52 protein-coding genes (2 of these 52 running past the window's edge) are annotated in these 57,671 nt (G+C 38.6%); 41 read left to right on the forward strand and 11 right to left on the reverse strand.

Going from position 1 to position 57,671, the window contains the following annotated elements; translation table 11 throughout:
• Positions 1–382, forward strand: partial view of a YgjP family zinc-dependent metalloprotease gene (locus EXE30_RS04710; protein WP_130161412.1) — the 3' portion only. Its footprint begins 314 nt before the window's first position; 382 of the gene's 696 nt are visible here — the last part of the coding sequence; its start codon lies beyond the left edge, outside the window; its stop codon occupies positions 380–382.
• 153 nt (positions 383–535) lie between these two features.
• Here EXE30_RS04710 and EXE30_RS04715 read toward each other — a convergent pair whose 3' ends face one another.
• Positions 536–2,068 carry a hypothetical protein gene (locus EXE30_RS04715; protein ID WP_130161413.1) on the reverse strand — a complete coding sequence of 511 codons (1,533 nt, stop codon included), beginning with the start codon at positions 2,066–2,068 and terminating at the stop codon, positions 536–538.
• A 296-nt stretch (positions 2,069–2,364) separates the two neighbouring features.
• On the opposite strand from EXE30_RS04715, the gene argC reads away from it, so the two are divergent.
• The 5 genes from argC (at position 2,365) to EXE30_RS04745 (ending at position 7,949) form a co-directional block, all read left to right on the forward strand.
• Positions 2,365–3,408 (forward strand): N-acetyl-gamma-glutamyl-phosphate reductase, encoded by a 1,044-nt coding sequence (gene argC / locus EXE30_RS04720; RefSeq protein ID WP_130161414.1) that lies wholly within the window; start codon positions 2,365–2,367, stop codon positions 3,406–3,408.
• Between the two features lie 81 nt (positions 3,409–3,489).
• Positions 3,490–4,239 carry a DUF6776 family protein gene (locus EXE30_RS04725; protein WP_130161415.1) on the forward strand — a complete coding sequence of 250 codons (750 nt, stop codon included), beginning with the start codon at positions 3,490–3,492 and terminating at the stop codon, positions 4,237–4,239.
• A 22-nt stretch (positions 4,240–4,261) separates the two neighbouring features.
• Complete coding sequence (gene clpS / locus EXE30_RS04730) at positions 4,262–4,675, forward strand: ATP-dependent Clp protease adapter ClpS (RefSeq protein ID WP_165382367.1); 414 nt, start codon at positions 4,262–4,264, stop codon at positions 4,673–4,675.
• Positions 4,676–5,301: 626 nt separating this feature from the next.
• Positions 5,302–7,587 (forward strand): ATP-dependent Clp protease ATP-binding subunit ClpA, encoded by a 2,286-nt coding sequence (gene clpA / locus EXE30_RS04740; protein WP_130161416.1) that lies wholly within the window; start codon positions 5,302–5,304, stop codon positions 7,585–7,587.
• Complete coding sequence (locus EXE30_RS04745) at positions 7,587–7,949, forward strand: YnfA family protein (protein WP_121930217.1); 363 nt, start codon at positions 7,587–7,589, stop codon at positions 7,947–7,949. Before clpA ends, EXE30_RS04745 begins: the two co-directional genes overlap by 1 nt.
• A 59-nt stretch (positions 7,950–8,008) precedes the next feature.
• On the opposite strand, the gene EXE30_RS04750 is transcribed toward EXE30_RS04745, so the two are convergent.
• Positions 8,009–9,586, reverse strand: a complete 1,578-nt coding sequence (locus EXE30_RS04750; RefSeq protein ID WP_130161417.1) for an ATP-binding cassette domain-containing protein — start codon at positions 9,584–9,586, stop codon at positions 8,009–8,011.
• A 608-nt stretch (positions 9,587–10,194) separates the two neighbouring features.
• On the opposite strand from EXE30_RS04750, the gene EXE30_RS04755 reads away from it, so the two are divergent.
• Positions 10,195–11,238 carry a 3-deoxy-7-phosphoheptulonate synthase gene (locus EXE30_RS04755; protein ID WP_130161418.1) on the forward strand — a complete coding sequence of 348 codons (1,044 nt, stop codon included), beginning with the start codon at positions 10,195–10,197 and terminating at the stop codon, positions 11,236–11,238.
• Positions 11,239–11,290: 52 nt separating this feature from the next.
• Here EXE30_RS04755 and EXE30_RS04760 read toward each other — a convergent pair whose 3' ends face one another.
• Both EXE30_RS04760 and EXE30_RS04765 read right to left on the reverse strand, forming a co-directional pair.
• Entirely contained in the window at positions 11,291–12,214 is a 924-nt protein-coding gene (locus EXE30_RS04760) for an alpha/beta fold hydrolase (protein WP_130161419.1), read from the reverse strand.
• Positions 12,214–12,771, reverse strand: a complete 558-nt coding sequence (locus EXE30_RS04765; protein ID WP_130161420.1) for a PadR family transcriptional regulator — start codon at positions 12,769–12,771, stop codon at positions 12,214–12,216. The genes EXE30_RS04760 and EXE30_RS04765 overlap by 1 nt, the downstream gene beginning before the upstream one ends.
• A 125-nt stretch (positions 12,772–12,896) precedes the next feature.
• On the opposite strand from EXE30_RS04765, the gene EXE30_RS04770 reads away from it, so the two are divergent.
• From EXE30_RS04770 to EXE30_RS04785, 4 genes are all read left to right on the forward strand, one after another.
• Complete coding sequence (locus EXE30_RS04770; RefSeq protein WP_130161421.1) at positions 12,897–14,921, forward strand: NADPH-dependent 2,4-dienoyl-CoA reductase; 2,025 nt, start codon at positions 12,897–12,899, stop codon at positions 14,919–14,921.
• A gap of 75 nt (positions 14,922–14,996) precedes the next feature.
• On the forward strand, positions 14,997–15,410 hold the full coding sequence (locus tag EXE30_RS04775; protein ID WP_130161422.1) for a nuclear transport factor 2 family protein: 414 nt from the start codon (positions 14,997–14,999) through the stop codon (positions 15,408–15,410).
• A gap of 29 nt (positions 15,411–15,439) precedes the next feature.
• Positions 15,440–16,156, forward strand: coding sequence for an SGNH/GDSL hydrolase family protein (locus EXE30_RS04780; protein ID WP_130161423.1), 717 nt, complete (start codon positions 15,440–15,442; stop codon positions 16,154–16,156).
• Positions 16,157–16,174: 18 nt separating this feature from the next.
• Positions 16,175–17,260, forward strand: coding sequence for a YheT family hydrolase (locus tag EXE30_RS04785; RefSeq protein ID WP_130161424.1), 1,086 nt, complete (start codon positions 16,175–16,177; stop codon positions 17,258–17,260).
• A gap of 71 nt (positions 17,261–17,331) precedes the next feature.
• Here the strand turns inward: EXE30_RS04785 and EXE30_RS04790 are convergent, their stop codons facing one another.
• Positions 17,332–17,778: an internalin gene (locus EXE30_RS04790; RefSeq protein ID WP_130161425.1), complete on the reverse strand. Its 447-nt coding sequence runs from the start codon at positions 17,776–17,778 to the stop codon at positions 17,332–17,334.
• Between the two features lie 369 nt (positions 17,779–18,147).
• Here EXE30_RS04790 and EXE30_RS04795 point away from each other — a divergent pair, with 369 nt between their 5' ends.
• From EXE30_RS04795 to EXE30_RS04820, 6 genes are all read left to right on the forward strand, one after another.
• A complete protein-coding gene (locus EXE30_RS04795; RefSeq protein ID WP_130161426.1) occupies positions 18,148–19,779 on the forward strand; it encodes a CTP synthase in 1,632 nt (543 codons plus the stop codon).
• 35 nt (positions 19,780–19,814) lie between these two features.
• On the forward strand, positions 19,815–20,672 hold the full coding sequence (gene kdsA, locus EXE30_RS04800; protein WP_130161427.1) for a 3-deoxy-8-phosphooctulonate synthase: 858 nt from the start codon (positions 19,815–19,817) through the stop codon (positions 20,670–20,672).
• A 91-nt stretch (positions 20,673–20,763) separates the two neighbouring features.
• Entirely contained in the window at positions 20,764–22,053 is a 1,290-nt protein-coding gene (eno, locus tag EXE30_RS04805) for a phosphopyruvate hydratase (RefSeq protein ID WP_004671269.1), read from the forward strand.
• A 127-nt stretch (positions 22,054–22,180) separates the two neighbouring features.
• Positions 22,181–22,546, forward strand: coding sequence for a cell division protein FtsB (gene ftsB, locus EXE30_RS04810; protein WP_004671267.1), 366 nt, complete (start codon positions 22,181–22,183; stop codon positions 22,544–22,546).
• Positions 22,536–23,231 (forward strand): 2-C-methyl-D-erythritol 4-phosphate cytidylyltransferase, encoded by a 696-nt coding sequence (gene ispD, locus EXE30_RS04815; RefSeq protein WP_130161428.1) that lies wholly within the window; start codon positions 22,536–22,538, stop codon positions 23,229–23,231. Before ftsB ends, ispD begins: the two co-directional genes overlap by 11 nt.
• Before the next feature lie 144 nt (positions 23,232–23,375).
• Positions 23,376–23,852 carry a DUF6438 domain-containing protein gene (locus tag EXE30_RS04820; RefSeq protein WP_130161429.1) on the forward strand — a complete coding sequence of 159 codons (477 nt, stop codon included), beginning with the start codon at positions 23,376–23,378 and terminating at the stop codon, positions 23,850–23,852.
• 58 nt (positions 23,853–23,910) lie between these two features.
• On the opposite strand, the gene EXE30_RS04825 is transcribed toward EXE30_RS04820, so the two are convergent.
• On the reverse strand, positions 23,911–24,675 hold the full coding sequence (locus tag EXE30_RS04825; protein ID WP_130161430.1) for an RES family NAD+ phosphorylase: 765 nt from the start codon (positions 24,673–24,675) through the stop codon (positions 23,911–23,913).
• Positions 24,672–25,043, reverse strand: a complete 372-nt coding sequence (locus EXE30_RS04830; protein ID WP_004671256.1) for an MbcA/ParS/Xre antitoxin family protein — start codon at positions 25,041–25,043, stop codon at positions 24,672–24,674. Before EXE30_RS04830 ends, EXE30_RS04825 begins: the two co-directional genes overlap by 4 nt.
• 230 nt (positions 25,044–25,273) lie before the next feature.
• Here EXE30_RS04830 and EXE30_RS04835 point away from each other — a divergent pair, with 230 nt between their 5' ends.
• The 5 genes from EXE30_RS04835 to EXE30_RS04855 all read left to right on the forward strand — a co-directional run bounded on the left by EXE30_RS04835 (position 25,274) and on the right by EXE30_RS04855 (position 28,301).
• On the forward strand, positions 25,274–25,690 hold the full coding sequence (locus tag EXE30_RS04835) for a YeeE/YedE family protein (protein ID WP_130161431.1): 417 nt from the start codon (positions 25,274–25,276) through the stop codon (positions 25,688–25,690).
• Complete coding sequence (locus tag EXE30_RS04840) at positions 25,690–26,109, forward strand: YeeE/YedE family protein (protein WP_130161432.1); 420 nt, start codon at positions 25,690–25,692, stop codon at positions 26,107–26,109. The genes EXE30_RS04835 and EXE30_RS04840 overlap by 1 nt, the downstream gene beginning before the upstream one ends.
• Before the next feature lies 1 nt (position 26,110).
• The gene (locus tag EXE30_RS04845; protein WP_130161433.1) at positions 26,111–26,983 is read left to right on the forward strand and encodes an MBL fold metallo-hydrolase; all 873 of its coding nucleotides are present in this window, start codon (positions 26,111–26,113) and stop codon (positions 26,981–26,983) included.
• Between the two features lie 184 nt (positions 26,984–27,167).
• The gene (locus EXE30_RS04850; protein WP_130161434.1) at positions 27,168–27,866 is read left to right on the forward strand and encodes a histidine phosphatase family protein; all 699 of its coding nucleotides are present in this window, start codon (positions 27,168–27,170) and stop codon (positions 27,864–27,866) included.
• Positions 27,867–28,040: 174 nt separating this feature from the next.
• Positions 28,041–28,301 carry a hypothetical protein gene (locus EXE30_RS04855; RefSeq protein WP_130161435.1) on the forward strand — a complete coding sequence of 87 codons (261 nt, stop codon included), beginning with the start codon at positions 28,041–28,043 and terminating at the stop codon, positions 28,299–28,301.
• 286 nt (positions 28,302–28,587) lie between these two features.
• On the opposite strand, the gene EXE30_RS04860 is transcribed toward EXE30_RS04855, so the two are convergent.
• Positions 28,588–29,220 carry a glutathione S-transferase family protein gene (locus tag EXE30_RS04860; RefSeq protein ID WP_130161436.1) on the reverse strand — a complete coding sequence of 211 codons (633 nt, stop codon included), beginning with the start codon at positions 29,218–29,220 and terminating at the stop codon, positions 28,588–28,590.
• A 171-nt stretch (positions 29,221–29,391) separates the two neighbouring features.
• Between EXE30_RS04860 and EXE30_RS04865 the strand changes: the two genes are divergently transcribed.
• A complete protein-coding gene (locus EXE30_RS04865) occupies positions 29,392–29,982 on the forward strand; it encodes a uracil-DNA glycosylase family protein (RefSeq protein ID WP_130161437.1) in 591 nt (196 codons plus the stop codon).
• 5 nt (positions 29,983–29,987) lie between these two features.
• Here EXE30_RS04865 and EXE30_RS04870 read toward each other — a convergent pair whose 3' ends face one another.
• Positions 29,988–31,514 carry a phospholipase D family protein gene (locus EXE30_RS04870; RefSeq protein WP_130161438.1) on the reverse strand — a complete coding sequence of 509 codons (1,527 nt, stop codon included), beginning with the start codon at positions 31,512–31,514 and terminating at the stop codon, positions 29,988–29,990.
• 276 nt (positions 31,515–31,790) lie between these two features.
• On the opposite strand from EXE30_RS04870, the gene EXE30_RS04875 reads away from it, so the two are divergent.
• From EXE30_RS04875 to hchA, 9 genes are all read left to right on the forward strand, one after another.
• Complete coding sequence (locus EXE30_RS04875) at positions 31,791–32,900, forward strand: S-(hydroxymethyl)glutathione dehydrogenase/class III alcohol dehydrogenase (protein WP_130161439.1); 1,110 nt, start codon at positions 31,791–31,793, stop codon at positions 32,898–32,900.
• A gap of 61 nt (positions 32,901–32,961) precedes the next feature.
• Positions 32,962–33,318 (forward strand): winged helix-turn-helix domain-containing protein, encoded by a 357-nt coding sequence (locus EXE30_RS04880; RefSeq protein WP_130161440.1) that lies wholly within the window; start codon positions 32,962–32,964, stop codon positions 33,316–33,318.
• 249 nt (positions 33,319–33,567) lie between these two features.
• Positions 33,568–35,394, forward strand: coding sequence for an allophanate hydrolase (gene atzF / locus EXE30_RS04885; protein WP_130161441.1), 1,827 nt, complete (start codon positions 33,568–33,570; stop codon positions 35,392–35,394).
• Between the two features lie 15 nt (positions 35,395–35,409).
• Complete coding sequence (gene uca / locus EXE30_RS04890; protein ID WP_130161442.1) at positions 35,410–39,015, forward strand: urea carboxylase; 3,606 nt, start codon at positions 35,410–35,412, stop codon at positions 39,013–39,015.
• Positions 39,016–39,026: 11 nt separating this feature from the next.
• Entirely contained in the window at positions 39,027–39,722 is a 696-nt protein-coding gene (locus EXE30_RS04895; protein WP_121929416.1) for a GntR family transcriptional regulator, read from the forward strand.
• Between the two features lie 57 nt (positions 39,723–39,779).
• The gene (locus tag EXE30_RS04900) at positions 39,780–40,274 is read left to right on the forward strand and encodes a hypothetical protein (RefSeq protein ID WP_130161443.1); all 495 of its coding nucleotides are present in this window, start codon (positions 39,780–39,782) and stop codon (positions 40,272–40,274) included.
• 187 nt (positions 40,275–40,461) lie between these two features.
• A complete protein-coding gene (locus EXE30_RS04905; protein WP_130161444.1) occupies positions 40,462–41,337 on the forward strand; it encodes an AraC family transcriptional regulator in 876 nt (291 codons plus the stop codon).
• Between the two features lie 7 nt (positions 41,338–41,344).
• Entirely contained in the window at positions 41,345–42,349 is a 1,005-nt protein-coding gene (locus tag EXE30_RS04910; protein WP_130161445.1) for an NAD(P)H-quinone oxidoreductase, read from the forward strand.
• A gap of 109 nt (positions 42,350–42,458) precedes the next feature.
• Complete coding sequence (gene hchA / locus EXE30_RS04915) at positions 42,459–43,334, forward strand: glyoxalase III HchA (protein WP_130161446.1); 876 nt, start codon at positions 42,459–42,461, stop codon at positions 43,332–43,334.
• Between the two features lie 118 nt (positions 43,335–43,452).
• Here the strand turns inward: hchA and EXE30_RS04920 are convergent, their stop codons facing one another.
• Positions 43,453–44,331, reverse strand: coding sequence for a bile acid:sodium symporter family protein (locus EXE30_RS04920; protein WP_130161447.1), 879 nt, complete (start codon positions 44,329–44,331; stop codon positions 43,453–43,455).
• A 677-nt stretch (positions 44,332–45,008) separates the two neighbouring features.
• Between EXE30_RS04920 and EXE30_RS04925 the strand changes: the two genes are divergently transcribed.
• From EXE30_RS04925 to EXE30_RS04965, 9 genes are all read left to right on the forward strand, one after another.
• On the forward strand, positions 45,009–46,076 hold the full coding sequence (locus EXE30_RS04925; protein WP_130161448.1) for an HlyD family secretion protein: 1,068 nt from the start codon (positions 45,009–45,011) through the stop codon (positions 46,074–46,076).
• A gap of 24 nt (positions 46,077–46,100) precedes the next feature.
• Positions 46,101–47,648 (forward strand): DHA2 family efflux MFS transporter permease subunit, encoded by a 1,548-nt coding sequence (locus EXE30_RS04930; protein WP_130161449.1) that lies wholly within the window; start codon positions 46,101–46,103, stop codon positions 47,646–47,648.
• Positions 47,649–47,798: 150 nt separating this feature from the next.
• Positions 47,799–48,620 (forward strand): hypothetical protein, encoded by an 822-nt coding sequence (locus tag EXE30_RS04935; protein WP_130161450.1) that lies wholly within the window; start codon positions 47,799–47,801, stop codon positions 48,618–48,620.
• The gene (locus EXE30_RS04940; RefSeq protein ID WP_130161451.1) at positions 48,617–50,203 is read left to right on the forward strand and encodes a GH3 family domain-containing protein; all 1,587 of its coding nucleotides are present in this window, start codon (positions 48,617–48,619) and stop codon (positions 50,201–50,203) included. Before EXE30_RS04935 ends, EXE30_RS04940 begins: the two co-directional genes overlap by 4 nt.
• Positions 50,204–50,241: 38 nt before the next feature.
• The gene (locus EXE30_RS04945) at positions 50,242–51,543 is read left to right on the forward strand and encodes a TolC family protein (protein ID WP_407641636.1); all 1,302 of its coding nucleotides are present in this window, start codon (positions 50,242–50,244) and stop codon (positions 51,541–51,543) included.
• On the forward strand, positions 51,540–52,712 hold the full coding sequence (locus EXE30_RS04950) for a hypothetical protein (protein ID WP_130161453.1): 1,173 nt from the start codon (positions 51,540–51,542) through the stop codon (positions 52,710–52,712). Before EXE30_RS04945 ends, EXE30_RS04950 begins: the two co-directional genes overlap by 4 nt.
• A 304-nt stretch (positions 52,713–53,016) precedes the next feature.
• Entirely contained in the window at positions 53,017–55,218 is a 2,202-nt protein-coding gene (locus EXE30_RS04955; RefSeq protein WP_130161454.1) for an OsmC domain/YcaO domain-containing protein, read from the forward strand.
• Between the two features lie 412 nt (positions 55,219–55,630).
• Positions 55,631–56,704, forward strand: coding sequence for an amidohydrolase family protein (locus tag EXE30_RS04960; protein ID WP_130161455.1), 1,074 nt, complete (start codon positions 55,631–55,633; stop codon positions 56,702–56,704).
• 15 nt (positions 56,705–56,719) lie between these two features.
• The gene (locus tag EXE30_RS04965; protein WP_130161456.1) at positions 56,720–57,550 is read left to right on the forward strand and encodes an SDR family NAD(P)-dependent oxidoreductase; all 831 of its coding nucleotides are present in this window, start codon (positions 56,720–56,722) and stop codon (positions 57,548–57,550) included.
• A 75-nt stretch (positions 57,551–57,625) separates the two neighbouring features.
• Here EXE30_RS04965 and EXE30_RS04970 read toward each other — a convergent pair whose 3' ends face one another.
• Positions 57,626–57,671, reverse strand: the 3' end of a protein-coding gene (locus EXE30_RS04970; RefSeq protein ID WP_130161457.1) for a LysE family translocator. Its footprint extends 593 nt past the window's final position; 46 of the gene's 639 nt are visible here — the last part of the coding sequence; the start codon falls outside the window, past its right edge; its stop codon occupies positions 57,626–57,628.

Raw genomic sequence — 57,671 nt, forward strand, 5'->3', positions numbered from 1 at the left:
AATTTTATTTATTCGTAATCAACAAGCTGAACAAGCCTTGCAATCAGCAGTTTTTTCATATGCAAAACAATTCTTACCTGAATATTTGAATCAAGTTAGCCAAGAAATTGGCTTGCCTTACCAAGCGTGTGCAATCCGAAAACCAAAAACACGCTGGGGAAGTTGTAGTTCAAAGCATGACATCATGTTGAATGCAGCATTGGTACTGATGCCTGAATCTAATGTGCGGGCGGTGTGTGTACACGAATTAGCACATACCAAGCATTTTGATCATAGTGCCGCATTTTGGAATGAGGTGGCTAAACACGATCACAATTATCTAGAGCATCGCAGGCAGTTAAAACAGATACAGCTACCGCATTGGTATTATAAAAAAATATAAGTTAGGGCTCTGATTAGACATTATAGAAACGGCCGCATTGAGCAGCTAACACAATGCAAATATGCCAAGCTTGCAACAAGCTTGGCATATTGTTTTTAAAACACTCACATACGCAATTGAAAATATACTCAGTTGCTTGTGTGCAGAGGTGATCTACGAACTAAAACTACATTGTAACTGCGTGCTTTGTAATTGATCAGGTGCTTTGCGAGAATCTAAACCAGCACTTGCACCCAATACTTGATTGGCTTTGATATTCACTTGCACAAATTGGTATTGTAAGTTGTTATTACTTGGCTCTGGTGAGCTACTATTTAACAGGTATTCGTGATTTTCTTTATCTGCCTGTAGTATATTGTCTGTACTGTCTCCATCTAATTTCGATCGAAATTTCTGATTATTCTTGGTGAGTTCTAGCCAGCCATCAGCACGAATATTAAGGTGGCAATCTTGACTATTATCTTTATAGTGACCAATCAAATATTCGATAGAAGGCAAACTATGATTTATGTTGTTTATTCCTGTAATCCCTTGTTTACATGGATAAATTGAACCATTGCATGTTGCAGTTGTGTCTGAAAAACCAACAGCACGACGGTAATCACCTGCACCAGCGATACGAACATTATGTGGGATCGATGGATTCGCTGATGGCACAACACCCGAATAGCTTCTTTGTTGTAATTGGGTATAGTGAGATGGATTAGAAGTCTTTTGATTATAAACATCTGCAAGTTGCAACACCGCTTGTCTTAATGAGGCGGCATATTGTTCTCTGGTATTTTTTTGATTATTCGCAATATCGATGATGGTGTTTTCAGCAGGGTTAATGTTATCTGGTGTTGTGGGTACAATAGCAGTCAAAGCTTCTTGATCACCACGAATTTTTTTTGCATCAAGATAACCATCCCTTAGATCAATAGCTAAGTTTTTAGAGAACTCTCCGAAGTCGCTATTGGGATATATATTAGCCCATTGCTGTAAGTAACCAAAACTCAGATAGGTATTTAAATATAATCCAGTATTTACATCGGTACTTTGTGGTGAGAATACATTTAGTATATTTGATGGGCTCACGTTGGTGATGTTGAGATATTTAAAGGCACTCAATAACGCAGTTTCAACATCTGATGTAGCAAGTTCAAGCTGTCCTGCTGTGACGGTCATTGCATAGTTGCTTTCATCACTTGGTAACTGTCCCGAACGAACTAAAGCACGTTGATAAATTGCCTCGCTGCTGGGATTGATAAATATCGTTTGCGTTAAATCGCTGACATCAACTTTGACTAAAGTTCGCAATGTCAGATCAATTTTTTTATATTGGCGGCTAATAAAATCGTATATCAAAGAATTAGGCGTGGTTGTTAATTCAACTCGATATAAGCGGTTTTTATTCAGAATCTCAGGCAGGGTAATCGCCAAATCGGTGGTTGTGCTAAAATTTTGTTCTAAGACTAATCGGTCATCAACGTTATCAAAGACTTTAACAACAACTTCACGTATTTCGACTGGTACTTTAATATTAAAGTTTTTCGGTTTTTGGGCGATGACCTCTTCAGGTGGAGTACTCTTACGTGCTTCACTCTCACCACTACCACAACCAATCAAAGCTGAACTAAGTAGAAGTGTACTCAACCCTAAGCAAATATGATGATGTAATCTTTGTTCTGACATCAAAGAAGGCATTCCAGCTCTCCAGAAATTTTGCATCCATGAAATTTTTTATTACCGCATCGTTTTATTCTATGCGAATCCTATACTGATTCAATAGTCTTTCTTGACCAATGGTAAAATCAGCTCAAAATAAAAGAATACCTTTTCTCTTTCTATATATCTGATTTTTGCAATATAAGCCAATTGATTCATGTTAATTTGACGATTACTACTCGTTTTATTTTCTTATAAGTTAGAGACTTGAAGATTGTGTAAAACAAGCCAAACTGCCATACTATTTGCCTAAATGAAAGTTAGAGGTGTGACACGTGATTTCTGTTGGTATTGTTGGTGGAACTGGATACACTGGGGTTGAACTTTTACGTCTATTGTTAAGACATTCACAAGTTCAAGTCAGTATTCTCACTTCTCGTACTGAAGCTGGAAAGCGTGTTGCAGATATGTTCCCAAGTCTACGAGGACATACTGATCTTAAGTTTTCTGATCTTGATTTGGATCAGCTTAAACAGTGTGATGTGGTCTTTTTTGCAACGCCGCATGGTGTTGCCATGCAGCATGCTGAGGATTTGGTTGCTGCTGGTACGAAAGTAATTGATCTTGCAGCAGATTTTAGGTTACAGGATTTAGCTCAATTTGAGAAATGGTATGGCATGCAACATCATTGTCCAACTGTACTCAAAGAATCAGTTTATGGTTTAACCGAATTGAATCGCGAGAAAATCAAACAAGCGAATGTGATCGGTAATCCTGGTTGTTACCCAACCACGGTTCAGCTCGGCTTGGCACCCTTATTAAAAAATCGTTTAATCAATACGCAAAGTATTATTGTTGATGCGAAATCTGGTGTGTCGGGTGCAGGACGTAAAGCTAGCCTCGGTATGATTTATAGTGAAAATGCGGATAATTTCAAAGCCTATAGTGTTGCAGGACACCGTCATCATCCAGAAATTGTTGAAGCCCTTGAGAATATTTCAGGACAAAAAGGTCAGTTTGATCAACTAATTTTTGTTCCACATTTGGTTCCAATGATTCGTGGTATGTTAAGTACGATTTATGTTGATTTAACTGAGTTGGGTCAACAAACAGATCTACAAGCATTGTATGAGAGCTTCTATCAAAATGAACGTTTTGTAGATGTGATGCCTGCCAATAGTTCCCCTGAAACACGTAGTGTCCGCGGTGCAAATGAATTGCGTATCGCAATACATCAACCTCAACCGAATAAGTTAATTGTGCTCGTTGCACAAGATAATTTGGTGAAAGGTGCAGCAGGTCAGGCAGTTCAAAATATGAACTTGATGTTTGGCTTTGATGAAGCAACAGGTTTAGAAGGTATTGGTTTATTACCATAAAAAACGCTTTTCTACTTCACACACATTTAAAATTGGATTTAAATGTGTGCTTTGATGTAGATCGTAACGATAGAGATAATGATGGATAACGTTGAACCAACGACTTCACCAGAAAGTTCGGTTGAGAAAAACAAATTCTTAAAGACGAATTTACCTTTACTTATTGCTGCAACTATTCTTATTGGTAGTAGTTTTATGATTGGTTATACAGTTGGGCACCGTCAAGGATTAACCGTTGTTGGTTATGATGCTGATGCTGAACAGTTGGTAGATGTTGTTCAAAAGCAAAAGACAGCATTAGACTCTATCAACAAAAGCCTGAATGCCGCTGTTCAAGAGCGGGATATGGCTGTGGGTAATGCTGATGATCTATTCAAAGCGGTCAATCAAGCCAACGCTGATAAAATGCAGTTTGAGGGCATGAATGCTATTTATCGGGATATTTTAAGACAGCGTGGTGGTGTGAGTTTGACGATTCAGAGTTTGGCGATTAAGTCTTTACCTGAAAACGCTTTCGAATACCAAATTGACCTTGTTCAAGTGAGCCCGAATAAACGCCGTGCAGCAGGATCTGTTGAATTGCGTCTAATTCGAAATACTGAAATTTTGGATGTACCATTAGAAGATAAAAGCTTTAATTTTGATGACTTTGAGCGTTTAACTGGACGTTGGACCATGCCAAAAGGATTTACGCCACAGTTTGTCGAAGTGCGTTTATCGGGTAGTGGCACACCAGTTATTAAACGTTTTAGCTGGCAACGTGGTCAACCTGTTGATTTAAACTCTGCTTTTGTGTCAGAAATTCCTCAAGCTGAAGCAAATGCTCAGTAAATTTATAGATTAAGAACCGAATATGCGAAGATATCGACGTCAAATGAATTTAAGTGAAGTGAAAAACTCTTTTCATCAATCGGGTTATGTTGACTGGCACTTAAATCCTCGTTTAAGTGATTCGCAAGAGGATCATGATGGTGAGCTGGTCGTGCAAACAGCTCCACCGGCCGTACAGCGACCACCATTGTATGCAGTTGTTTTGTTGAACGATGATTACACCCCAATGGATTTTGTGATTGATGTACTGCAAAGTTATTTCTCTATGGACTTGGATCAAGCAAGTCAAGTGATGCTAACAGTCCATTATGAAGGCAAGGGCACTGCGGGTATTTATCCTCGAGATATTGCTGAAACTAAAGCAAATCAAGTTAACAATTATGCGCGTGCACAAGGGCATCCATTGCTTTGTCAGATCGAACCTGAGCAGCGTTAAGAAAAGCAACGCTTTTTAGCTGCGCAAGACGAGGGCTATGCCCGATTGGCGAGTAAAGAAAAGCAACGCCCTTGCGGAATATATTCCTCATGCACAAGACGAGCACCTATGTTGCGAATGGCGGGATAAAACTTAAAGCATCGCTTAGAGGCTTTATCCTAAGAAGTTTTTAAAGCAACTTAAAAACCATAGCTTGCGGGATAAATGGCTCATACGTTCGTGTGGCGAGTAAAAAGCGAAGCCTTTGAGGGTATACCCATACGCCAAACCTTGCGCCATATATGTCTCATATGCTCAAGTCGCGGACGTAGCAAAATATAATCATACGTTCACTTAAAATTTGAATGGATGATGAAGGAAAGTAACGGTTAAACAACAAGTATGTTTGTTTTTTAAACAATTGAATGGTTCATATTCTCTTTGTAATTAAATTTTTACAACAATACTTTGTTTTGAATCTTGACCAATACACTCAACTAATGCTAACAGTAGACTATGAAGCAAAGAGGCTTGTAAACGTACGTTAGATAACGATTGCAGATACTCAAGCGGATTAAGTCCATAATTGGCTTTTTCATTTAAAGATACGTCTTTTCTTGATGAGGCCCAAAATATAAGGGGGTTACATGCTCAGTCGTCAATTAGAAGTATCGTTACGTTTGGCTGTAAGCATGGCTCGTCAAAAGAGGCATGAGTTTCTGACAGTTGAACATCTATTGCTCGCTTTGCTTGATAATGATTCAGCTGTAAACGCACTAAAAGCATGTGGTGCTGATATCGTTACTTTGCGTAAAGAGTTAGAGGAATATGTAGAGCAACACACCCCAAAGCTTGGTGATAATAGTGAACAAGCACCACATCCAACAGAGAGTTTTGACCGAATTTTGCAGCGTGCAATTTTTCATGTTCAATCAAGCGGTGGAGATCGTACCGTTGAAGGGGCAGACGTATTAGTTGCCATGTATTCTGAAAGAGATTCTTTCGCTGTTTATTTATTGAAACGCCATCAAATTAATCGTTTAACTTTAACTCAGTACTTATCTCATGGAACACGTAAAGAAGAGATTCAAGTTGAAGAGGAAGTTGAAGATATTGATGGAGAAAGTGCAGCTTCTGCAAATGCAGGACCTTTAGAGCAATATACGCTAAATCTCAATACTGAAGCGCAAAAGGGTAAAACTGATCCTTTAATTGGTCGTGAGAAAGAAATTGAACGTGCGGCACAAATCTTATGCCGTCGTCGTAAAAATAACCCACTTTTAGTGGGAGATCCTGGTGTTGGGAAAACTTCGATTGCCGAAGGTTTGGCATGGTTGATTGTAAATGGAAAAGCACCTAAACCATTAGCGAATGCTGAGGTGTATAGCCTTGATATTGGCGCATTGGTTGCGGGAACAAAATATCGCGGTGACTTTGAGAAGCGTTTAAAACAATTGTTAAACGCGTTAAAAAAGAATCCAAATGCGATCCTATTTATTGATGAAATCCATATGATTATTGGTGCTGGTTCAAGTATGGGCAGCACAATGGATGCATCGAATCTAATTAAACCTGCTTTGGCAAATGGAAGTTTACGTTGTATTGGTTCGACAACTTTCCAAGAATATCGTCAAGTATTTGAAAAGGACCATGCATTATCACGCCGTTTCCAAAAGGTTGACGTAAGTGAGCCTAGCATTGGTGAAACGATCGAGATATTACGCGGTTTAAAAAGCAAATTTGAAGATTTTCATCACGTTGAATACGACGACAAAGCGCTTGTAGCTGCTGTAGAGCTTTCTGCAAAATTCATCAATGACCGTTTTTTACCTGATAAGGCCATTGATGTTATCGATGAAGCAGGTGCGGGACGTCGCCTAAAAGCGGAAGTAGATGGCTCACTAATTTCTGTCGAAAACATTGAGGATATCGTGTCTAAGATTGCGCGTATTCCACCTAAAACAGTCTCGAAAGATGACAAGACTGTGTTGGAAAATCTTGAGCGCGATTTAAAACGTGTGGTCTTTGGTCAGGATGAAGCAATTACTGCATTATCTTCAGCAATTAAACTTTCTCGTGCAGGCTTAAAAGCACCAGACAAGCCTGTTGGTAGCTTTGTATTTGCTGGGCCTACAGGTGTTGGTAAAACAGAAGTTACCAAACAATTGGCAAAACTGTTAGGTGTGGAGTTTGTCCGTTTCGATATGTCTGAATATATGGAACGTCATGCAGTTTCACGCTTGATTGGTGCACCTCCAGGTTATGTTGGTTATGATCAAGGCGGTTTGTTGACCGATGCGATTCATAAAAATCCACATTGTGTCTTGTTACTTGATGAAATTGAAAAAGCACATCCAGATGTATTCAATTTATTATTACAAGTTATGGATCATGGGGCTTTAACCGATAATAATGGTCGAAAATCTGATTTCAGAAATGTGATTATCGTATTAACAACCAACGTGGGTGCGGAAAGTATTTCTCGTGCAAGTATTGGTTTTACTGAACAAGATCACAGTGCTGATAACCAAGATGCGATGAAACGTGCATTCTCACCTGAATTCCGTAACCGTTTGGATGGTGTGATTCAATTTAAATCATTACCAACAACAGTCATTGAATCTGTGGTTGATAAGTTCTTAACAGAACTCCAAGCGCAGCTAGATGAAAAACAAGTGGTGCTTGAAGTTGATCAAAGTGCACGTGACTGGTTATCGACCAATGGCTATGATCGCCTCATGGGTGCTCGTCCAATGCAACGTTTGATTCAAGAGCATTTGAAAAAACCACTTGCTGAGATGATTTTATTTGGTGAGTTAGCTGAACATGGCGGTAATGTCGCTGTTTCTGTCAAACATGAAGATGGCAAAGACGTTGGTTTGAAATTGGAAGTATTTGAAGACCATATCAATCCGAGTGCTGAACCCGCCTAATGTTTGAACTCTCTTTTTCTATAACCCGAATACTGAGCGTATTCGGGTTATTTTTATTAACTGCAATTGCTGAAATACTCGGTTGTTATTTTCCTTATTTGATTTTGAATCAAGGAAAATCGCATTGGTTATGGATACCCACAGCATTGAGTTTAGCGGTATTTGTGTGGCTACTCACATTGCATCCAGCTGCATCAGGTCGTATTTATGCAGCTTATGGTGGTGTTTATATTTTCACTGCGTTGATGTGGCTACGTTACGTTGATCAAGTGATGTTAACGCGTTGGGATGTTTTGGGCGGGATCATTGTGCTCTGCGGTGCAAGTTTGATTATCTTACAACCGCAAGGATTGGTACGTTAAGTGCTTAAGCATAACAACAATAGTGTTGTTATGCTTATTTCTAAATATAAGAAAGAATACTATCGCAATAAGTAAGCTTCTGAAATTCCGCATTCTTCTACGAAAGATTCATCATGGGATACCAGTATCATAGCACCATTAAAAGAGCGAATTGCCAGAGCAAGTAATTCGCGTGATTCGATGTCGAGATGATTTTCTGGTTCATCCAAAAGTAATAGTTCTACAGTTTGTTGTTTCAACGCAAGCAACGCTACTTTTAAGCGTTCGCCACCACTTAAAGTTGCTAAAGGAGCACGTGCTTTATCTCTACGGATTTGTAAATTTCCCAGCAAGGTTCGCGCTTGTTGCTCGGTTAAATTTGAATCAAAACTACATAAATAATCAACGCCCGATATACTTTCGTCAAGCAATGAAAGATTCTGATCTAGATAAATAGAACTTACTTTGCAATAAATTTCTCCTGACGCTGGAGGAATTAGACCGTGGATGGTCTTTAGTAAAGTTGATTTACCAATGCCATTTATACCTTTTAAATGCAATTTCTCTCTAGCAGAGATTGCAAGATTAAGGGGAGTGGTATTCGCAAAAGCCAATTTAAGCTGATGACAGCGTAAGATTTCCCCTGATGATTTTCCCGAGATTGGAGTAAATTCAAAAGATTGTGGTTTCAAATGTTCCAGTTGAGTTTGCTTATGCAGCAACTCGTCTTTTGCATCGGCTAATCGTTTGCTCTGTTGCTTACGTAGATGAGAGAGTGATTGCTCGGCTTGCTCTTTTTTTGCGTCCAACAAGATTGGAGCTTGCGAACCAGACGACCTTAACTTTTCACCAGTTTTTTTGCGTTTTTGTGCTTTGATTTGGCTGAGGTGTTGCTGTTCCTTAAGATGCTTCAATTCTCTTTTTTCTTGCTGAACAGCTTGTGACAAGGCTTTGACTTGGAGGTTATGCTGTTGCTGATAAAGTGCATAATTCCCACCATAATAATTTAAACCAAATTGATTTAATGCAAAAATACTTTGTACATGAGCCAATAGCTGCCGATCATGGCTGATGATGAGTCCACCTGGAGTATGTTGAGCCATTTGGTCGATTAGCCATTGACGACCTTGACTATCTAAATGATTACTGGGTTCATCAAGTAGTAGATAATGATCTTTAAGTAGAAATAAGCGACAAAGTGCAAGTTTGGTTTTTTGACCTTCACTTAAATGTTGAATAGGTGTGCTGAGATCTGTGGGTAAGCCAGCGCTTTCTAAGAGCTGCTGCCATTGCATAGGCAAATGCCACCGATTTTCAACTTGTTCATAGTCTGCAAATGAAGCGCTACCTTGTTGAATACGCTGAAAACTTGAATATAAATTTTCAATCTCTAAGGCGTGTGCAATGGTCTGTGCTTGCACACGCTGAAGTTGCGCCAAATATTGATGTGGGCATTGCCACGTAATTTGACCTGAATAGGATAAGTTGCTGGCTGCTTGTCTATGCAGAATAGACATTAATACCGATTTACCTTGGCCATTACGACCAATCATTCCAGAAAATTGTTTTAAGGGGAGTTGAAAGGATAGGCTTTCAAAGAGCTTAAGCTGAGATAGTTCTAGCGTTAGATTGGTAATGATACATGCCTGTTGAGTCATAAGAACCTCATAAACAGGATATGCAAAATAGAATGAGATAGAGAATTTTTAAAATACAAATCACTAAGGGATAGATAAGTCTATTTTGCACATCAAAAAAGAAAATGAACTTTGATGATAAAAATAGAACTTACTTCATCGGCGTGATCTCAAATGGGTTTATTTTTACACTATTCTATTGATGGATGGGTTAAAGGTCAAATTTCACTCTTTTAAGCTCTGTTTAAAAAAGGAGAAAAAAAACTTGTCAAATGCTCCAATAGTGCGTAGTTTAGTAAGGAAGAACAGTTTTTTAGATATTTGAAATAATGATGTTAAAGCATACTGTAAACACCAACGCTTATTTTTATTTTTGGCAATATATTTAGTTGCCTGAAGCGTTTCGGGCAACAAAAGGTTGCCCAACCAGTTAACACCTGATCGGCAACCCCGATCAGGTTTTTTTATGCTTTAACATTCATCACTTTAGGAGAAATAGCATGTACATATTTAACGTTTCATATTTTAGCAAGACTTCTTGGTTTTACTTTGCAAAGAAATCAACATCGCTTAGATCACACTTGCTCAAATAAATATTGGGACTGTGCGACAGTCCAAAGGAATTGCCAATGAACGCTTTAAATACTGCTTTAACACAATCAAAAAGTCATACAAAAGAAACAATGCTCAGCTTACCTTCGCAACTTAAAGCGCAGTATCCCTTGTCTGCTACTTTAGCGCAGCAAATTTCAAAACATCGTCAAACGATTCAGAATATTTTATCAGGACAAGATCACCGTTTAATGGTGATTACAGGTCCTTGTTCGATTCATGATCCTATCGCCGTTCTAGAATATGCTGATCGTCTACAGCAACTACAAGAACAAGTAAAAGATCAGATATTTCTTGTGATGCGCGCATATATTGAAAAACCACGGACAACAGTGGGTTGGAAAGGTTTTTTGTATGATCCAAATTTAGATGGATCATCGGATTTACAACTTGGTTTAGAAAAATCACGCGCGCTTTATTTACAGTTGATTGAGAAAGGTTTACCAATCGCGAGTGAAATCCTCAGTCCTATGGCAACTGGTTATTTTGATGATTTACTCGCTTGGGGGGCAATTGGCGCCCGTACCAGCGAATCTCAAATTCACCGTGAGATTGCCAGTCATATGCCATACAGCATTGGCTTCAAGAATGGTACGGATGGTTCGATTCAAATTGCCTTAGATGCAATCCAATCTGCGGTACATGGTCATCAATTTTTAGGAATGACACAACAAGGTTTACCTGCAATTTTGCACAGTGAAGGTAATCCATTACCGCATTTAATTTTACGCGGTTCAAATCACGGAAAGAACTATGATCTAGCTTCCATTCAGGCAATGCATTTTAAACATAAACATTTACCTGCATTGGTGATTGATTGTAGTCATGGTAATAGTGGTAAAGATCCTTTGTTACAGCCACAGGTTTTGCAGCAAATTATTATTGAGCGTGCTGAATCTAAAGTTCGTGGTGTCATGTTAGAAAGTCATTTGGTTGATGGGAATCAGAAGATTTCTTGTGATATGACCTATGGTCAGTCTGTTACAGATGGCTGCTTAGGGTGGGATAAAACCGAACAAGTTTTATTAGATGTTGCAGAGCAAATGCGACATAAAAAATAATTTTTCTAAAAAAGCCAGTCTTAATTAGACTGGCTTTTTTATTTTTAAAATATTACAAGACTGCCGATATAGACTGAGCAGTAAGAAAATACCCAATTTCCTGACTAAACTTTCTAGGTTCGGTAATCAGCGGCGTATGTCCAGAACGTTCAAAATAAACTGTTTTGGCATTTGCTACACTCTTTGCAATAAGTGTCTGACCTGTTTCAGGGTAAAGGCTAGATTCACGACCGATAAAAAAGGTAGTTGGACAGTTTACTTGGCCAATGGCTTCTCTATAGTCTTCATTGTGATTTAAATAATTTTCAACATACCAAAGCAAGTAATCTAAGCGTTGAATCGGCAGTAAGTATTTTTGTAGGAAAGGGCGATTCAGTGCGAGTCTAAAAATTTTAGGGCTATAGGTATTGCTACTTTGTAGTTCAATAAACGCTCCCCATAAACTTACCAGTTTATAACGTATATCACTTGGTAGATCTTCAAGCTTTTGTGCATGCTTATAATTGAGTAAAAGTGTTTGAATATCGAGAAGCAGATTTTTGAATTGAGCATGCTTTTCTCCAAACAAGCCATAATGCCAAGAGTCGTCTACTGAAATCTTAGGGGTTTGGTCAATATGAAGATAAGCTTTGAGTTTTTCTGCTAAACCACCATGTTTCATGCCATGCATCGCTGTAGTTGCACCCATGGAGTAGCCCATTAAGATAAACTGATCTAATTTTAATTGTTTAATCAGATGGGCAATATCATTCCAATGACTAGAAATCGCATCCGTCTCGGGAATTGCACAATGCTTAGAGCCACCAAAACCGCGCCAATCTGGAATAATAAATTCATATTGCTTGCGATTCGTAAATAAGAAAGGAAGCCATTGCCAGCTTTGCATACCTAGCCCAGATAGAACGAGCACAGGTTCTCCTTCACCAACGCGTCGTACAAATAATTTTTCTTGATCAGGCATGGTATAAAACGGCATTATTTTTCTCCTTTGTCTAGTTCTTCAAACTTTTTAAGTTGAGGAATCATTTGTTCTAACCATTTTATCCATTCATTTTCTTTAATGATACCGAGTTCAAGAATCATTTTATGGATAAACAAAACGCGATTGGTCGGTTCAGTATTTTTAAAGTCTTTATCATGTATTGCTTGATACAGACTTAATTTTTCTTTGTGTAATTCTAGATGTCTCTCAAGTTCGGGTAGGATGTTATTACCGCCCAATTGTGCTTCAGCTCTTAATCTGACCATGAGGTCATCGCGTAGTTGTGCTGGTTCGCTTTGTTGTTCAATCCAAGCTGCGAGCTGTATTCTTCCAAGTTGTTCGATTTGATAAGTTTTTTTTCGACTATTGGCTGTTTGCTCTTCTAAGGTGGAGATCCATTCTTTTTTCAGCATACCATTGAGTTCGCGATAAATTTGCTGATGAGTTGCATTCCAAAAAAAGCCCATTGAACGATCAAAACGACGAGCTAACTCAAAACCTGTGCTTGGTTTTTCTAATAAGCTGGTCAATAAAACATGGGCAAGTGACATAACCATCCAAGAAATAAAAAGTGACTCTTTAGATTATGCAAAATGTTGCATAAAAATCAAATCTTGTTTATAAGTTTGTGCAACAAGTTGCATTAGCAAGTAGATTGCTAGCCAAAGGAGAACACATGTCAGCTTATCCGCATTTATTAGAACCACTTGATCTAGGTTTTACTACATTGAAAAACCGTGTACTGATGGGATCTATGCATATTGGTTTGGAAGAAGCACCGCAAGGTTATGAACGTATGGCAGCGTTTTATGCTGAACGTGCGAAAGGTGATGTTGGATTAATTGTTACTGGCGGCGTTTCTCCAAATGATGATGGTGTGGTATTTGCGCATGGCACTAAATTAGATACACGTGAAGAAGCTGAAAAGCATAAAGTGATTACCCAAGCTGTACATGATGCTGGTGGTAAAATTGCGATGCAAATTTTGCATACAGGACGCTATTCATATCAAGCTGATAACGTTGCACCATCTGCAATTCAGGCACCAATCAATCCAGTTAAACCTAAAGCCTTATCTTCAGCTGAAGTTCAGCAGACGATTGATGATTTCGCCAACTGCGCCAAATTAGCTCAATATGCGGGTTATGACGGTGTTGAGATTATGGGTTCTGAGGGTTACCTCATTAATGAGTTTATTGCCGCTCGTACCAATCATCGTGATGATGAGTGGGGTGGAAGTTATGAAAATCGTATTCGTTTTCCAATCGAAATCGTAAAACGTACCAGAGCTTCTGTTGGTGAGAATTTCATTATTATCTATCGTTTGTCCATGCTTGATTTAGTTGAAGGTGGTTCAACGTTAGAAGAAGTGGTACAACTCGCCAAAGAAATCGAAAAAGCAGGTGCAACGATTATCAATACGGGTATTGGCTGGCATGAAGCACGTATCCCAACGATTGCAACCAAAGTACCTCGCGCTGCGTTTACATGGGTAACTGAAAAGCTAAAAGGCACAGTATCAATTCCATTAATTACTTCTAACCGTATCAATACACCAGAAATGGCGGAGTATGTCTTGGCTTCTGGGCATGCTGATATGATCTCTATGGCACGTCCGATGCTTGCTGATGCTGAGTTTGTATTGAAGGCGAGTGAAGGTCGTAGTGATGAAATTAATACCTGTATTGGTTGTAACCAAGCATGTTTAGATCATATTTTCTCAATGAGTATTGCAACATGCTTAGTTAACCCACGTGCATGTTATGAAACTGAGTTAATTTTCAAAGAAACCAATGCGGTGAAAAATATTGCAGTCATTGGTGCAGGGCCTGCAGGTTTAAGTTTTGCGGTATATGCTGCAAGTCGTGGTCACAAGGTAAAAGTGTTTGATGCAAGTAATCAAATTGGTGGTCAGTTCAATATTGCCAAAACCATTCCAGGTAAAGAAGAATTCTATGAAACCTTACGTTATTTCAAGCGTCAAATTGAATTACAACCTAATATTGAATTGGTCCTGAATCATACTGTGACTTATGAAGAGCTTAGCCAAGCAGATTACGATGATATTGTGATTGCAACAGGGGTTACGCCACGTCAATTACAGATTGAAGGGATTGATCATCCAAAAGTATTAAGCTACCTCCAAGTATTAAAAGAGCGTATGCCTGTTGGTAAGCGTGTCGCAATCATTGGTGCTGGTGGTATTGGCTTTGATACAGCAGAGTATTTAACCCATGAAGGTGAAAGTGGTAGCTTAAATCCTGAAAAATTCTATGCAGAATGGGGCATTGATACCACTTATGAGCATGTTGGTGGTTTAAAACAACCTGAACTCGAAAAGTCTGAACGTGAAATTTACTTATTACAACGTAAGAGTGCTGCCGTTGGTTCTAGTTTAGGTAAAACTACAGGGTGGATTCACCGTACTGGTTTAAAACACCGTGATGTCAAAATGATTGCTGGTGCTAGTTATGACAAAGTCGATGATCAAGGATTGCATATTACTGTGAATGGTCACAGCACTGTTCTTGAAGTCGACAATGTTGTGATCTGTGCGGGTCAAGAGTCTTATACAGCAATGTTTGATCAGCTTAAAGCAGATGGTAAGAATGTTCATCTGATTGGCGGAGCGAAAGAAGCAGGTGAATTAGATGCGAAACGTGCGATTCGTCAAGGTGCTGAATTGGCTGCGGTGCTATAAATAAATTTTATGGACATTTTCTCTTAGGGGGAAATGTCCATTCCATTAAAGATTAAAATCCAAGGAAATATAACAATGGCGATTGAAACAACAAGAAAAGCTGTACAACTTTGGCATCAAATGATTAAAACAGGTAATTTGTCCATTTTAAGTGATTTACTTTCAGAGGAAGTGGTTTTTCGTTCACCCGTCGCATATAAGCCTTATGAAGGGAAACAGGTTGTTTTCTTTATCTTGAGTAATGTCATTCAGGTTTTTCAAGATTTTGCCTATCATCGAGAGTTTTATACCGACGATAGCGAAAGCGTCGTACTCGAATTTAGTGCCAATGTAAGCGGAAAATCATTAAAAGGCATTGATATGATTCGTTTTAATGATCAAGGGGAAATTACTGATTTTGAGGTCATGATTCGTCCAATGAGTGGTTTAGCAGCGTTGGCAGAACAAATGGGCGCTCGATTAGCAAAATACCAAACTGCTCAACCATAAATAGCCTAAGTAACTTAGAGATCATTAAAATGTGGCTAAAACTTTCAACGATTGCTTTATTCCCTATACTGATTGTACAGGGAACGCGAGTTCGTAAGAATACACCACAGTTGTCTGAACCTAGTGGCGAGCGAGAAGGGTGCGTTGGTCAAGGTCATTCCCTTTCTCTTTTGATTTTAGGCGATTCTGCTGCGGCAGGCGTTGGTGTTGAAACACAACAGGAAGCTTTGTCTGGGATGATTATCTCAGAATTAAAAACGGAATATGCTTTGCAATGGAAACTTCACGCAAAAACGGGTAATACCACTAAACAGTTATTTCGGGCAGTACAGGGTTTAAACCAACAACAATATGATGTTGTGGTGACTTCGATTGGTGTTAATGATGTCACTAAACTGATTTCTGCCAGGACTTGGATAAAACAACAAAAACAATTATTTACCCAAATACAGCACCACTTTCAGCCAAAATTGGTTATTGTATCAGGAGTACCACCTATGCAGCATTTTCCAGCACTGCCTCAGCCATTGGCTTGGTTGTTTGGAAAATATGCAGAGCAAATGAATAAAACCTTACAACAATGGCTCGCTACACAAGAACAATTTAGATTTATTGCATACGATATCGAAGCTTTACAGGCTCTAAATTTTCCGATGGCAAAGGATGGTTTCCATCCTAGTAAAGAAGTTTATGCAATTTGGGGGAAACAAGTCGCAGATTTAGTGCGACAGTCGTTTAGGCCCTAGTAGAGGGAGGAATGAAGTATGGGTATATTCACTCTAAATAAACTTAAAAATTTAGGTTTGAATCTATTTGATTTGGCACTCGGTGCCGAACCACCAAAAATGTATTATCACCCAAAAGGCAAAATTAAAGATGTTCTGGAGAAGTTACCTCAATTAAAGCAAAAGTATCGCCCGACACCTTGGTTGAGCAATACACATGTCCATCTTTTATATTTTGATATTATTAGAAAGAAAACAATCAAATTAGAATATGATCGTATTGACCAACTTACCATGCAAGATGGTGGTGTTACTGCGATTGCTTGGTATGGTTATCATCTGCCTGTCACTACACCCACTGTGGTGATCATGCATACGATTACAGGTACGCCTGAAAGTATGCGAGAGTTGGTCAAAGATTTACATCAATACACGGGATGGCGAATTGCACTTTGTCTACGCCGTGGCCATGCAGGTTTACCTATGCCTGTACCGCAAATTTCATTATTTGGTTCAACCCGTGATCTCAAAGAACAACTTGATCATATCCAGAAACTGTTCCCAAGTTCTGATTTATACGCAGTGGGATCTTCTGCGGGAACAGGCTTATTGGTACGTTATTTGGGAGAGCAAGGTGAAGATACGCCATTTAAAGCAGCTTTCGCTATGTGTCCTGGTTATGACACAGAAATTGGCTTTAAAAATGTTCATCCTTTCTATAGCAAATTGATGACCAAAAAATTATTTAAACATTTTATTTACCCTTATCAAAATATCTGGAGTCGGGTTGCTTCTCTTGAAAAGGTATTGGCGACAACAAGCCTAGAAGAATTTGAAAAAGCCTATTTTGAAATGGCTGGCTATCAGGATTATCAAACTTATTGTAAAGCCATAAACCCAATTTATGTGTTTGAAAATATCAAAATCCCATTAATGATTCTAAATGCAGAGGACGATCCGGTTTGTTCAATTAAAAATTTAGAGCCGTATAAGGACAAGATTCAGCAGATGGATAATATGGTAGTGATCACTACGAAAAAGGGAAGTCACTGTGGCTTCTATGAGAGTTTAACGGTGAAGTCTTGGGCATCTCGGTTGATGGCAGATTTCTTTAAGAATTATTAGAAGTTTTTAATATTCTATATAAAAAAGCCAGTTACATTTAACTGGCTTTTTTAAACGCTTATTTTAAGAGATTAATTATTTAATGCAGGCGTTGCAGCAGCAATTGCAGCAGCGACAGCATCTTCTTCACTTTGACCAGAAGTATTCGATTTAGATGGTTTTGGCTGTTCAACTCTTGGTGCACTCGGTTGTTCTGTACGAGGAGCTTCAGATTGGGCAGCCGTATTATTTGTGCTTTGGGTTTGAGCAGGTCGAGTTTCACGACGAATTTCAGTGGTCGTATTTTCAGTTTCTTCACGCGTCGTTTCAATTACAGGAGCGGGAGCTTCTTCTGTATTAATACTTTCTAAAGACTCAAACACTTCAGTCTTGGCAGCTTCAGGCTGTTGCTCTGTCATTTGTGTCTCAGCAGCCTGTTCAGTTTGCTCTTCGTTCTTCGGTTCTTCTTTTTTCACACAAGCTGTAAGTAAAAGACCAGTCGCAAGTGCTGCACAAATTAAAAGTTTTTTATTCGCCATCGCTAAAACAACATATCAAATAAGGACGTTGAGGATTATAACAGCAAACTTAACTGAAAAAAGCACTAGGTTTTATTGAGTTTGTTGATATTTTATAAATGCTTGCATGAGAGTAGCTATTTTGAAGTGACGAAGCATTGAGGTTAGAAGGGGATTTTTCTATAAAAACGGGGTTTTTGATTTATTAAAAGTAAATTATGTATGAAATCTCCACAATACCCATAAAATTTTATTGAAAATGCTGATAGAATAACCAGTTGTTTATAGTTCTTTGAATTGAAGCGGTTTGACTTTGCTTTATAGGGGCAGAGTACAGTAAAATTGCCCAACATTGTAGGCCGATTTCGGCTCGATTGTACGAGAAACTTAATGACCCATTTTATTTTTGTCACTGGTGGTGTGGTTTCATCACTAGGTAAAGGTATTTCTGCTGCTTCTGTTGCCGCACTTTTGGAAGCACGTGGCTTAAAAGTCACGATGGTAAAAATGGATCCATATATCAATGTCGATCCAGGTACCATGAGCCCATTTCAGCACGGTGAAGTTTTTGTCACAGAGGATGGTGCTGAAACTGACTTAGATTTGGGATATTACGAACGTTTCCTACGTCGTGCAAAAATGACGAAGTTGAATAACTTTACCAGTGGACGTGTTTATCAAGACGTTTTAAACAAAGAACGCCGTGGTGACTACCTCGGTGGTACAGTCCAGGTTATTCCACATATTACAGATAATATTAAAGAACGTGTTTTACGTGCTGGTGAAGGTTACGACGTAGCGATCGTTGAGATCGGTGGTACAGTGGGTGATATCGAATCACTTCCATTTATGGAGTCTGTGCGTCAGCTTATGGTTGAGCTGGGTCACAAACGTACCATGTTGATGCATCTAACTTTATTGCCATATATCAAGTCAGCTGCTGAACTCAAAACCAAACCAACCCAGCACTCTGTGAAAGAGCTTCTTTCGATTGGTATCCAGCCAGATATTCTTATCTGCCGTACTGAATATGATGTCGATGCAGATACTAAACGTAAAATTGCATTGTTTACCAATGTAGAAGCACGTGCAGTTGTTGTATGTAAAGACGCAAAAACGATTTATCAAATTCCGCGTAATTTCTCTGAGCAAAACGTGGATGATTTAATCTGCGAACGCTTTGGGTATAACGATCTTCCAGAAGCAAATCTTGAAGACTGGGATAATGTGGTTGATGCATTATTAAACCCAGAATATATCGTGCGTGTTGCAATGGTCGGTAAATATGTTGAATTGCCAGATGCTTATAAATCTGTAAATGAAGCACTTTTACATGCAGGTATTCAAAATCGCGTTAAAATACAAATTGATTATGTTGATGCTGAATCCTTAGAAGGTCAGGATATTTCTGTACTTGAAACTGCGGATGCGATCTTAGTACCAGGTGGCTTTGGTGAGCGTGGTACTGAAGGTAAAATGCGTGCGATTCAATATGCACGTGAAAATGGTGTTCCATTCTTAGGTATCTGCTTAGGGATGCAATTGGCGGTGATTGAATATGCGCGTAATGTTGCAGGACTGCCTGAAGCAACCTCAACTGAATTTAATCGTTCAACTAAGTATCCACTGATTGGTTTAATTACAGAATGGCTAGATGAACGTGGCGAATTACAGCATCGTAGTCTTGAGTCAGACCTAGGCGGTACAATGCGTTTAGGTGCACAAAAATCAGAATTGGTTGAGGGTGCAAAAATCCGTGCCATCTACGGCCAAGCTGAAATTGTTGAGCGTCATCGCCATCGTTATGAAATGAATGATCGTTTTATTCCAACACTTGAACAAGCTGGAATGAAGGTCTCGGGTTATTCATCAGTGCAACATTTAGTTGAAACTGTAGAAATTCCTGAACATCCTTGGTTTATTGCTGTACAATTCCATCCGGAATTTACAAGTTCACCACGTGATGGACATCCATTATTTGCTAGTTTTATTGAGGCTGCAAAAAAACAGCATCAGAAGTAAATAATGTAGGCTTTAAATAAACTGGGAAAGTTTAGATGTCACAATTAAAAGCACAAGAAGTTGTACGTTTAGGCGATATACAAATGGCAAATCATTTGCCATTTGTATTATTTGGCGGAATGAACGTACTCGAATCAAAAGATTTAGCCTTTGAAATCGCTGAAACTTATGTCGATATTTGCAAGCGCTTAGATATTCCTTACGTGTTCAAAGCTAGCTTTGATAAAGCGAATCGCTCAAGCTTAAATTCATTCCGTGGTCCGGGTTTGGAAAAAGGACTCGAATGGCTTGCAGACATAAAAAAACAGTTCAATGTTCCGATTATTACTGATGTGCATGAATCTTATCAGGCTGCACCTGTTGCGGAAGTTGCGGATATTATCCAATTGCCAGCATTTTTAAGTCGTCAGACTGATCTTGTTGAAGCAATGGCAAAGACACAAGCGATTATCAATATCAAGAAAGCCCAATTTCTAGCACCACATGAAATGCGTCATATCTTGCATAAATGTTTAGAAGCTGGAAATGACAAATTAATTCTTTGCGAACGTGGCTCTGCATTTGGTTATAACAACTTGGTTGTTGATATGCTGGGTTTTGACACGATGAAAGAAATGAATGTACCGGTTTTCTTTGACGTGACTCATGCTTTGCAAACACCAGGTGGCCGTTCAGATTCTGCTGGTGGACGTCGTGCGCAAATCACGACCTTAGCACGTGCTGGCATGGCAACGGGTTTAGCTGGTCTATTCTTGGAAGCTCATCCAGATCCTGAAAATGCAAAATGTGATGGACCTTGTGCATTGCGTTTATCTCAGCTTGAGCCATTTTTGGCACAATTAAAAGAATTGGATACTTTGATTAAAGGATTCAAAAAGTTAGATACACATTAAACCAATCTTTCCCCTTTGAGTTCCTCTATAGAAGGGGAATGCTAAGGAAATATGGGTTTAATTTATTATTCATTCAACAGAGGAATTGTTCATGAGCCAAATCGTTGATATTCGTGCGCGCGAAATTTTGGACTCTCGTGGTAACCCAACCATCGAAGCAGACGTAATTTTAGAATCTGGGATTGTTGGTCGTGCATGTGCACCATCTGGTGCTTCAACTGGTTCTCGTGAAGCTTTAGAACTTCGTGACGGTGATAAAGCACGTTACTTAGGTAAAGGTGTTCGTACAGCAGTTAATAACGTTAACACACTGATTCGTGATGCTTTGTTGGGTAAATCAGTTTTCGAGCAAAAAGACATTGATAATACAATGATCGCGCTTGATGGTACTGAAAACAAAGAAAAATTAGGTGCTAATGCAACGCTAGCTGTGTCTTTAGCGGTTGCACGTGCTGCTGCTGACGAAAAGAAAACACCGCTTTTCCAATACATCGCAGATCTTCGTGGCCAAACAATTTTGACTATGCCTGTTCCAATGATGAACATCATCAATGGTGGTTCACATGCGGATAATAATGTAGATATTCAAGAGTTCATGATTGAACCAGTCGGTTTCACTTCATTCTCTGAGGCGCTACGTGCAGGTGCTGAAATTTTCCATTCTTTAAAATCCGTTTTAAAGAAACAAGGTCTAAATACAGCAGTTGGTGATGAAGGTGGTTTTGCGCCGAACCTTCGTTCTAATGAAGAAGCAATTACTGTTATTCTTGAGTCAATTGAAAAAACTGGCTATAAAGCAGGTTCTGATATTATGCTTGCGCTTGATTGTGCATCATCAGAATTCTACAAAAATGGTCAATACATTCTTGCGGGTGAAGGCAACAAAGCATTTACTAGCAATCAATTTGCTGACTACTTAGCGGGTCTTGTAAACCAGTATCCAATTATCTCAATCGAAGATGGTTTGGATGAGTCTGACTGGGAAGGTTGGAGCTACCTCACTTCAATCCTTGGTGATAAAATCCAATTAGTTGGTGATGATTTATTCGTAACCAATCCTAAGATTTTACAACGTGGTATTGATGAGAAAGTAGGTAACTCTATTCTGATCAAATATAACCAAATCGGTACTTTGACTGAAACTTTAGATGCAATTTACCTTGCTAAAGCAAATGGTTATAGCACTGTTATTTCACACCGTTCAGGTGAAACAGAAGATTCAACTATTGCTGATTTAGCAGTTGGTACAGCAGCAGGTCAAATCAAGACTGGTTCACTATGTCGTTCTGACCGTGTTGCAAAATATAACCAACTACTTCGTATTGAAGAATTAACTCAAGCAGCTTACCGCGGTAAAGCTGAGTTTAAAGGTCTAAATTAAGGTCAATCTCAGCTATGTTGAATTCTCCTGACCCTCTTTCTTTACAAAAGAGAGAAACTTCACGAATTCAGAATCCTATAGAATTCGTGACTGATCTTCCTTTAAAGAGGGATATAGGGAGTTTTTTATGTTAGAGATTTTTCGATCTACTTCAAGTAAGTTGATTCTGTTACTTGCAATCGTTTTGATTGCAAGTTTACAGTATCGGTTTTGGCTAGGTGAGGGCGGATACGTTCCTCATCAGGCTTTAACCCACCAAATTCAACAACAAGCTGAAATCAACACTGAGTTAAAAGAGCGTAACCGCATTTTGGCCGCAGAAGTTTTTGATTTAAAAAATGGAAGTGAGGCAATTGAGGAACATGCACGCCTAGATTTAGGTTTAGTCAAACCTAATGAAACCTTTGTGCAAATGAGTACCATCAGTACCCATTACAAACCCATTTATATTGATCCAAATGCAAAAGTAGATACCGCAACCAATGAAAACTAAGCTGTGGGCGGTTGTACCAGCAGCAGGTTCGGGCAGTCGCTTTTCCAAAACGGAACTCAAACAATATCAATACATCCAAAATCAAACTGTACTTGAGCATACGGTCAACCGTTTAAATACATTGAATTTGACCGGATGTGTACTTGCAATTGGTGAGCAAGACAATCATGCGGAAACACTTGCTTTCCGACATTCAAAAAAATTGCACTTTTGTTCAGGTGGAGCAGAACGCGTTCATTCAGTGCTTAATGCCTTAATTTATTTATCTGATATTGCAGATGAAAATGACTGGGTTCTGGTACATGATGCCGCAAGACCATGTGTAACAACAGCGTGTTTGGAGAAATTAGTACGATCATCGGTACAAGCAAATCAAAGTTCGATTTTAGCGATACCAGTGCGCGATACTTTAAAATATGTACATGCTAATAATCAGATCGAAAGAACCGTCAGTCGTGAGCATTTATGGCAAGCACAAACACCACAAATGGCAAAATTAAAAACGCTCAAACATGCGATTGAGGCTGCTTTGGCAGCCCAAATCAATATCACTGATGAAGCAAGTGCCTTGGAATATATCAGTGAGCCTGTGCAGGTTGTACAGGGGCGTTCAGATAATATTAAAATCACTTATGCCGATGATTTAGAGCTTGCTCGATTAATTCTTCAGTCTCAAGCAAATTAATTCAATTATTCAACAGGTGATGATTAAATCCCAAAATAGCCTAAGTAAAAATTAGATGAAATTTATAATTTTTCTACTTACTTAAATGACAAATATTTCACAATTTGTTAAATTTAAACAACATTCTTAATAATGGATCAATAAATGAAAAAATTATTACTTGCAGGTCTTTTTAGTTTTTCTTTAGTTGGTTGTGCAACAACAACTCAACAGCCTCAAGATACCGTACAGGAAACGATTCGTTACTCAACGAGCCCTTGTTTTGGTGCATGCCCAATTTATTCTGTTGAAATTTCTCCCTCAGGAAAGGTTCATTTTGACGGTAAGCAATATACCAAAGTTATAGGCACACAAGATATTACCGTTGATCCTTCAGTTTATAGCAAGCTTCAACAAGAGCTGAAAACTTATCGCCCTGAAACTGGTACGAGTGTAAAAACTACAGCTTGTGAGGAGACTGCAACTGATCAACAGAATGCATATTTTTCATGGTCACGTCCAGATGGTACAGTAACCAATCTAAGTCACTACATGGGCTGTATTTCGCCAGCAAATGCTGAGTTAAACAAATTGATTGAGAAATTACCAAAATTGATTGGCGTTGAAGATTTAGTTAGTTAAAAAACGTTATTTTATTTGCCCCGATATATCGGGGCATTTTTATATGAGAGTTGCCATTTTATGCTGGCATTGGAAATTCACCTTGTTGTAAAAACTGTGATAATTCAAAACGAACAATGCTTGAATCTTCAACGGCTTTAAATATAACTTCATCCGCACCAATATCACAGAACCATTGCTCTCTATCTTTGGGGCTATTTTGGCTAAAGCACTCAGCAGTAAATAGTCCTACACAAGCGGCATGATTATTTTCACGGGCAGATGGATATTCAAATATCTCGATGCCTGCATTCCGCATTGCTGTACCTAGTTGCTGGGCATAACTATAGTTTGTCGGGTGAGCGATGAAATCAAGATATTGGTCAAATGGGGGAGATTGTAGACGAACTCCTTTGATACATTGATAATCGACTGAGAATAAGGTGTGCTCGGTACGTATCGTGTTTTTCTTAGGTTTTCCATCCATTGAATGCCAAAATACAAAGCGATAATAAGCTGATTCTGCCAGTGTGACCGCGATGTTACATCCGCCATAAAAAATACTTGGTTCAAATGTCCGACCAAAACGTGAACCCCATTTTAATGGCGGGTAGCGAAAAGGCGTCTTAAGTAGATAATGTAAGTGGTCTGAGTTTTGAGGATAGGGTGGTTTAACCAATTCCAGCATATCCTCCAATAGTGCTTGTTCTTCTAAGGTGTCAACTAATTGTCGTGTCGCAATTTGTTCTTGGCTCTCAACTAAACGATATAAAGTACCAGATAGAGGCGTTATTTGTTGATTTCCTTCACACTGTTGCCATAGATTTTTTTCAATGGCCGTCATACTTTACCTCGAATTGCATCAACAAATTGCAGAACAGACACCAGTCCACTCACACTTTCGATTTGTTCAACAGGAACGCCACCAGTCACACGATTTGGTGTATTCATAAAGTGACGCATCCAGTCCGTGTCTCCACCAGTCAAAGCATATAATGCCCGTGATAGACGAATAAGCAATAGCGCCAATTCACCTTGTTTAGAAGCAGGATCTAGCTCAGGATTGTTTTTTAATCGGCTGATCGCTGTACGGTGTACACCTAAAATGGCGGCCAATTGTACTTGTTTTAGGTCAAGTTGCTCTGCCGCATTGAGGACCGCTTTAGCGAGGACTACTTTTTTGTCTGCGGGTTGTTTTAGTAATGCACTCATGATGAAACCCTCATGTTGTATATGCACTTATTATAGTTCAATTGTGCAATATGCACAACATGATGCTTGAGTAATGGTTTTTTGTCAGTATGATAGAAGTAGAGCTTGATCAATGATTCTAAATTTTGAGGAATAAAGACAGATAAATCAATTATTACATTGGGTAAAAAATAGCTTATATTATTATGCTAAATAATATATTATAAAAACACATAATGTTGAGGTGAGATATGTATAGCATTTTGATGGCATTGTTTGGTGGTGTTCTTATTGGATTAGCAGTCGTTGGTTATTTATATGTGAATGGTCGTATCGCAGGTATTAGTGGTTTGATCGCCCAACTACTTCAACCCAAGTCAATGCTTAAAAGTTCTGCCTTCTGGTTTTTGTTAGGTTTGCTTATCACCCCATTTATTTATCAATTTTTTATTCAGCCTGAAATTATCTTAGCGTCATCGCCGATAGCCTTGATTATTGCTGGTTTATTGGTCGGTTTTGGTACACGTCTAGGGTCAGGTTGTACCAGTGGACATGGTATTTGTGGGATAAGTCGTTTATCTATCCGTTCAATAATCGCAACGATGATATTTATGTTTGCTGGGATCGTAACGGTATATATAGCTCGTCATCTAGTGGGAGCGATGTAATGAAAAATATTTTCGCTTTTTTCTTTGGTGGTTTATTTGCTTTAGGTTTAATGATTTCTGGGATGTCAAATCCAGAAAAGGTTTTGGGTTTCTTAGATATCTTTGGTCAGTGGGATATTAGTTTAATGTTTGTGATGATTGGAGCAATTGCCGTTGCGATTATTCCTTTCCAAAAAGCAATTCGTCATCCAAAAACATTATTTGGAGAAAAAATTACTTTACCAACGAATACTCAAATTGATAAGAAACTTGTGATTGGAGCCTTACTATTTGGTATGGGGTGGGGAATAGCAGGTGTTTGTCCTGCGCCTGCAATTACATTGATTGGTTTGGGTTATTCTGAGATTTGGTATTTCATTATGGCAATGCTGTTTGGTATGTTTATCCATTATGTATGGGTTGAACGGTCGGAGAAATAAAATGCAACATCCTCAAGTTAAAGCTTTTTTTGATCAAGATACCAATACATTTAGTTATGTAGTGAACGATCCACAAACGAACTGTTGTGCTGTAATCGATAGTGTATTGAATTATGATGCTGCATCAGCTTCAACCTCGACTGAAAGCGCGGATCAAATCATTCAGTATATTGGGGATCATCAATTAAAAGTTGAGTGGATATTGGAAACACATGTACATGCAGACCATCTAACGGCTTCGCAATATTTAAAATCAAAATTGGGCGGAAAAGTTGCGATGAGTCAAAAGATCAGCATTGTTCAAGAAACTTTTAGTGCGATATATGGCATTGATATAAAGTATTTTAATACACATCAAACCTTTGATTATTTATTTAAAGATAATGAGCATTTTAGCATTGGTAACTTGGATGCATTTAATCTCCCGACACCTGGGCACACACCTGCATGCTTGAGCTATGTAATCGGTGATGCTGTGTTCGTAGGCGATACACTATTTATGCCTGATTACGGTACGGCACGTTGTGATTTTCCCAAAGGCAGTGCAGATACTTTATTTGATTCTGTACAAGCTCTATATGAGCTTCCTGATCAAACACGAGTTTTTCTCTGCCATGATTACAAACCTGAAGGAAGAAGTGAATACTGTTATGAAACAAGTATCAATGCACAAAAACAGAGTAATATTCATATAGATGCTAAAACCCGCAGACAAGATTTTGTGAATATGCGACAAGCACGAGATGCGACTTTAGCTATGCCTAAACTGATTTTGCCATCTATTCAAATCAACATGGATGCCGGACGTTTTCCAGAACCTGAGTCCAACGGCATACGTTACTTAAAGCTGCCTTTAAATTTCTTTAAGCAGTAACCAACCTGTGGTAAATATGCTAAATGGTGAAGTTGATATACTTTAAAATAGCCTAAGTAAATTTAATGATTTTATTGATGAAATTTACTCCATATAGTTAGCTAATTAAATATTTTGCACAACTAGTCAACGCTATGATAAAACTGAAATCAATTTTTAAAATTGCTGAAATTAAGGTGTTTAAATGACCATCATTTATCTAGTCAGACATGGTCAGGCTTCATTTGGTAAAAGTAACTATGATGAACTATCTGAAAATGGTGAAGCGCAAGCAAAACTTTTGGGGCAATATTTTAAGCATCTTTTTACTGAACCGCCTTACATCGTTTCAGGAAGCATGAAACGTCATCAGCAAACCACACAAATTTCACTGAAGGAATGTTTTCCTCAAGCAGAATACAAAATTGATGGATTATGGAATGAGTTTAATCATCAGCAAGTATTTTCGTTGTATGAACCACGATTTGCTCAACCAGAAGTCTTAAAACAAGATGTCTTTCAAGAAGTAGATCCAAGAGCTTATTTATTTCAGATTTTTGATCAGGCGATTGCTCGTTGGACAAATGAAGAATTTCATCATGAATATGACGAATCTTGGATCACTTTTAAAATGCGTGTAGAAAGTGCATTACATAATTTGTGTACTGAATTGGCGAATAAACAACCTCAAGAAGCTGTTGTTTTCACCTCTGGTGGAGTGATCTCAGTTGTAGTCGGTAAATTACTTGAGCTAAGTGTGCAACGTACTTTCGCGCTAAGCTGGTCGATTGCGAACACAAGTGTTACTACCTTGAAGTTAGTCAATGGTGAACCACAGTTGCTGAGTGTGAATGAGCATCAATTTATCAAATCTAAAAATCCAGATTTGCTAACTTGGTTGTAACTTGGAGAAAGCATCTATCGAATCATCTGAAAAGAGAGGTTTGCTTACTAAGACTTTAATTACTGTGAGTCTATAGCAGTGGGACAAAAAATAGACAGGTACATGTGTTTTGAGTGGGTTTTTTGAGTTTCTGTGGTATAAAAATATCTCAACAATTTAACTTGAGAATAAGAAATGTCTGAACAAAAATATCATTGGTATTTAATTGGTTATACTTTTAATGATAAGAAAAATAGCGGTAATACAAGGAATTTTAGTATTCAACTACCATTAGAAACCTTTTTACCACCAGTTTCCAAATCAAAATTAAATGAGCTTGGTGTAATTGGTCTGGAATGGCTTAGAAAAAATGACCCTACAGCAGAACCTGAAAACCTATTTGCGCTGTCCATTTGTTATTTAGGTGAAATGTCTATGCAGGAATTCAACACATAAAAAATGAATTTTTTGGAAAGCCCTTTCAGGGCTTTCCATTTCTGTAGTGTATAAAATTTTTTGTGAATCCTACTTTAGTGACTTAGAAGGAAAAGAAGAAAGTTAAAAACCATAAAAGGGAATTGTAATTTTGATCATCACACTCGTATACCTCGTTGTTCTACTGCCTTGAACTCGTAATAAATGGGTAGTACGAAAAAGAGAAAACCGAGCTAACTACTTAACTCGGTATAGAATTAAATTCTATCCATCTATTTAAGGAACTGATTTAATAATATTTTTCGTTTTAGGTTTTCACTCCATCTTGTTCAATTTTTATGGCCGCTTTCCAACTAGGTAATAAACTTAATCCTTCGACATATTTTTGAATATTTGGGTAATTTTTAGCTTGTTCCATTTGATGGATTAAGGCATGAAGTCCAAACCCCATCATAAAGTCTGCTCCAGTTAAACGATCTTCCACTAAATATGACTTATTTTCTAAATACTCGTTTAGATAACCAAAAACTTTATCAAATTCAACTTGAGTATAGTTCTCTAGGAATACCAACTGCGTACCTTGCTTAGTCTCTATCTCATTAAAAATTTTTAATAGAAATGGCAACATAGCAGAGCTTTCAGAGAAATGAATCCATTGTAGATAGTCTACATAACTAGCATCGTCGATGTTTGGCGATAAGTGAGGTGCAAATTTCTGAATTAATAACTCTACAATGGCACCTGATTCTGCAATGATTTTACCTTGCCACTCAATCACAGGAGATTTACCTAAAGGATGAATGTTTTTTAAGGACTCAGGTGCTAAATGTGTGGTTAAATCACGATAATAGCGCTGTAGTTGATATGGCTGTTTGATTTCTTCAAGTAACCACAAAATTCGAAAAGAACGTGATTGATCTAAATGATGTAATGTAATCATGATAATTCCTGTTAACGAGTTTTACGGTAATTTTCCCACACTTTTCAAGTTTCGATAAATGATTAAACACGTTGAAATGTTGCTATACGAAAAGGCACAAGCAGAAAACAAGAAATTTCTATAAAATGATCAGAATTATTCACTTAATTTTAAATTTGGTTTTTTATATAAATGACTGACATAGAAATAGAAACACATCCTCTACTACCATTTTTACCTGCCAATGCAAAACTGCTCATGTTAGGAAGTTTTCCACCGCCTCAAAGTAGATGGAAGATGGATTTCTATTATCCAAACTACCAAAATGATATGTGGCGAATATTTGGATTAATTTTCTTTAAAGACAAAGACTATTTTTTAGACCTACCGAATAAAAATTTTAAAGAACAGCTTATCCGTGACTTTTTAACCCAAATTGGTGTTGGAATATTTGATACCGCCTATCGAGTTAAACGACTGCAAGGTAATGCTTCGGACAAGTTTTTGGAAATCGTTACACCAACGGATTTATCGCAATTGCTAGCAAAAATTCCAATGTGCCATACCATCCTGACCACAGGGGACAAAGCAACTGATACTTTGATGCAGCATTTTCCAGCGCCAGCAGTTAAGCCGATGATTGGTCAATCGGTTCAAGTAAATTATGCCAATCGTGAGCTCAATTTATACCGCTTACCGTCATCATCAAGAGCATATCCTTTAGCCTTAGAGAAAAAAGCGGATGCTTATCGACAATTTTTTAAGGAAATTGATTTGGTTTAATATCACTACATCATCCATTCCACTGGAAAATAAGACACAACATTCATGCTAAATCTTTGGAATTTTGTGCTCTCAGGGTCGTGGTGATGTTCGATTACCTGACCATTTTCCTTATGTTCGAACCAAACAATATTGCCATCTGAATCAAGTTTAAGTTGATAGGCGACTTGGAGTAAATGCTGATCGAGCATCGCTGTAATTTGATCTTGCAAATGATTCGATTCCACGACCAAACCGACTTCAGTGTTTAAATGCGCAGAACGAGGGTCAAAATTAAAAGAACCAATAAAAACTTTACCATCTACATCAAAGAATTTTGCATGTAGGCTTGAGCGATTTTTACCTTTTACAGGAATTACGCTACCCGTTGCGATTTCATACCACGTCCGTTTTTTTCTTTCGATATTGGGTTTGAACTCGTAAAGTTGTACGCCATTTTGTAGAAGTGTTTTACGGTATTGACTATAAAATGAATGTACCACAGCGACATCATTAGCGACCAAACTATTGGTGAGCACCCTAACTTTGATACCGTTATTCGATAATTGGCTTAAGTATTCTGTTCCACGTTGAGTTGGCACAAAATAGGCCGAAACCAATTCCATGTGCTGCGTGGGTGTCCCCATAATCTTTAAGACTTGCGAATATAGCAGTTCTTGATCATTAGCTTGACCTGACGCCTTATTTGGACGATCCGCAACAAAATGCGCTTTTGCCCATTGAACTGGATAGTTTTGCAAGCGTATCTTTAAATAATCTTGTGCCGCTTCGAGCTTTTTTTCGGTGAGCGTGTTTTCTTCATCAAAAGCCAGATAACTTTGTCTTATGTTTTCAAATTGTTGCGGTGTACCTTGGCCGATCAACTGTTCGGTAGTATAACTTAAATCACTATTCCAAAATTCGTTAAAGACCTCTACGGCATGATCGACAGACGCTCCATAAAATAAGATGTCCATATCACTAAATTGAAACTGATCACTTGCATCAAAGTATTCACTGCTAATATTTCGCCCACCTGTCACTGCAATTGATGAATCAGCAATCGTGAGTTTATTGTGCATTCGATGATTAATTTGCTTTAACCTAAAAATATAATCAATGAATCTCAAGTGTCTAAATTTATAAGGATTAAAAATCCGGATTTCTAGGTTTGGATGTATGGATAACGCTTTGATAGTTTTATCAAGTTTGACGCCATTTTGATCATCAATCAGTAATCGAATTTTTACCCCTCTATCCGCAGCATTGAGTAATTCAGACAACATTAAGTTGCCAATGGGATCGTCATTCCAAATATAATATTGCAAATCAAGGTGGTATTTAGCATTCCTGATTAAATGGATACGAGATGCAATACTTAAAAAAGCATCATCCAAAGCTAAAAATGCAGTTAAACCATTTTCAATATTAAGATCGGTTTGAGGATCATTTATCCATTTTGTTTTTGTTTGCAAGGGATTACTCCGATCATGGTTTTGATTTGGGGGTAAAGCACAACTGCTTAATCCTAATACAACAACCAACGTTATCATTCTAAAGTGGTATGCATTCTTTATCATTTTTTGCGTGAAATGTTGTCTACTTATGTAAAGATAGCATTACATCTATTTGATGATGTTGAATATCAGCATAAAATCAGAGGAATGTTACATAAACATAAAACATGGGGTTTGTTGACATTCTAATCATGCATTGCGTTTAAGCTCTAACAACATGAATAAGACATGAAACACAGGCAATGGCGACTTCCTTTGTCAAGTTTCTGTGAAACGTCAACTGACCCTCAATCAACTATAAAGGATGAAGGTATGAAATCTCGTGCAGCCGTTGCTTTTGCCGCAGGTGAACCGTTACAAATCGTAGAGCTTGATGTTGAGCCACCTAAAGCAGGTGAAGTCCTCATTAAAATCACGCATACAGGTGTTTGCCATACTGATGCCTTTACTTTATCAGGTGATGATCCTGAAGGTGTGTTCCCAGCAGTATTAGGTCACGAAGGGGCTGGTATTGTTGTTCAGGTTGGTGAAGGGGTCACTAGTGTTGCGGTCGGCGATCATGTGATTCCGCTTTATACGGCAGAATGTAAAGAATGTTTATTCTGTAAATCTGGCAAAACCAATCTATGTGTAGCGGTTCGTGCAACTCAAGGCAAAGGTGTGATGCCTGATGGCACGACTCGTTTTTCTTATAATGGCCAACCGATTTATCATTACATGGGCTGTTCAACTTTCAGCGAATATACGGTTGTGGCTGAAGTATCTTTGGCAAAAATCAATCCTGAAGCAAATCATGAACAAGTGTGCTTGTTGGGTTGTGGCGTAACCACCGGTATTGGTGCGGTGCACAACACGGCGAAAGTACAAGAGGGCGACAGCGTTGCGGTCTTTGGTTTAGGTGGAATTGGTTTGGCTGTAGTACAAGGTGCTCGTCAGGCTAAAGCTGGGCGAATCATTGTGGTGGATACAAATCCAGAGAAATTTGAATTGGCGAAACAGTTTGGTGCAACGGATTGTTTAAATCCAAAAGATTATGAACAACCTATTCAGCAAGTGATTGTAGAAATGACAGGTTGGGGCGTTGATCATTCTTTTGAATGTATTGGCAATACCAATGTAATGCGTTCTGCGTTGGAATGTGCACATCGTGGTTGGGGACAATCAGTGATTATTGGTGTAGCTGGTGCAGGTCAGGAAATTTCGACACGTCCTTTCCAGCTGGTCACAGGTCGTAAGTGGATGGGTACAGCTTTTGGTGGGGTGAAAGGTCGTTCGCAACTCCCGAAAATGGTAGAAGATGCGATGAAAGGTGAAATTCAACTTGAACCTTTTGTAACGCATACCATGCCGCTTGAGGAGATTAATGAAGCCTTTGATTTGATGCATGAAGGTAAATCTATTCGTACTGTGATTCATTTCTAATTTTTAAGTTTAGATTTGATGGTGCGAAAAGTGCCATCAAATCATCTATGAGCATCTATTCATGACGCAAGCACGTTTAAAATTTCATGTTCGTATAATGGCTGAAAATGAAATTGCTTTTGGACCAGGAAAAGCTGAGTTACTTGAAGCGATCCAACGAACAGGCTCAATTTCTCAAGCAGCAAAATCCATGAGTATGAGCTATCGACGGGCATGGCAGTTGGTGGAAACAATGAACCAATGTTTTCATTCCGATCTAGTGGAAACCCAAACTGGAGGAACGCATGGTGGTGGTGCAATGGTCACGGAATTAGGACAATTGGTATTAAATAAATTTAGAATAATGGAGCAACTTGCGATTCAGGCAGTCGAATCAGAATTTGAAGAACTTTCTAGTTATATGAAAATAAATGATTAATACCATGTCCATCTAAACAGATGAAATATTACAGTGCATTTTTTTCAACTTTCGATCCATATCTTATTAGATTGCTGAATAATGGAGCATGTGCAATAAATCAATGCCTCTTTAGCACCAGAGCAAATCAATTAAATTATAACGATACGGCATAAATATAATAAATAATTAATTTATATAACGAAAATTATTCTGGCACACTTTCTGCATTTATAAATTCAAACTTGTATACAAGATAGGATTCATAAAGTGCACGAAATTAAAACTCTAGGTTGGACAATTTCAGAATGGCAAAGCGCTTATTTGAAAAAAGAGATTCAGCTCGAAACTTTAAAAGAATTGGTTGCATCAATCGATCATCTTGATCGTGCTTGGATAACAGTTGCTACGGTAGATCAAATTGAACAGCAAATCCAAGTATTGAATCACTTAACTCAAGATGCTGAGAATCTGCATAAACAATTTCCACTTTATGGCGTACCGTTTGCCGTGAAAGACAATATTGATGTTGCAGGATTTGCAACAACAGCTGCATGTAAGGCACTAACCGTAATAGCAGAGAAAGATGCGGAAACAGTACGTTTGTTAAAACAAGCTGGTGCGATTGTGATTGGTAAAACCAACCTTGATCAATTTGCTACAGGTTTAGTAGGTACACGCTCACCATTTGGCGCAGTACCAAACACATTTAATTCTAAATATGTCAGTGGTGGCTCAAGTTCTGGTTCAGCAAGTGTGGTTGCTCGTGGATTTGTCCCATTTGCATTGGGTACAGATACAGCGGGTTCAGGTCGTGTACCTGCGGCATTTAATAATATTGTTGGTTTAAAGCCAACCAAAGGGCGTTTTTCGAATCGTGGCTTAATACCTGCGTGTAAAAGCCTTGATTGTATTTCGATTTTTGCTTTAACCGTTGCCGATGCAGATCTAGTTGCTCATCAAATTGAAGCGTATGATGCTCTAGATAGCTATTCACGTAAACATCCTAAAAACGTCCCAGCGCATTTTTCTAGCAAATTAAAATTTGCCATTCCAGAAAAACTGAATTTCTTTGGTGATCAGCAAGCCGAAAAAGCATTTCAACAAACTGTGCAATTGCTGGAAAGTTTAAACGCTGAAATCACCAAAATTGATTTTTCAGATTTTGATAAATTAGCAGCGCAACTCTATCAAGGTTCGTGGGTCGCAGAGCGTACTGCTGCTGTTGAAGATTTACTCAAATCTAATCCTGAAGCTTTTGATCCAACCGTATTGGAAATTATTAATAATGGTGAGAAATATTCAGCAGTTGATGCCTACAATGCAGAATATTTAAAACAAGACTTAGCGCGAAAAATTCAAGCGAAACTTGCTGAGTTTGATGCCTTAATCGTACCAACAGCACCAACCATTTATACCATTGAGCAAGTACAGCAGCATCCGATTGAATATAACGCTCATTTTGGTACGTATACCAACTTTACCAATTTAGCCGATCTAAGCGCATTGGCCTTGCCAGCAGGTTTTAGAGCAGACCATTTACCTTTTGGCATCACTTTAATTGCACCAGCTTGGCACGATGCCGCATTGGTTCATTTCGGTAAAGCATGGCAAAACTACTTAGCACTGAAATTAGGAGCATTGGATAAAGTTCAGCCTTTAAGCTCAGCAACGCTTGTTTCTCCACATCATATTCGTGTTGCAGTCGTCGGTGCGCATCTCACTGGGATGCCATTGAATTTTCAATTAACCACACGTGATGCCGTGCACATCGAAACCACAAAAACGTCTAAAAACTATGCGCTTTATGCCTTGAATGGCACTGTTCCGCCAAAACCCGGCTTAGCACGTCAGCAAGATGGTCAAAGCATTATTGTTGAATTGTGGGATGTTCCTACTGCTCGATTTGGTGAATTTGTGGCAGAAATTCCAACGCCTTTAGGTATGGGCAATGTCGAGTTAGAAGATGGTCGTTGGGTTAAAGGTTTTATCTGTGAGCCTTATGGCATAGATGATGCAGAGAATATTAGTCATTTTGGTGGATGGAGAGCCTATATCCAGCATCGTAACAGCCAAGCAGCAAACACAGCGAATTAATTGGGGGAAATCATCATGTTTAAAACTGTACTTATTGCAAACCGTGGTGAAATTGCTGTTCGAGCGATTCGCACTCTCAAAAAATTAGGCGTGACCAGTGTTGCTGTGTATTCGGATAGTGATCGTTATGCGCAACATGTTGAAGATGCTGATATTGCAATTGCATTAGACGGTTTAAAGCCTGCCGATACTTATTTGAGTATTGAAAAACTGATTCAGGCAGCTAAAGAAACTGGTGCTGAGGCAATCTTCCCGGGGTATGGCTTTCTTTCTGAAAGTGCTGATTTTTCCCGTGCCTGTGAGGAAAATAATATTGCCTTTATGGGGCCAACAGCTGAGCAAATTCTAGAATTTGGTTTAAAACACCGTGCTCGTGAATTAGCTGCTGCTGCCAATGTACCAATGACACCGGGAACTGGATTGTTGGATAGCTTAAAAGAAGCCCTTACGGCTGCAGATCGTATTGGCTATCCAATTATGCTTAAAAGTACTGCTGGCGGTGGTGGTATTGGTTTGACTCGTTGTGATACGCCCCAAGCCTTGACCGATGCTTACGAAAGTGTAAAACGTTTGGGCGAACAGTTTTTCAAGGATGCAGGCGTATTTATTGAATGCTTTATAGATAAAGCTCGTCATGTTGAAGTACAAATTTTTGGTGATGGAAAAGGGCAAGTCGTTGCATTTGGTGAGCGTGATTGCTCTTTGCAACGTCGTAACCAAAAAGTGGTAGAGGAAACACCTGCAGCAAACTTGCCTGAAGCTACCCGTAAAAAACTACATCAAGCAGCGGTAGAATTGGGTAAATCCGTTAATTATCGTAGTGCAGGAACAGTGGAGTTTATTTACGATGCCAATCGAGATGAGTTTTATTTCCTAGAAGTAAATACCCGTTTACAGGTTGAACACCCAGTCACTGAGATGGTGACGGGGCTAGACTTAATTGAATGCATGCTCAAAGTAGCTGCTGGTGATGAGCTTGATTGGGAATATCTCAGCAATATTAAGCCTAAAGGTGCAGCGATTGAGGTTCGTGTTTATGCCGAAGACCCTGTGAAAAACTTCCAGCCTAGTCCGGGTGTACTGACAGAGGTTGCATTTCCAGAAGATACACGTGTTGATACTTGGGTCAAAACAGGCACAGAGATTTCCCAATACTTTGATCCGATGATTGCCAAAATTATTGTGCATGCTGACGATCGTGCCAGTGCTATTGAAAAATTAAAGAATGTATTGGCTGAAACACGCTTAAATGGGATCAGCACAAACTTGGATTACGCACGCGTCATTGTTTCAGATCAGCGCTTTGAATCTATGCAGATTTGGACACGTATGTTGGATGATTTCAACTATACGCCAAACGTAATTGAAGTGGTTCAAGCAGGAACGTTGAGTTCAATTCAGGATTATCCGGGTCGTACAGGCTATTGGGATATTGGTGTACCTCCATCAGGCCCAATGGATGATTATGCATTTCAGCTTGCCAATCGTATTGTTGGAAATGATGCTAAAGCCGCAGGTTTTGAGTTTACCTTAGTTGGGCCGACTTTAAAGTTTCATGCAGATACAACCATTGCTTTAGCTGGAGCCAGCTGTACAGCTTTATTGGATGATAGAAAAATTGATTTTTGGCAACCAGTTGATGTGAAAGCAGGTCAAATACTAAAGATTGGTCAGGTAAATTCAGGTTGTCGTACTTATTTAGCGGTAAGAAATGGTTTGGATGTTCCTGTTTATTTAGGCAGTCGTTCTACCTTTGCGCTCGGTAATTTTGGTGGTCATGCTGGGCGTACTTTACGCGTTGGCGATATGATTAAACTGGTTGATCCAGCATTTGCCAGTATAGAACTTCCAATTGCAACTGACGTGCCTCAAGCATTATCGGCTGATCTGATTCCTGAATATGGCAATGAGTGGGAAATCGCAGTTTTATATGGCCCACATGGCGCACCTGACTTCTTCAAGCCTGAATATGTGGAGGAGTTTTTTGCATCGGAGTGGACAGTACACTTCAACTCCAACCGTTTAGGCGTGCGTTTGTCAGGACCGACACCAAGCTGGGCGCGAGAAAATGGTGGTGAGGCAGGTTTACATCCATCCAATGTCCATGACTGTGAATATGCGATTGGCGCAATCAACTTTACTGGTGATTTCCCTGTTATTTTAGCAAAAGATGGTCCGAGTCTAGGTGGCTTTGTATGTCCTGTAACCATTGCCAAAGCAGAACTTTGGAAAGTTGGGCAGTTAAAGGCGGATGATAAAATTCGTTTCTACCCAATCACGGTAGAACAAGCCAATGAATTAGAACGCAAGCAAATTGAAAATATCCAAAACTTTGCCGATGCGACCAAAGTCGTGGAGACGATTGAGCCAACTCAAGATGTGCTAACAACAATTTTGGCACAACGTGAACCAACCGATTTATCACCAAAAACAGTTTATCGCCAAGCTGGGGATAGCTATATTCTTTTAGAATACGGCGACAATGTTTTAGATTTGGCGTTACGTTTACGTGTGCATCAATTGATTCAAATGATTCGTGCAGCAAATATCGATGGCATATTAGAACTGTCACCGGGTGTACGTTCGCTGCAAATTAAATATGATGGTTTAGTGATTCCACAATCAAAACTGATTGCTCAATTACTTAAACTTGAAGAAGAAATGGGCGATTTGAGGCAGTTAAAAATTCCATCTCGAATCGTACATTTGCCAATGGCATTTGAAGACAGTGCAACTTTAGGGGCTGTTGAACGCTATCAAGAAAGTGTTTGTTCAAAAGCACCGTGGTTGCCAAACAACGTAGATTTCATCCAACGCATCAATGGTTTGGCAGATCGAAATGAAGTCAAAGATATTATTTTTGATGCGAACTATTTGATTCTTGGCTTAGGTGATGTGTATTTAACTGCACCATGTGCCGTACCAATCGATCCACGTCATCGTTTACTGAGTTCTAAATACAATCCAGCACGTACCTTTACCGCAGAGGGCACAGTGGGGATTGGTGGTATGTACATGTGCATCTATGGCATGGACTCACCGGGTGGTTATCAGTTAATTGGTCGTACTTTACCGATTTGGAACAAGTTTAAGAAGAACAAGCAATTTGGCAATAAGCAATGGTTCTTGCAATTCTTCGATCAAATTAAATATTTTGAAGTCACTGAAGAGGAATTAAATCAGTGGCGTGCTGATTTTGAAAATGGTCGTGCGCAGATTCAAATTGAGGAAACTGAGTTTGATTATGCAAACTATGTAAAATTCTTAGAGAATGAAGCGGAAAGTATTGCTGAGTTTAAAGCCAAGCAGCAACAAGCATTTACCACTGAAGTGAGCCGTTGGAAAGAAGAGTTTGCCGCACAGCCAGAAGAACAGATTGAACTTTGTAACAATGTGGACTATAGCCATCTTTCATCCCTCAACGCATCGATGACTGGCAATATCTGGAAAATCTTTGTTGAAAGCGGTCAGGAGGTTAAAAAAGGTGAGACTATTGCTATTATTGAAGCAATGAAAATGGAACTTCCTGTTTATGCAGAAGAGGATGGCATCGTGAAAGCCATCATTTGCAGAGCAGGGCAAACCGTACATAGTGGCGAGCCACTGGTCTATATGGAATAAGGCAAAGCTGCATGAAAGAAACCAAAATAAAAACAACAAAAAGCTCAGACAATTTGTCTGAGCTGGTTTACCAACGCATCAAGAATGATATTTTTGATTTCAAACTAATGCCTGGTGAACGTTTCACTGAGTCCGAAGTTGCAAAGGCTTATGATGTGAGTCGCACCCCAATCCGACAAGCCTTGTATCGTTTGCAGCAAGAGGGTTATGTCGATGTGAGTTTTCGTAGCGGTTGGCAAATCCGACCGCTCAATTTTCGTTATTATGAAGAACTCTATGATGTGCGGATCGTGTTGGAAAAAGATGCCATTCGGAAGTTATGTCATATAGATCATCAAAACTCAGTCGAACTATCGGTTTTAAAAGACTTTTGGATGGTTGAACCGAATCAATACCTAAAAGACATTAAACAACTCTCGCAGCAAGATGAAGATTTTCATTGTGCTTTAGTTCGCGCCTCTGGAAATAATGAAATGGCTAGAATTCATCGTGATTTGAGTGAGCGAATCCGTATTATTCGTCGTTTGGATTTCTCTAAAGATTATCGTGTTGAAGCGACTTATCAAGAACATCAAAAGATACTCGGTTTGATTTTTGATCGTAAAGTAGATGAAGCCATTCAGGCGATCGAAGCACATATTATGCAAAGTCGCGATGAAGTGAAAAAAATTACTTTGCAAATGTTAGATTCGAGTCAGTTTTATTGAGATAGAAATTATTAATGGCTCATATCATTTTGAAAAGTAATAAGCTGGGAGAAATAAATGCAGGAAGAGTTACTTTTACTTGAGCAAGGTTATAAATTAGTTTATGACCTAAAAGATTGGTTGATAAATAAGCATTATGATATAGAGCTTACTCATAAAATCACCTTAGACACTAATAGTATTGGCGGATTAAAAGGAAATTACGGCTTATATGCAACAGATGAATGGTGGAGAAATATTGATAATGGAAATATTGAAACATATGTAACCAGTGGAACTATAATTGGACTAAATGAAGAAAACACCTTCATGGAAACTAATAAAGTTACCACAATAAAATTAGATAATGAGGAAAGAGAAATATATGGTGGAGTTGATTTCACAAATGAAGAAATAGAAATTAGATACAGAAATCTATTTAAGATAGGCAATAAAATAGTTACCTTTTATGTTTTGGATAAATTGAAAGAGGACGACACATGGAATGACATCATTGAAGGAAGATTAGGTATATTGCCTTTAGTTAATAAAATATATATTAAAGATTATTAGGATTCTGTGGTTCTTTTATACAACTAAAAGCATGAATCTCTGGGTGCTAAGAACTTAAATTCAATATCTTATCAAAGTGAAACTTCACAAAACTCTTTTTTCTATGCCTAATCCTGCATAAAAGTAACATCTTTCATTACTTTTCTATTTAATAATAAAGATCAAACTTCCAATCATCAGATGAAACATGATGAATGATCAAACACTGACTGCACTTTTTCTAAAAATCGTTCAAAAAGAAGGCTTTTTTACTACAGCAATCGATGGCATCACCTTGATGCGTGTAGATCACAACACACCACCACTTGCAGTATTACAAGAACCGACTCTAGTTTTTGTTTTACAAGGCAAGAAACGTGGCTACATCGGAACAGAAACCTATACATTTCAACAAGGCGAATGTCTAATCGTTTCAGTATCTATGCCATTTGATTGCGACACGATTGCAAGTCCTGAGTCACCTATGATCGGTGTGAGCATGAAACTTGAGGCGGATACTGTCAATGAATTACTAGCAAAAACCTATTTTGAAAATGATGAGTTTAAGCCACTCACTACAGGTATGAGTGTAATTCAATGTGATCAAACTATTGCAAATGTACTGATACGATTATTGAATACACTTACATCAGCGCAAGATATTTTGATTTTAGGTGATCAAATAAAACGAGAACTCTTATATCGAGTGATTCAACATTCAGGTGCAGATGCTTTAAAAGGGTTAGTGGCTCAAGGAAATTTAAGACCAATTTATAAAATTTGTGAATATATTCAGCATCATTTTACAGAGAAGTTAACAGTAGAAATGCTGGCTGAGCAAGCCAATATGAGCATTTCTGCTTTTCATAAAGCATTTAAACAAGTCACCTTACATTCTCCATTGCAATACCTCAAAGTCGTTCGATTGCATAAGGCCAAACAATTGTTGCAAAACGAAAACCAAAGCGTTGCGCAAGCAGCTTATGCTGTTGGTTACCAAAGCTCTTCACAATTTAGTCGAGAATTTAAAAAGCAGTTTGGTTTCCCTCCTAAACAAGCTGAATTCAATACTGATAAGGAATAAGCAAATCATGAATCAAAATAGTGTAGATCAAATGAAATATATCGAAATTACTCAAGCGGGCGGTCCAGAAGTATTAAAAGTTGCACAAGGTGATCGTCCAGAGATTAAAGAAGATGAAGTGCTCATTGAAGTCTACGCAACAGGTATCAATAGGCCTGATATTTTGCAACGTCAAGGACTTTATCCAATGCCGAAAGGCGTAACACAAATTCCGGGGCTGGAAGTTGCCGGCGTTATTGCACAAGTAGGAAATAAGGTAGAAAAGTTTAAAGTCGGCGATAAAGTGTGTGCACTTACCAATGGCGGTGGATATGCAGAATATTGTGCTGTACCCGCAAATCAGACCTTATCAATTCCCAAAAATCTGAGCTTTGTAGAAGCAGCAGCTATTCCTGAAACTTACTTTACGGTATGGGCAAATCTATTTCAGATCGGGCAGTTAAAAAATCATGAAACTGTCTTAATTCATGGTGGCGCAAGTGGTATCGGTTCAACCGCGATTAGTCTATGTCATGCGATGGGAATTCAAAATTTTTCAACAGTTGGCAGTGATGCCAAGATCGAAAAACTAGCTTCAATGTCTCAAGTCATCAATTATAAAACTCAGGATTTCGAAAAAGAAATTTTAGAACGTACCGATGGTCAAGGTGTCGATGTCATCTTGGATATTATAGGTGCATCTTACTTCAATCAAAATTTGCGCTTACTCAAACGAGATGGTCGACTAGTCATTATTGGCTTTATGGGTGGTCGAAAAGTCGATGGTTTTGATATACAAGAGCTAATGCTCAAGCGTGCGGTGGTGACTGGCTCAACCATGCGTGCTCGAACCAATGATGAAAAAGCAAAAATTACTCAGGAATTAGAACAGTTTGTATGGCCGCTAATTGAAACCGATCAATGTAAACCGATTATTTATAAGACTTTTGCTTTTGAAGATGTTGCAGCAGCACACCAATGTCTTGAAAGTAGTCAACATATTGGAAAAGTGGTACTCGAGATTAAATCGTAATTTTGCCTAATTATATTCATCACATGCCTATTTATGTGCATTACTTGAGAACAACTCAACTCTTGAGCAGTATGTGTATAAATTAAACACCCCTATGAGGATACTCAAAATGACAACAAATACTGATGATCGTAACCCAACGCCTGATGTTGCTGAAAATAATGCTTTTTTCCCATCGCCTTATTCATTGAGTCAATATACATCTCCTAAAACTGATTATGACGGAACCACGTATCCGAATCCTTATCAGGGCGATAAGAAGATACTTATGATCGCAACGGATGAACGTTATATCTTGATGCAGAATGAAAAATTCTTTTCTACAGGTAATCACCCTGTTGAAATGTTATTGCCTATGTTTCATTTAGACAATGCTGGTTTTGCTTTTGATATCGCAACGCTTTCTGGTAATCCAGTAAAGCTAGAAATGTGGGCGATGCCTAACGAAGAACAAGTGGTTCTAGACACCTATAAGAAGTATGAGAAACAACTGAAAGCGCCACTTAAGCTAGCAGATATATTGGATAGAGTACTCAGTAAGGACTCTCCTTATGCAGCCGTATTCATTCCGGGTGGGCATGGCGCAATGGTAAAAATACCGCACAGCAAAGAAGTTAAATCCGTGTTGAAGTGGGCAGTTGAAAATGACAAATATGTGATCACACTTTGTCATGGTCCGGCAGCCTTATTGGCGGCAGCAGTTGATGAAAATCCAAATGATTACCTTTTTAAAGGTTATCAAGTCTGTGTATTCCCTGATGCTTTAGATACTGGTGCCAATATTGATATTGGTTATATACCGGGCCCACTACCGTGGTTGGTTGGTGAAAGTTTAGAGAAACTCGGTGTGGAAATCCTAAATAAAGAAATTACAGGTCAAGTTCATCAAGACAGAAAATTATTAACAGGTGATAGTCCTTTGGCTTCAAACAATTTAGGTAAGCATGCAGCGAATGCTTTATTAGCAGATACAAATATTGTTTAAAGGAATACATCCCCAAACGAATAAAACCGCCTTCAAGTTGGTGATTTGTCAAACTTCAAGGTGACAATAAAAAAACAGCGTATCACTTGATACGCTGTTTTTTTATTAAAGAATAAATCTATTCGGGTGTGGAGACCGCATCTTTAGGACCAAAGCGAGTAACCCATATCCCAAAAATAGTCGCAAAGATATACATGAAAATAGAATAGACCGCAGCAGGCATTGCAATGGTGGTACTTGCCATCACCGTAAGCGCAATCGTCATTGCTAACGTACTGTTATGGATACCAATCTCAAAAGCACAAGCACGTGCTTGAAATGAACTAATGCCGAGCAGACGAGGAACAAAATAACCAACACATAGACTAATCGCACAGAATAGAGCAGTAGCTAAGCCAATTTGGCCAATGTACTCTACTAGATTTGCTCGTTCTGTAACAATTGCACCTAGAATAATAATCACGAGGAAAATGACGGCAAAAATGCGTACAGGGCGGTTCAGTTTTTCAGCAAAATGTGGCGCATAGTGACGAACAAGCATCCCAATACCAACAGGCACTAAAATAATTAAAAATACCTGCATTATTTTAGAAAACTGTAGTCCAACTTGTTGACCCTCATTCATAAAATGTAGGATTGAGAAATTGACGATAAAAGGTAAAAAAACGGCGGCGAGTACAGCATTGATCGCAGTTAGGCTAATATTTAGTGCAATATCACCTTTATATAAATAACTAAATAAATTTGCGGTCGTTCCACCAGGTGAGGCCGCAAGGAGCATCAAACCAACAGCCAATAATGGCGGTAAAGCTAGGATTTTACAGATTAAAAAGGCAATACCGACCAATAAGACCAATTGACAGAACAGTGCAATCAGTACAACTTTGGGATGTTTACTTACTCTGGCGAAATCTTTAACCGTTAATTCAAGCCCCAAACCTGCCATAACAATGGCGAGGGCAATAGGTAAAAAAAGTGTGACCAATCCTGAATCCATAATCATTTTGTCCTTTTAATAAATATTATTTGCATGAATAGATGTTGTTTGATCGTACCCATTACGAAATCGAATCCTTCGATTTGTATTACTCTTGGGAAAGCTGGTACGACGCAAACAACATACTTAAAAAACCAATACATTATGCAATGTGAATTTAGTTATTTTTACTAAATAATTTCACTTATTAATACGATGCATTTTTCTATTGGAATTTGTCTACTCTACGACAAATTCATAAAATTTTAATATGACACTTTTAGACTGAGCATTCATTTTTGATGCTTAGTTACATTTTTACAACTAATGAAAATGATGGCAGTTTGATCTCCATACGAGGACAAGTAGCGCCATATAGCATGATTTCAAATAATGTAAAAAAAATATTATTAGGCTTAATCATTATTATTAACAGATAGATATGTCATTTTTTATGAGGATAAAACCGCCAACCCAGAAATGGTAATGATTATCGTTTAATATTATTTTTAGCAAAAGTAATTGGCATAAGTGCACAACTGTATCTTAATTGTGGTCAATGACACTAAATTACATCGAGCATGATAATTGCCGCCAATTTGATACTTGTAACTATTTATTTAGTTTAAATAAGTGAAAGTTATAGAAATCTTTGACTCGAAATAAAAGAATTTATATTACAACATGTGGAACAAAATATGGATACCATAGCTCGTGTAGAGGTGGGGACGGATACGAAGGTCCAAAAAAAGCAAAAAGTCACTTGGATCGTTTTTTCGCTACTTTCGCTATTTTTATTGATTGGGGTAATGTACTACTTTTTTGTTTTTCGGTTTTATCAATCTACCGATAATGCTTATATCCAAGCCGATGTGACATGGGTCATGCCGAAAATTTCGGGTGAAGTTGTTGAATTAGTCATAAATGACAATCAATTTGTTAAACAAGGTGAAACCCTAGCCATATTAGATCAGCGTGATTATCAGGCACGTTATGAACAAGCCCAATCTTTGGTGACATTAAAAGAAGCCGCACTGATTGTTCAACAACAAAATGAAAGGTCTGCAAAATCGACCATTAATGAAGCAAATAGCGGCGTACTTGCGGTACAGGCGGATTTATCTCGTTTGAAAAAAGATTATGCCCGTTACCAAGACCTATTAAAAGACGGCGTGATTACGCGTCAAAACTTTGACAGTATTCAATCCCAATATCTTTCTGCTCAAGCGCAATTAAACAAAGCACTAGCAACCGTCAACTCAGCAGAGGCGCAGCTCGGGAGCCTACAAGCAGGTCGAGCACAACTTTTGGCAGATATTCAAAATGCAAAAGCAAGCTTGGATCTTTTTCAAATTGATTTAGCATCTGCAAAAGTGACTAGCCCAGTTTCAGGTAAGGTCGGGAGTTTAGCGATACAAAAAGGTTCTCGTGTTGGTCCGCAGACAAGATTAATGGCGATTATTCCAGAAAATAGTTTATATGTTCAGGCCAATTTCAAAGAAACACAAATAGAAAAAATGCATATTGGGCAGGAAGTTAAATTAAAAATAGATGCTTATCCAAGTTTAACCTATACCGGAAAAATCGAAAGCTTTTCACCAGCATCTGGTGCAACGTTCTCACTGATGCCACCAGATAATGCAACTGGCAATTTTAATAAGGTCGTTCAACGAATACCCGTGCGTATTGCGATTGACTCCAACGCTCATATCGATCTGATCAAACCCGGTATGTCTGTCAAAGCAACCGTGAATTTAAGAACTTAATCATCACGATTTTAGGTGCTAAACATGGATAAGCGTTTAGATGAGGACTGGAAGTTCCCGACTAAAGTCGCGTGGGTGATTTTTATTGCCATGATTTTTGGCAACTTTATGGCGATTTTGGATATTCAAATCGTTGCAAGTTCTCTGAATGAAGTTCAAGCAGGTATGAGTGCCAGTCGCTATGAGGTGACATGGGTTCAAACGGTGTATTTGATTGCTGAAATCATCGCTATTCCGATGTCCAGTATTATTGCGCGAGTGTTATCGACACGAATTTATTACACGATTTGCGCAGTTGGATTTACGATCAGTTCGCTTTTGTGTGCGATGGCATGGAACTTAGAAAGTTTATTGGTATTTCGTGCAATTCAAGGCTTTATGGGCGGCGGTATGATTCCGACTTCCATGACCGCTTTATTTCTACTATTCCCTGAAGCGAAACGTACTTTGCCACTGGTACTCTTTGGCATGATCAGTACTTTAGGACCAGCTATTGGGCCGACTGTGGGTGGGTGGCTCACCAATAGTTTCTCATGGCACTGGATGTTCCTGATTAATATTATTCCAGGCATCATTATCGCAACCATTATTTTCTCTGGCCCTGATATTGATCGTGCCGATCATTCTTTGCTGAAAACAATGGACTGGATTGGTCTCATTGCGATGGCAATGTTCTTGGGTGGATTGGAATACTTTTTAGATGAAGGCGCTCGACATGATTGGTTAGTGGATAGTGGAGTGCGCATGGCATTTATTATCTGCATTCTGGGCGGTATTACGTTCTTTTATCGGAGCTTTACCCAAGAAAAACCCTTATTGGATTTGAGTGTTTTTAAGAATAAAAATTTTACCTTGAGTGCAATCATTACCTTTGTTATCGGCATGGCGCTGTATGGTTTGGGTTATATGATTCCTGTTTTTCTTGGGCAAGTTCGGGAAATGAACAGTAGTCAAATCGGTCACATTATGATGGTAACAGGCGTAGTCATGTTCTGTTTCGCACCATTCCTTGCATGGTTGATTCCAAATTTTGACACTAGAAAAACGGTCTTTGTGGGCATGATTTTGGCTGGGTTTGGTGTTTGGTTAAATTCGCATTTAAGTATCCATAGTGATTATGACTTTATGTTTTGGCCGCAAATCTATCGTGGTATTGGCTTAATGATTTGTTTGATTGTGGTTTCGCACTTAGCCATGAGTACCTTGCCGATGAGTAAAGTTGCGGACGCCAGCGGTATCTATAATTTGATGCGCAATATTGGTGGAGCAGTAGGGCTTGCTTTAATCAACTCTTCACTAGATTGGCTTACGGCGATTCACGTCACAGAGATAAATCAATATATGACGCCACAGAATTGGATTTTTGTAGAACGACTTGAACAACTTACAGCGCAATATCAAGAAGTAGGTTCAAATGCTCAGCAAATCGCACTCAGTATTATTTATCGAGATATTCATTATCAAGCACTGACATCAAGTTTTAATGATTTACTGCGTATGCTGTCGGTCATTATGTTTATTGCTGCTTTTCTCACATTTTTTATGGATAGGGGGAAGAAAATGAATATGTAAAAATCATATTTGAGGGTAAGTTTTTTAATCAATTAAAAAACTGGAAAGGTGTATATCAATATATGCCCTTTAAATAAAAATAATAGTTATATAAGTATCGAGATGTCTTGGGGACAAGAATACTTATGTATGAATTTAAAGGTTAGATCTATGATTAAGACAACATATAAGCTGATTTCTAAGTTAAACAATAAAGAAACCACTTATGGCCAATACATTGAGAAAGAGAAAATTGATACGGATATGTTGAAAACCATGTTTTCAATTTATGAACAATATTATGAAAATACTAAATTTTCAGTCTTTGTTGAGGATTTCAAAAAGAAAAGTGGTGCAATATTAATCTTCAATAAAGATCGCAATGAAATTGTGGGATTTTCAACGGTTGCTGTTCAACATTTCTATTTTGAAGGTAAGGATTACACGGTTTTATTTAGTGGTGATACAGTCATCTTAAGAGAATATTGGGGAGCGCGTACTCTACAAAGCACAATGTTAAAGCTCATGATGAAGTTGAGAGTTAAATATCCATTTAATGAACTTTATTGGCTATTAATATCTAAAGGATATAAAACATACTTATTGTTGGCGAATAATTATTATGCATATTATCCAAACATAATGGATGAAAACCAACATCTATCTGCGGTAATTGAACATTACTGTGAGAACTTCTTTAGTGAATATTATGACAAAGAAATTGGCTTATTAAATTTTGGTGATGACTACCAACCATTAAAAGGGGAAGTAGCGCCTATTACGGATGAGATGAGGGTCACTAATCCTAATATCGAATTCTTTGAACGGCGGAATCCAACTTGGACAGTGGGAACGGAATTACCATGTATCGGACGTTTAGCTTGGAAGGATCTAGCACGTTTTCCTGCAAAGCTCATCGCTAAACCAATTAGCAAAGGGCGATACGATGCAATTAGAACCCAGCAAATTCACCAACGAGGAGCCAGAAAATGAGATATCAAGAATGGCTAACGTCTGGATCACATTTCATTTTAAAACAATGGTGTCATATTGCAGATCAAAAATTTAAAAAAGGGTTTAACGATCTGGAAGCGACACAACGCCAAATTTTAAGTGCTATTTTGCAGTCATCTACTCTAGCAAAACAAAAAGACGTCAAAGATTATGAACAATTCGTCGCGTCTTTTCCCGCAACACGTTATAGCGCATGGCGAGAAGATATTCAGCAATATCGAGAAGAAAAGTTTTTGCTTTCAAGTAGTAAATTGATCCGTTTTCAACCGACCAGTGGTTCGAGTGAACAAATCAAATTTATTCCTTATACCCAAGCATTCTTAGATGAACTTGATCATGCCATTACGCCTTGGTTAGCTAGCATGTACCGTAAATGCCCGCAATTAAAATCGGGCACTCATTATTGGTCAGTTTCATGGTTGCCTGAAAGCCAACGTGAAGTTTTAAAAGACAAAAACTTAAATGATGACAGTGCCTTACTTGGGATTGGAAAACGGATCTTATCCAAATTCACCCAAGCTGTTCCCAGTAATATCGCCTTTGCAGCAAACGCAGATGATGCCTTGTTTGCCACGATTTGTTATTTGGTTGCTAATCGTAATTTAGCCATGATTTCAGTGTGGAGCCCAACTTTTGCTATACAGTTGTTAGATCGTTTGGAAGCGATGCAGCAAGAAGTCGCCGAGGTTCTTTACAGTGGTTCGTGGGGCGCGCGTCAGCTTTCTTTGCAACAAGTCGACGCACCACATAGTCCAGAAAGTGCTGAGCGTTTAATTCGATGCTCCGATGGCGAGGAAATTGATTTTAAAGCCTTATGGCCAAAACTCAGTTTAGTTTCCAGTTGGGATACAGCAGGCTCAAAAGCTTGGGCGGCTCAATTACGACAAAGACTGCCTGAGGTACAGTTTGAAGGTAAAGGTTTGTGGGCAACCGAAGGTGTTGTCACGATTCCTTATGCTGATCAGTATCCACTTGCGTATCAAAGTCATTTTTATGAATTTGAATATCTAGACGGCGAAAAACAAGGGCAGATTATCCCATCTTGGGCATTGAAACTTGGTGATGTTGTTAGTCCAATCATTAGCTCAGGTAATGGTTTACTCAGATATTGTTTAGATGACTGTTTAATTGTGACTGGTTTCTTGGATCAAATTCCGTGTTTTGAGTTTCAAGGACGTCGTTTTGGTGTCGATCTTGTGGGAGAAAAGCTAGCACCTGAAACAGCACAACAGCTTTTATCTCATTTAAATCAAACGGATTCTAAAGCGATTTCGTTACTCGCGATTGATACGCAGCAGCACGTTAAACCGTTTTATTGTGTATTGTTTGAAGGCGATATTCATCACACCGTTGATCATGACTATATCGACAATATTTTACGTCAAAATTTTCATTATGAATTGGCACGGAATTTAGGACAGTTGGATCAACCTCAGATTCGACAGGCAAAAAATGGTTGGAATGCCTATAAAAAGTTGGTGATGTTCGATGGCATCATTGAAGGGAATATTAAGCCAGAACCTCTGAAGAAAGTGAGCTTGAATAGTTTGGAACAGCTATGAGACATGGAGGATGTAGGGTGCAATGGCTAAAAAAGAAAATGTGTAAATTTCATTCCTTGATGTATGTCAGTGTTTTATTCATGTCGGGGGCAGTCAATGGAATGACTTTAGATCAAGCCTTGAGTGCGAGTTTAAAACATGAAAGCCAACTGGAGTTAAGTCGTTTAAGTGTGAATCAGTCTAGCGCCATGCTGGAACAGGCCAAACAAAGAGATGGGTTAAAAGTCAATCTGGTTGGGCAGTTAGACTATGAAAAAATAGAGACACCCACGACCGTTTTATTTCCAACAGAGGGGAATAGACATGGTCGTAGTTTACAATTACAGATGGACTATCCGATTTACACATCGGGTCGTCATCGTCTGGGAGTGGATGCGGCTAAAAGTCAACTTTCTGCACAGACACATGCATTCTCCGATCGACGATCAGAAACGATTTTAAATACGGTGATGGTCTATACCGATGTACTCAAAAAGCAGTCGATTTTAGCCCTTAGAAAAAAAACACTTTCTAATCTACAGCGATCACTTTATGAGTCTCAACGGCGCTTTGATGTTGGCATGATTACTCGTGCTGATTTGGCTCAAGTCTTGGCGCAGGTCGCTCAAGGACAAGCAGATGTGACTCAAGCACAATCGAGCCTCAGCATAAGCGAAGCGCAATTTTATCAAGTGACAGGTGTTCGAGCTGATCAATTGGTTGCCATCACTCAAATCCCAAATCTATCAAATGATTTAGAAGACATCCTATCAAAAACCAAAAATCATCCAGCATTGATCCAAGCCAAATATCAAAAGCAAGCGGCAGAGCAACAATTCGCCTTAACAAAGCGTGAGCTATGGCCAACAGTGATGTTGACGAGTCGCGCTGGAAAACAAGAAGAAGCGAGCTATATTGGGTCAGAAAGCAACAATTATATGGTGGGCGTACAGTTAAATGTACCGTTATATGATGACGGATTGAATCGCGCCAATATACGAAAAGCACGAACAGATGTGGACTTGGCCAATCAAAAGATCAGAAGTCTTGAATTGGATCTGAATCAACGTGCACAAACGACCTATGCGCAACTTTTAAGCATACGTCAAAATAAAAATGCGCTCAAAAATGCAATCGATGCAGCAGAAATAGCGTTGCTCTATACACGTAAAGAATTTGAAATAGGAACGAAGACAACTTTTGACTTACTCAATACCGAGCAAAAGCTGTTAGACGTTCAGACTCAGAAAATCGTCAATGAGCAAGATGAGATCGTATTTGTTTATCAGTTATTGGATCAAATGGGTGAGCTAAACCATCTGGTATCAAATCAATATCCCGAACAGGTGAACCAACAATGAATATAAATCCATCATTACAACAGCCTGAAAAAAGTCATCTCATTACAAGAGAAGCAACATTAGACGATGACCAAGCATTGAGAGCATTAATCGCTGTTCCAATGACAACAAAAGGTGTTCAAATTAGTTTTCAACGTGAACCAAGCTATTTTAAAGCCTCAGATATTCTGTATAAACATAAATTACATGTTGTGATTGAAGACAGTGCGAGTCAGAAAAAAGTAGCATGTTATAGCAATGGCCATCGCCCATGCTATGTCAATCGTGAAATACAAAACTTTAGATATGCCAGTGATTTGCGCGTTGATCATCGCTATCGCGGCAAATCCTTAGTAAAAGTGCTGGGTGTTCATGTAAAAGATAATATGCATGCACCGAATTTTAGTCAGATGATTATTTTTGATGATAATCATGCAGCTCGGGCAGCAATACAAACTCCTAAAACAGGTATGCCTGATTATTATGATGAAGGACTCATTGAAACTTTAACGTTAACAGATTTAGGCTCACCTAGAAAAATTACGACTTTCTTGAATGATTCAAACCAATATCATACGGACATGACGCAGATTCAATCTTGCATAGCCATGCCAGAACATATACAGGCGATGAATCACTTTATTGCTGAGATGTCTGTTCACTATAATTTTATCCCTGCTTATAATTTCGAAGAGTTAGCTGAGGGAGATTGCTATTTTTCTGGCATAAAACTATCGGACTTTCTTCTGTATTTTAAGGGTGAAAAACTGGTTGGCATGTTTGGGTTATGGGATCAACACAGCCTAAAACAAACCAAAATATTACATTACAGTCCAATGATTGGTGTGCTCAGACCAATATATAACCTTTACACCAAGTTCAGTAAAAGTATGCCTTTGCCCAAACGGGGCGAAGCAGTGAAATACCATGTGCTACATACGTTATTGTGTCACCCAGAGGCTCTCGCTTTGCATCATCAGATGTTAAAAGACGCCTATCATCGTTCTAAGCAACTCGGTGTTGGTGCTGTTAGTTTTACCTTATCGCATAAAGATCCGCGCTTTCAACTGAATCAGTTTTATAAAGGGGAACGATTGACAGGAATGCACGGTTTTATTAGCTTTGAAGAGGATCCGCGTCCTAACTTTGATCAAACACTCATTCCATATCTTGAAGTGGGAAGAATTTGACGCTCAATCAAAATGACTGTGAAATATTTTTATTGAACAGTCATTTTCAATTTAACATGTTTCAATATGGCGGTTTTTTAAGCCAATCCATCTAAATCCATTAGAAAAACCGACAAAAGTTATCAATTAGATAAAATACTTCTATAATAGCGTCCATTATGACTAAAGTTCATGTTCGATACGCTGATCGCATGACTCTAGCCACTCTTTTTAAGTCAATTTCTTATTTGTGATTCGACTTATCTATTCAATATTTTAAGTGTTGTGTGTTGCTAGTGACACATAAGAAAGTTTAGGTGTCTGCATGGAAATCAAAGTTAATTATCTCGACAATCTTCGTCAAGAAGCCAAGTTCGATGACTTTACCGTAATTGCAGATCAACCGATCCGCTACAAAGGTGATGGTTCTGCGCCAGGTCCATTTGATTATTTTTTAGCATCATCGGCACTCTGTGCAGCTTATTTCGTAAAAGTGTATTGTGCCGCACGTGATATTCCGACGGATAATATTCGTTTATCGCAAAACAATATTGTTGATCCAGAAAACCGCTACAAACAAATTTTTAAAATTCAGGTGGAGTTGCCTGCTGATATTTCAGAAAAAGATCGTCAAGGTATCTTGCGCTCAATCGACCGTTGTACGGTGAAGAAGGTCATACAAACTGGCCCAGAATTTATTATTGAAGAAGTCGAAAGTATCGATGCCGATGCACAGGCATTGCTGATGCCAAGCTTAGCATCGGAAAATACGACCTATATCGCAGGTAAGGATCTTCCATTAGAAGAAACCATTGCCAATATGTCGAGCATTTTGGCAGGCTTAGGTATGAAGATTGAAATTGCGTCATGGCGTAATATTGTGCCAAATGTTTGGTCACTGCATATTCGTGATGCCCAATCTCCAATGTGTTTTACCAATGGTAAGGGTTCAACCAAAGAAAGTGCATTGGCCTCAGCACTCGGTGAGTTCATTGAACGTTTAAATTGTAACTTTTTCTATAACGATCAGTTTTGGGGTGAAGAAATTGCCAACGCTGAATTTGTTCACTATCCAGATGAAAAATGGTTTAAACCAGGTCCAAATGGCGAATTACCAAAAGAAATTTTAGATGAATACTGTCTAGAAGTTTATAACCCTGACGATGAGTTACTGGGTACGCATTTGTATGATACCAACTCAGGTAACATCGAACGTGGTATCTGTTCACTTCCATTTGTGCGTCAATCTGATGGTGAGACAGTCTATTTCCCATCGAATCTAATTGAAAACCTATATCTAAGTAACGGTATGAGCGCGGGGAATACGTTAGAAGAAGCGCAAGTACAATGTTTATCTGAAATCTTTGAACGTGCTGTAAAACGCGAAATCTTAGAAGGGGAAATCACATTACCTGATGTACCTGAAGACGTTTTAGCGAAATATCCAAGTATCGTGGCAGGTATCCAAGGCTTAGAAGAGCAAGGTTTTCCAGTATTGGTCAAGGATGCTTCTTTAGGCGGTCAATTCCCTGTGATGTGTGTCACTTTGATGAACCCACGTACAGGTGGTGTGTTTGCTTCGTTTGGTGCACATCCAAGCTTTGAAGTCGCTTTGGAACGTAGTCTGACTGAGTTATTGCAAGGTCGTAGTTTTGAAGGCTTGAATGACTTGCCACAACCAACCTTCCAAAGTGAAGCAGTGACCGAACCGAATAATTTTGTGGAACACTTTATTGATTCAAGTGGTTTAGTCTCTTGGCGTTTCTTTAGTGCCAAATCAGACTATGATTTCGTCGAGTGGGATTTTACCAATGATGGTGAAAACTCAAATGCAGATGAAGCAGCAGAACTGTTTGGTATTCTTGAAGAAATGGGCAAAGAAGTCTACATGGCTGTCTATGAGCATCTCGGTGCAACCGCTTGTCGTATCCTCGTACCAGATTATTCAGAAATTTATTTGGTTGAAGATTTGGTTTGGGATAATACCAACAAAGCTTTATTGTTCCGTGAAGATATTTTGAACTTGCATCGCTTGGACGATGAGCAACTTGAAGCATTGCTTGAACGTTTAGAAGAATGTGAATTGGATGATTATACTGAGATCACTACGCTGATCGGGGTTGAATTCGATGACAATACTGTGTGGGGACAGCTCACACTGCTCGAATTAAAATTATTAATCAATCTTGCATTACAGCAATTTGAAGAAGCCAAAGAACTGGTCGAAACGTTCTTGCAATACAATACCAACACAGTTGAGCGTGGCTTGTTCTATCAATGCATGAATGTCGTGCTAGAAGTCATTCTCGATGATGAGATGGAATTGGAAGATTACGACAAGAACTTCCGTCGTATGTTCGGTGATGAACGTATGGATGCTGTAGTGGGTTCTGTCGAAGGCACTGTTCGTTTCTATGGTTTAACGCCGACCAGCATGAAACTTGAAGGGCTCGATCGTCATTTGCGTTTGATTGAAAGCTATAAGAAATTGCATGCTGCTCGTGCGAAATCAGTGATAGTAAGCTAGGAACGTCAATACACGACACTGGACTGCAAGATGATATTCATTGAGCAGTCCAGTGTTTAAATATCTAGCACATTTGAACAAAAAATTTAAAGAAATAAGAATGATATAAATATTTAGAGTCTGTTGACACTTCAACCATGCATTGCGTTTTTAGCTAACCCCCTTTGATCATTATTTACATCTACTGGCATTTCCTTGTTGAGATAAACAAAAGGAATTTATAAAAGAAGTGTATTGCTTTAGATTATGAATATAATTCATATTTTTACATTAGAAAAAATCATTTCATGCATATCTAAATTGTTTGTAAGCTCGCAGAATAAGATAGAGATGGTCATCATCTAATAACCGAAGCTATTTATGGATGAATAGATACAAAGATGCGTTTATATATAATCAATAGAGTAGAAAAATGAATCCCTTAGATTTCGCAATTATCGATCCACATATACACCAATGGGACCCTTATCACACACCACATTCAGCCGCACTATTGGTCAAAACCTTGGGGAAATATCCCGCGCTCATGGATAAGGTGATTCGTCTGGTTAAGCCAAAGCCGTTATTAGATACGCTCGGAAAGACTGAACACATCTTAAATCCTTATTTACCGATGCATTACCATCAAGACTTAGGCGGTTTGAATGTAGAGAGTGTAGTGCATGTTGAAGCCAATTGGCATCATCATAAAGGTTTTGGCGTTGTTGAAGAAACGAGCTGGTTAAGCCATTTAGATTTTTCTAAGCATGATTTAAAGCTTACTGCAATTGTTGCCACGGCGGATCCAAGTAGCCGTAAATTCGTCGATATTTTAAAAGCTCACCGAGATGCAAGTCCTTTGTTTAGAGGAATTCGAAAGATGTCTTCTTGGCATGAAGATGACGGCATCTATCGCTGGTCTAAAACACCTCATTTATATCAGTCTAAAAAATTCTTAAAAGGATTTGAGCAACTCGCCCAAATGAATCTGTCCTTTGATGCTTGGGGCTATTCAACTCAATTAAATGAGATCACTGCTTTAGCCAAGCAATTTCCAGAAACACGCATTGTCGTGGATCATCTTGCAACACCTGCTGGGTTATTTGGCGAAGTAGGTAAGAGGACTGGGAAAACTGCTGTGCAACGTGATGCAATATTTCAGCAATGGCAAAACGATCTGAGTACTTTGGCAGAACAGCCAAATGTAAGTGCGAAAATATCAGGTCTCATGATGCCTGTATTGGGACATACATTTTATAAAGAAAATCGCACCGCGACTGTAGATGAAATGATTCAATTATTAGCGCCATTGATTCAGCATGCGATTCGTGTCTTTGGTACAGATCGAATCATGTTCGCTTCGAATTATCCAATGGATAAACCTAATGCACGTTTAACCGACTTAATACAGGCTTACATCAAAATGATTGAGCCTTATGGTTCTGAAGCTTTGCAAGCGATTTTTAGAAAAAACGCAATCCATTTTTATCAATTAGACATCAACTAAACAAAGAGCCATGCTATGAAAAATTTTAATCAAAAAGTTGCCGCGATTACAGGTGCGGGTTCTGGAATCGGTCAACAACTCGCTATCTTATTGGCACAACAAGGTACACATTTAGCCCTGAGTGATGTCAACGAGCAAGGCTTAGCTGAAACATTGGAGCTTGTTAAATCTTATCCGATCAAAGTGACACTCACGACTTTGAATGTTGTTGATCGCGCTGCTGTAGAGGAATGGGCTGCGAATACCGCTCAAGAACATGGAAAAATTAATCTCATTTTTAATAATGCAGGCGTGGCACTGGCAAGCACGGTTGAAGGAATGAGCTATGAAGAAATGGAGTGGGTATTTGATATTAATTTTTGGGGTGTTGTACATGGTACCAAAGCATTTTTACCCTATTTAAGGCAAAGTGGTGAAGGGCATATTATCAATATTTCCAGTCTATTTGGCTTAACAGCACAACCTACGCAAAGTGCATACAATGCGACTAAATTTGCAGTGCGTGGTTTTACCGAATCACTTCGTCAAGAACTGGACTTACAAGCCAACGGCGTAAGTGCAACTTGTGTTCATCCAGGAGGGATACGCACCAACATTGCGAATAGCGCACGCATGAGTGATAGTATTCGGGCCTTAGGATTGAATCCTGCAAAAGCCAGTAAAGCCTTTAACAAGGTACTCAAAACCCCACCAGAAGAAGCTGCAAAAGTAATTTTAAATGCGGTTAAAAAGGATCAGCGCCGAGTTTTAATTGGCAATGATGCCAAAATTTTAGATCTAATTCAGCGTGTAGCACCATCACATTATGCGCAAGCATTGAATTTGTTCACCAAAAAGAAAAAGTAAGATTTGAGTTCATCTTTTATTTGATTCACAAAGCTCTAAAGTAAAATGTAATTTAGGGCTTTGTGAATCAATGACTTATGCTAAATATTGAATGTTAAATTCTCTATAAAACATTCCCAAA

Source organism: Acinetobacter halotolerans (genome assembly GCF_004208515.1).
Classification (GTDB): Bacteria; Pseudomonadota; Gammaproteobacteria; order Pseudomonadales; family Moraxellaceae; genus Acinetobacter; species Acinetobacter halotolerans.

Bases quoted from the DNA above. Each gene is read 5' to 3' on its own strand.
- EXE30_RS04715 (WP_130161413.1), bottom strand. From the start codon at position 2,068: ATGCCTTCTTTGATGTCAGAACAAAGATTACATCATCATATTTGCTTA.
- EXE30_RS04725 (WP_130161415.1), top strand. From the start codon at position 3,490: ATGGATAACGTTGAACCAACGACTTCACCAGAAAGTTCGGTTGAGAAA.
- clpS (WP_165382367.1), top strand. From the start codon at position 4,262: ATGCGAAGATATCGACGTCAAATGAATTTAAGTGAAGTGAAAAACTCT.
- clpA (WP_130161416.1), top strand. From the start codon at position 5,302: ATGCTCAGTCGTCAATTAGAAGTATCGTTACGTTTGGCTGTAAGCATG.
- EXE30_RS04745 (WP_121930217.1), top strand. From the start codon at position 7,587: ATGTTTGAACTCTCTTTTTCTATAACCCGAATACTGAGCGTATTCGGG.
- EXE30_RS04750 (WP_130161417.1), bottom strand. From the start codon at position 9,586: ATGACTCAACAGGCATGTATCATTACCAATCTAACGCTAGAACTATCT.
- EXE30_RS04755 (WP_130161418.1), top strand. From the start codon at position 10,195: ATGAACGCTTTAAATACTGCTTTAACACAATCAAAAAGTCATACAAAA.
- EXE30_RS04760 (WP_130161419.1), bottom strand. From the start codon at position 12,214: ATGCCGTTTTATACCATGCCTGATCAAGAAAAATTATTTGTACGACGC.
- EXE30_RS04765 (WP_130161420.1), bottom strand. From the start codon at position 12,771: ATGTCACTTGCCCATGTTTTATTGACCAGCTTATTAGAAAAACCAAGC.
- EXE30_RS04770 (WP_130161421.1), top strand. From the start codon at position 12,897: ATGTCAGCTTATCCGCATTTATTAGAACCACTTGATCTAGGTTTTACT.
- EXE30_RS04775 (WP_130161422.1), top strand. From the start codon at position 14,997: ATGGCGATTGAAACAACAAGAAAAGCTGTACAACTTTGGCATCAAATG.
- EXE30_RS04780 (WP_130161423.1), top strand. From the start codon at position 15,440: ATGTGGCTAAAACTTTCAACGATTGCTTTATTCCCTATACTGATTGTA.
- EXE30_RS04785 (WP_130161424.1), top strand. From the start codon at position 16,175: ATGGGTATATTCACTCTAAATAAACTTAAAAATTTAGGTTTGAATCTA.
- EXE30_RS04790 (WP_130161425.1), bottom strand. From the start codon at position 17,778: ATGGCGAATAAAAAACTTTTAATTTGTGCAGCACTTGCGACTGGTCTT.
- EXE30_RS04795 (WP_130161426.1), top strand. From the start codon at position 18,148: ATGACCCATTTTATTTTTGTCACTGGTGGTGTGGTTTCATCACTAGGT.
- kdsA (WP_130161427.1), top strand. From the start codon at position 19,815: ATGTCACAATTAAAAGCACAAGAAGTTGTACGTTTAGGCGATATACAA.
- eno (WP_004671269.1), top strand. From the start codon at position 20,764: ATGAGCCAAATCGTTGATATTCGTGCGCGCGAAATTTTGGACTCTCGT.
- ftsB (WP_004671267.1), top strand. From the start codon at position 22,181: ATGTTAGAGATTTTTCGATCTACTTCAAGTAAGTTGATTCTGTTACTT.
- ispD (WP_130161428.1), top strand. From the start codon at position 22,536: ATGAAAACTAAGCTGTGGGCGGTTGTACCAGCAGCAGGTTCGGGCAGT.
- EXE30_RS04820 (WP_130161429.1), top strand. From the start codon at position 23,376: ATGAAAAAATTATTACTTGCAGGTCTTTTTAGTTTTTCTTTAGTTGGT.
- EXE30_RS04825 (WP_130161430.1), bottom strand. From the start codon at position 24,675: ATGACGGCCATTGAAAAAAATCTATGGCAACAGTGTGAAGGAAATCAA.
- EXE30_RS04830 (WP_004671256.1), bottom strand. From the start codon at position 25,043: ATGAGTGCATTACTAAAACAACCCGCAGACAAAAAAGTAGTCCTCGCT.
- EXE30_RS04835 (WP_130161431.1), top strand. From the start codon at position 25,274: ATGTATAGCATTTTGATGGCATTGTTTGGTGGTGTTCTTATTGGATTA.
- EXE30_RS04840 (WP_130161432.1), top strand. From the start codon at position 25,690: ATGAAAAATATTTTCGCTTTTTTCTTTGGTGGTTTATTTGCTTTAGGT.
- EXE30_RS04845 (WP_130161433.1), top strand. From the start codon at position 26,111: ATGCAACATCCTCAAGTTAAAGCTTTTTTTGATCAAGATACCAATACA.
- EXE30_RS04850 (WP_130161434.1), top strand. From the start codon at position 27,168: ATGACCATCATTTATCTAGTCAGACATGGTCAGGCTTCATTTGGTAAA.
- EXE30_RS04855 (WP_130161435.1), top strand. From the start codon at position 28,041: ATGTCTGAACAAAAATATCATTGGTATTTAATTGGTTATACTTTTAAT.
- EXE30_RS04860 (WP_130161436.1), bottom strand. From the start codon at position 29,220: ATGATTACATTACATCATTTAGATCAATCACGTTCTTTTCGAATTTTG.
- EXE30_RS04865 (WP_130161437.1), top strand. From the start codon at position 29,392: ATGACTGACATAGAAATAGAAACACATCCTCTACTACCATTTTTACCT.
- EXE30_RS04870 (WP_130161438.1), bottom strand. From the start codon at position 31,514: ATGATAACGTTGGTTGTTGTATTAGGATTAAGCAGTTGTGCTTTACCC.
- EXE30_RS04875 (WP_130161439.1), top strand. From the start codon at position 31,791: ATGAAATCTCGTGCAGCCGTTGCTTTTGCCGCAGGTGAACCGTTACAA.
- EXE30_RS04880 (WP_130161440.1), top strand. From the start codon at position 32,962: ATGACGCAAGCACGTTTAAAATTTCATGTTCGTATAATGGCTGAAAAT.
- uca (WP_130161442.1), top strand. From the start codon at position 35,410: ATGTTTAAAACTGTACTTATTGCAAACCGTGGTGAAATTGCTGTTCGA.
- EXE30_RS04895 (WP_121929416.1), top strand. From the start codon at position 39,027: ATGAAAGAAACCAAAATAAAAACAACAAAAAGCTCAGACAATTTGTCT.
- EXE30_RS04900 (WP_130161443.1), top strand. From the start codon at position 39,780: ATGCAGGAAGAGTTACTTTTACTTGAGCAAGGTTATAAATTAGTTTAT.
- EXE30_RS04905 (WP_130161444.1), top strand. From the start codon at position 40,462: ATGATGAATGATCAAACACTGACTGCACTTTTTCTAAAAATCGTTCAA.
- EXE30_RS04910 (WP_130161445.1), top strand. From the start codon at position 41,345: ATGAATCAAAATAGTGTAGATCAAATGAAATATATCGAAATTACTCAA.
- hchA (WP_130161446.1), top strand. From the start codon at position 42,459: ATGACAACAAATACTGATGATCGTAACCCAACGCCTGATGTTGCTGAA.
- EXE30_RS04920 (WP_130161447.1), bottom strand. From the start codon at position 44,331: ATGGATTCAGGATTGGTCACACTTTTTTTACCTATTGCCCTCGCCATT.
- EXE30_RS04925 (WP_130161448.1), top strand. From the start codon at position 45,009: ATGGATACCATAGCTCGTGTAGAGGTGGGGACGGATACGAAGGTCCAA.
- EXE30_RS04930 (WP_130161449.1), top strand. From the start codon at position 46,101: ATGGATAAGCGTTTAGATGAGGACTGGAAGTTCCCGACTAAAGTCGCG.
- EXE30_RS04935 (WP_130161450.1), top strand. From the start codon at position 47,799: ATGATTAAGACAACATATAAGCTGATTTCTAAGTTAAACAATAAAGAA.
- EXE30_RS04940 (WP_130161451.1), top strand. From the start codon at position 48,617: ATGAGATATCAAGAATGGCTAACGTCTGGATCACATTTCATTTTAAAA.
- EXE30_RS04945 (WP_407641636.1), top strand. From the start codon at position 50,242: ATGTGTAAATTTCATTCCTTGATGTATGTCAGTGTTTTATTCATGTCG.
- EXE30_RS04950 (WP_130161453.1), top strand. From the start codon at position 51,540: ATGAATATAAATCCATCATTACAACAGCCTGAAAAAAGTCATCTCATT.
- EXE30_RS04955 (WP_130161454.1), top strand. From the start codon at position 53,017: ATGGAAATCAAAGTTAATTATCTCGACAATCTTCGTCAAGAAGCCAAG.
- EXE30_RS04960 (WP_130161455.1), top strand. From the start codon at position 55,631: ATGAATCCCTTAGATTTCGCAATTATCGATCCACATATACACCAATGG.
- EXE30_RS04965 (WP_130161456.1), top strand. From the start codon at position 56,720: ATGAAAAATTTTAATCAAAAAGTTGCCGCGATTACAGGTGCGGGTTCT.